At 63.3% G+C, this 55,703-nt stretch carries 54 protein-coding genes and 1 pseudogene (1 of these 55 running past the window's edge); 31 read left to right on the top strand and 24 right to left on the bottom strand.

Going from position 1 to position 55,703, the window contains the following annotated elements:
* The 4 genes from NKJ55_RS25890 to NKJ55_RS25875 form a co-directional block, all read left to right on the top strand.
* Positions 1 to 765, top strand: partial view of an ABC transporter ATP-binding protein gene (locus NKJ55_RS25890; RefSeq protein ID WP_352452361.1) — the 3' portion only. It extends 375 nt beyond the left edge of the window; the window shows 765 of its 1,140 coding nt (coding positions 376-1,140); the start codon falls outside the window, past its left edge; the stop codon is at positions 763 to 765.
* An 18-nt stretch (positions 766 to 783) separates the two neighbouring features.
* Positions 784 to 2,925, top strand: coding sequence for a beta-galactosidase (locus tag NKJ55_RS25885; protein WP_352452360.1), 2,142 nt, complete (start codon positions 784 to 786; stop codon positions 2,923 to 2,925).
* Positions 2,926 to 3,148: 223 nt separating this feature from the next.
* On the top strand, positions 3,149 to 4,390 hold the full coding sequence (locus tag NKJ55_RS25880) for an acyl-CoA dehydrogenase family protein (RefSeq protein WP_352452368.1): 1,242 nt from the start codon (positions 3,149 to 3,151) through the stop codon (positions 4,388 to 4,390).
* A 7-nt stretch (positions 4,391 to 4,397) separates the two neighbouring features.
* Positions 4,398 to 5,414 (top strand): phosphotransferase family protein, encoded by a 1,017-nt coding sequence (locus tag NKJ55_RS25875; RefSeq protein WP_352452367.1) that lies wholly within the window; start codon positions 4,398 to 4,400, stop codon positions 5,412 to 5,414.
* A 43-nt stretch (positions 5,415 to 5,457) separates the two neighbouring features.
* On the opposite strand, the gene ftsZ is transcribed toward NKJ55_RS25875, so the two are convergent.
* Both ftsZ and NKJ55_RS25865 read right to left on the bottom strand, forming a co-directional pair.
* Complete coding sequence (gene ftsZ / locus NKJ55_RS25870) at positions 5,458 to 6,465, bottom strand: cell division protein FtsZ (protein WP_023677189.1); 1,008 nt, start codon at positions 6,463 to 6,465, stop codon at positions 5,458 to 5,460.
* Between the two features lie 221 nt (positions 6,466 to 6,686).
* The gene (locus NKJ55_RS25865) at positions 6,687 to 7,805 is read right to left on the bottom strand and encodes an NAD(P)/FAD-dependent oxidoreductase (RefSeq protein ID WP_352452359.1); all 1,119 of its coding nucleotides are present in this window, start codon (positions 7,803 to 7,805) and stop codon (positions 6,687 to 6,689) included.
* Positions 7,806 to 7,972: 167 nt separating this feature from the next.
* On the opposite strand from NKJ55_RS25865, the gene NKJ55_RS25860 reads away from it, so the two are divergent.
* Positions 7,973 to 9,349, top strand: a complete 1,377-nt coding sequence (locus NKJ55_RS25860) for an aspartate aminotransferase family protein (protein WP_352452358.1) — start codon at positions 7,973 to 7,975, stop codon at positions 9,347 to 9,349.
* An 87-nt stretch (positions 9,350 to 9,436) separates the two neighbouring features.
* Here NKJ55_RS25860 and NKJ55_RS25855 read toward each other — a convergent pair whose 3' ends face one another.
* The 5 genes from NKJ55_RS25855 to NKJ55_RS25835 form a co-directional block, all read right to left on the bottom strand.
* Complete coding sequence (locus NKJ55_RS25855) at positions 9,437 to 10,549, bottom strand: nucleotidyltransferase family protein (protein WP_352452357.1); 1,113 nt, start codon at positions 10,547 to 10,549, stop codon at positions 9,437 to 9,439.
* A 220-nt stretch (positions 10,550 to 10,769) separates the two neighbouring features.
* Positions 10,770 to 11,918, bottom strand: coding sequence for an alcohol dehydrogenase family protein (locus NKJ55_RS25850; RefSeq protein WP_352452356.1), 1,149 nt, complete (start codon positions 11,916 to 11,918; stop codon positions 10,770 to 10,772).
* 9 nt (positions 11,919 to 11,927) lie between these two features.
* On the bottom strand, positions 11,928 to 13,307 hold the full coding sequence (locus NKJ55_RS25845) for an aspartate aminotransferase family protein (protein WP_352452355.1): 1,380 nt from the start codon (positions 13,305 to 13,307) through the stop codon (positions 11,928 to 11,930).
* 35 nt (positions 13,308 to 13,342) lie between these two features.
* The gene (locus tag NKJ55_RS25840) at positions 13,343 to 14,836 is read right to left on the bottom strand and encodes an NAD-dependent succinate-semialdehyde dehydrogenase (protein ID WP_352452354.1); all 1,494 of its coding nucleotides are present in this window, start codon (positions 14,834 to 14,836) and stop codon (positions 13,343 to 13,345) included.
* A gap of 127 nt (positions 14,837 to 14,963) precedes the next feature.
* Complete coding sequence (locus tag NKJ55_RS25835; protein WP_352452353.1) at positions 14,964 to 15,455, bottom strand: Lrp/AsnC family transcriptional regulator; 492 nt, start codon at positions 15,453 to 15,455, stop codon at positions 14,964 to 14,966.
* Between the two features lie 82 nt (positions 15,456 to 15,537).
* On the opposite strand from NKJ55_RS25835, the gene ehuR reads away from it, so the two are divergent.
* The 10 genes from ehuR (at position 15,538) to doeB (ending at position 25,257) form a co-directional block, all read left to right on the top strand.
* Complete coding sequence (gene ehuR / locus NKJ55_RS25830; protein WP_352452352.1) at positions 15,538 to 16,923, top strand: MocR-like ectoine utilization transcription factor EhuR; 1,386 nt, start codon at positions 15,538 to 15,540, stop codon at positions 16,921 to 16,923.
* Positions 16,924 to 17,045: 122 nt separating this feature from the next.
* Positions 17,046 to 17,831: an ectoine/hydroxyectoine ABC transporter ATP-binding protein EhuA gene (gene ehuA, locus NKJ55_RS25825; protein ID WP_352452351.1), complete on the top strand. Its 786-nt coding sequence runs from the start codon at positions 17,046 to 17,048 to the stop codon at positions 17,829 to 17,831.
* A 65-nt stretch (positions 17,832 to 17,896) separates the two neighbouring features.
* Positions 17,897 to 18,748, top strand: coding sequence for an ectoine/hydroxyectoine ABC transporter substrate-binding protein EhuB (gene ehuB / locus NKJ55_RS25820; protein WP_352452350.1), 852 nt, complete (start codon positions 17,897 to 17,899; stop codon positions 18,746 to 18,748).
* Between the two features lie 187 nt (positions 18,749 to 18,935).
* Positions 18,936 to 19,595, top strand: coding sequence for an ectoine/hydroxyectoine ABC transporter permease subunit EhuC (gene ehuC / locus NKJ55_RS25815; protein WP_352452349.1), 660 nt, complete (start codon positions 18,936 to 18,938; stop codon positions 19,593 to 19,595).
* A 16-nt stretch (positions 19,596 to 19,611) separates the two neighbouring features.
* Entirely contained in the window at positions 19,612 to 20,271 is a 660-nt protein-coding gene (gene ehuD, locus NKJ55_RS25810) for an ectoine/hydroxyectoine ABC transporter permease subunit EhuD (protein ID WP_023677202.1), read from the top strand.
* Complete coding sequence (eutA, locus tag NKJ55_RS25805) at positions 20,268 to 21,041, top strand: ectoine utilization protein EutA (protein WP_352452348.1); 774 nt, start codon at positions 20,268 to 20,270, stop codon at positions 21,039 to 21,041. The genes ehuD and eutA overlap by 4 nt, the downstream gene beginning before the upstream one ends.
* A 10-nt stretch (positions 21,042 to 21,051) precedes the next feature.
* Positions 21,052 to 22,044: a hydroxyectoine utilization dehydratase EutB gene (eutB, locus tag NKJ55_RS25800; RefSeq protein WP_023677204.1), complete on the top strand. Its 993-nt coding sequence runs from the start codon at positions 21,052 to 21,054 to the stop codon at positions 22,042 to 22,044.
* Positions 22,041 to 23,033 carry a cyclodeaminase gene (locus NKJ55_RS25795; protein WP_352452347.1) on the top strand — a complete coding sequence of 331 codons (993 nt, stop codon included), beginning with the start codon at positions 22,041 to 22,043 and terminating at the stop codon, positions 23,031 to 23,033. Before eutB ends, NKJ55_RS25795 begins: the two co-directional genes overlap by 4 nt.
* 38 nt (positions 23,034 to 23,071) lie before the next feature.
* Complete coding sequence (doeA, locus tag NKJ55_RS25790) at positions 23,072 to 24,250, top strand: ectoine hydrolase DoeA (protein ID WP_023677206.1); 1,179 nt, start codon at positions 23,072 to 23,074, stop codon at positions 24,248 to 24,250.
* A 5-nt stretch (positions 24,251 to 24,255) separates the two neighbouring features.
* Positions 24,256 to 25,257 carry a N(2)-acetyl-L-2,4-diaminobutanoate deacetylase DoeB gene (gene doeB / locus NKJ55_RS25785; RefSeq protein ID WP_023677207.1) on the top strand — a complete coding sequence of 334 codons (1,002 nt, stop codon included), beginning with the start codon at positions 24,256 to 24,258 and terminating at the stop codon, positions 25,255 to 25,257.
* 3 nt (positions 25,258 to 25,260) lie between these two features.
* Here the strand turns inward: doeB and NKJ55_RS25780 are convergent, their stop codons facing one another.
* Entirely contained in the window at positions 25,261 to 25,920 is a 660-nt protein-coding gene (locus NKJ55_RS25780; protein ID WP_023677208.1) for a GntR family transcriptional regulator, read from the bottom strand.
* A 322-nt stretch (positions 25,921 to 26,242) separates the two neighbouring features.
* Here NKJ55_RS25780 and NKJ55_RS25775 point away from each other — a divergent pair, with 322 nt between their 5' ends.
* From NKJ55_RS25775 to atzF, 8 genes are read left to right on the top strand one after another with little or no spacing between them, the layout of a single operon-like run.
* Entirely contained in the window at positions 26,243 to 27,370 is a 1,128-nt protein-coding gene (locus NKJ55_RS25775; RefSeq protein WP_352452346.1) for a BMP family ABC transporter substrate-binding protein, read from the top strand.
* Between the two features lie 20 nt (positions 27,371 to 27,390).
* Positions 27,391 to 28,515 (top strand): ABC transporter permease, encoded by a 1,125-nt coding sequence (locus NKJ55_RS25770; RefSeq protein ID WP_352452345.1) that lies wholly within the window; start codon positions 27,391 to 27,393, stop codon positions 28,513 to 28,515.
* Positions 28,515 to 29,441 carry an ABC transporter permease gene (locus NKJ55_RS25765; RefSeq protein ID WP_352452344.1) on the top strand — a complete coding sequence of 309 codons (927 nt, stop codon included), beginning with the start codon at positions 28,515 to 28,517 and terminating at the stop codon, positions 29,439 to 29,441. Before NKJ55_RS25770 ends, NKJ55_RS25765 begins: the two co-directional genes overlap by 1 nt.
* Before the next feature lie 15 nt (positions 29,442 to 29,456).
* Complete coding sequence (biuH, locus tag NKJ55_RS25760) at positions 29,457 to 30,158, top strand: biuret amidohydrolase (protein ID WP_352452343.1); 702 nt, start codon at positions 29,457 to 29,459, stop codon at positions 30,156 to 30,158.
* A 10-nt stretch (positions 30,159 to 30,168) separates the two neighbouring features.
* On the top strand, positions 30,169 to 31,701 hold the full coding sequence (locus tag NKJ55_RS25755) for an ABC transporter ATP-binding protein (RefSeq protein WP_352452342.1): 1,533 nt from the start codon (positions 30,169 to 30,171) through the stop codon (positions 31,699 to 31,701).
* The gene (locus tag NKJ55_RS25750) at positions 31,701 to 32,369 is read left to right on the top strand and encodes a cysteine hydrolase family protein (protein ID WP_352452341.1); all 669 of its coding nucleotides are present in this window, start codon (positions 31,701 to 31,703) and stop codon (positions 32,367 to 32,369) included. Before NKJ55_RS25755 ends, NKJ55_RS25750 begins: the two co-directional genes overlap by 1 nt.
* Entirely contained in the window at positions 32,362 to 32,712 is a 351-nt protein-coding gene (locus tag NKJ55_RS25745; protein ID WP_352452340.1) for a cupin domain-containing protein, read from the top strand. Before NKJ55_RS25750 ends, NKJ55_RS25745 begins: the two co-directional genes overlap by 8 nt.
* Positions 32,709 to 34,514: an allophanate hydrolase gene (atzF, locus tag NKJ55_RS25740; RefSeq protein ID WP_352452339.1), complete on the top strand. Its 1,806-nt coding sequence runs from the start codon at positions 32,709 to 32,711 to the stop codon at positions 34,512 to 34,514. Before NKJ55_RS25745 ends, atzF begins: the two co-directional genes overlap by 4 nt.
* 5 nt (positions 34,515 to 34,519) lie before the next feature.
* Here the strand turns inward: atzF and NKJ55_RS25735 are convergent, their stop codons facing one another.
* Positions 34,520 to 35,077, bottom strand: coding sequence for a cytochrome c (locus tag NKJ55_RS25735; RefSeq protein WP_352452338.1), 558 nt, complete (start codon positions 35,075 to 35,077; stop codon positions 34,520 to 34,522).
* A gap of 17 nt (positions 35,078 to 35,094) precedes the next feature.
* On the bottom strand, positions 35,095 to 35,637 hold the full coding sequence (locus NKJ55_RS25730; RefSeq protein WP_352452337.1) for a phosphatase PAP2 family protein: 543 nt from the start codon (positions 35,635 to 35,637) through the stop codon (positions 35,095 to 35,097).
* Positions 35,638 to 35,678: 41 nt separating this feature from the next.
* On the opposite strand from NKJ55_RS25730, the gene NKJ55_RS25725 reads away from it, so the two are divergent.
* Complete coding sequence (locus NKJ55_RS25725; RefSeq protein ID WP_352452336.1) at positions 35,679 to 36,161, top strand: DUF2127 domain-containing protein; 483 nt, start codon at positions 35,679 to 35,681, stop codon at positions 36,159 to 36,161.
* Positions 36,162 to 36,203: 42 nt separating this feature from the next.
* On the opposite strand, the gene cueR is transcribed toward NKJ55_RS25725, so the two are convergent.
* A complete protein-coding gene (cueR, locus tag NKJ55_RS25720; RefSeq protein ID WP_352452335.1) occupies positions 36,204 to 36,602 on the bottom strand; it encodes a Cu(I)-responsive transcriptional regulator in 399 nt (132 codons plus the stop codon).
* Positions 36,603 to 36,867: 265 nt separating this feature from the next.
* Here cueR and NKJ55_RS25715 point away from each other — a divergent pair, with 265 nt between their 5' ends.
* From NKJ55_RS25715 to NKJ55_RS25705, 3 genes are read left to right on the top strand one after another with little or no spacing between them, the layout of a single operon-like run.
* Positions 36,868 to 37,935 (top strand): type III polyketide synthase, encoded by a 1,068-nt coding sequence (locus NKJ55_RS25715; RefSeq protein WP_352452334.1) that lies wholly within the window; start codon positions 36,868 to 36,870, stop codon positions 37,933 to 37,935.
* Positions 37,932 to 38,645 carry a methyltransferase domain-containing protein gene (locus NKJ55_RS25710; RefSeq protein WP_352452333.1) on the top strand — a complete coding sequence of 238 codons (714 nt, stop codon included), beginning with the start codon at positions 37,932 to 37,934 and terminating at the stop codon, positions 38,643 to 38,645. The genes NKJ55_RS25715 and NKJ55_RS25710 overlap by 4 nt, the downstream gene beginning before the upstream one ends.
* The gene (locus tag NKJ55_RS25705) at positions 38,642 to 39,862 is read left to right on the top strand and encodes an NAD(P)/FAD-dependent oxidoreductase (protein WP_352452332.1); all 1,221 of its coding nucleotides are present in this window, start codon (positions 38,642 to 38,644) and stop codon (positions 39,860 to 39,862) included. The genes NKJ55_RS25710 and NKJ55_RS25705 overlap by 4 nt, the downstream gene beginning before the upstream one ends.
* Here the strand turns inward: NKJ55_RS25705 and NKJ55_RS25700 are convergent.
* The 12 genes and pseudogenes from NKJ55_RS25700 to NKJ55_RS25645 form a co-directional block, all read right to left on the bottom strand.
* A complete protein-coding gene (locus tag NKJ55_RS25700) occupies positions 39,859 to 40,155 on the bottom strand; it encodes an SPW repeat protein (protein WP_502904513.1) in 297 nt (98 codons plus the stop codon). The genes NKJ55_RS25705 and NKJ55_RS25700 overlap by 4 nt on opposite strands.
* A gap of 282 nt (positions 40,156 to 40,437) precedes the next feature.
* Positions 40,438 to 40,689, bottom strand: a pseudogene (locus tag NKJ55_RS25695) (vitamin K epoxide reductase family protein); the annotation flags it as partial.
* Positions 40,578 to 42,392 carry an NAD-dependent epimerase/dehydratase family protein gene (locus NKJ55_RS25690; RefSeq protein WP_352452331.1) on the bottom strand — a complete coding sequence of 605 codons (1,815 nt, stop codon included), beginning with the start codon at positions 42,390 to 42,392 and terminating at the stop codon, positions 40,578 to 40,580. The gene NKJ55_RS25690 and the pseudogene NKJ55_RS25695, both read right to left, overlap by 112 nt.
* 377 nt (positions 42,393 to 42,769) lie before the next feature.
* Positions 42,770 to 43,012, bottom strand: coding sequence for a hypothetical protein (locus NKJ55_RS25685; RefSeq protein ID WP_352452330.1), 243 nt, complete (start codon positions 43,010 to 43,012; stop codon positions 42,770 to 42,772).
* Between the two features lie 126 nt (positions 43,013 to 43,138).
* The gene (locus NKJ55_RS25680) at positions 43,139 to 43,705 is read right to left on the bottom strand and encodes a hypothetical protein (protein ID WP_352452329.1); all 567 of its coding nucleotides are present in this window, start codon (positions 43,703 to 43,705) and stop codon (positions 43,139 to 43,141) included.
* On the bottom strand, positions 43,702 to 44,481 hold the full coding sequence (locus NKJ55_RS25675; protein ID WP_352452328.1) for a DsbA family protein: 780 nt from the start codon (positions 44,479 to 44,481) through the stop codon (positions 43,702 to 43,704). The genes NKJ55_RS25680 and NKJ55_RS25675 overlap by 4 nt, the downstream gene beginning before the upstream one ends.
* A gap of 53 nt (positions 44,482 to 44,534) precedes the next feature.
* The gene (locus NKJ55_RS25670) at positions 44,535 to 45,218 is read right to left on the bottom strand and encodes an SCO family protein (protein ID WP_352452327.1); all 684 of its coding nucleotides are present in this window, start codon (positions 45,216 to 45,218) and stop codon (positions 44,535 to 44,537) included.
* Positions 45,219 to 45,285: 67 nt separating this feature from the next.
* Positions 45,286 to 45,798 carry a TlpA family protein disulfide reductase gene (locus NKJ55_RS25665; protein ID WP_352452326.1) on the bottom strand — a complete coding sequence of 171 codons (513 nt, stop codon included), beginning with the start codon at positions 45,796 to 45,798 and terminating at the stop codon, positions 45,286 to 45,288.
* Between the two features lie 22 nt (positions 45,799 to 45,820).
* Positions 45,821 to 46,261, bottom strand: coding sequence for a DUF411 domain-containing protein (locus NKJ55_RS25660; RefSeq protein WP_352452325.1), 441 nt, complete (start codon positions 46,259 to 46,261; stop codon positions 45,821 to 45,823).
* A gap of 29 nt (positions 46,262 to 46,290) precedes the next feature.
* The gene (locus NKJ55_RS25655) at positions 46,291 to 47,727 is read right to left on the bottom strand and encodes a multicopper oxidase family protein (RefSeq protein ID WP_352452324.1); all 1,437 of its coding nucleotides are present in this window, start codon (positions 47,725 to 47,727) and stop codon (positions 46,291 to 46,293) included.
* 125 nt (positions 47,728 to 47,852) lie between these two features.
* Entirely contained in the window at positions 47,853 to 48,236 is a 384-nt protein-coding gene (locus NKJ55_RS25650; protein WP_352452323.1) for a hypothetical protein, read from the bottom strand.
* A 99-nt stretch (positions 48,237 to 48,335) separates the two neighbouring features.
* Positions 48,336 to 48,761 carry a MerR family transcriptional regulator gene (locus NKJ55_RS25645; protein ID WP_352452322.1) on the bottom strand — a complete coding sequence of 142 codons (426 nt, stop codon included), beginning with the start codon at positions 48,759 to 48,761 and terminating at the stop codon, positions 48,336 to 48,338.
* A gap of 63 nt (positions 48,762 to 48,824) precedes the next feature.
* Between NKJ55_RS25645 and NKJ55_RS25640 the strand changes: the two genes are divergently transcribed.
* Complete coding sequence (locus NKJ55_RS25640) at positions 48,825 to 51,026, top strand: heavy metal translocating P-type ATPase (RefSeq protein WP_352452321.1); 2,202 nt, start codon at positions 48,825 to 48,827, stop codon at positions 51,024 to 51,026.
* A 31-nt stretch (positions 51,027 to 51,057) separates the two neighbouring features.
* Entirely contained in the window at positions 51,058 to 51,654 is a 597-nt protein-coding gene (locus NKJ55_RS25635; RefSeq protein WP_352452320.1) for a cation efflux transmembrane domain-containing protein, read from the top strand.
* Between the two features lie 231 nt (positions 51,655 to 51,885).
* Here NKJ55_RS25635 and NKJ55_RS25630 read toward each other — a convergent pair whose 3' ends face one another.
* A complete protein-coding gene (locus tag NKJ55_RS25630; protein WP_352452319.1) occupies positions 51,886 to 52,308 on the bottom strand; it encodes a hypothetical protein in 423 nt (140 codons plus the stop codon).
* Positions 52,309 to 52,500: 192 nt separating this feature from the next.
* On the opposite strand from NKJ55_RS25630, the gene NKJ55_RS25625 reads away from it, so the two are divergent.
* Complete coding sequence (locus tag NKJ55_RS25625) at positions 52,501 to 53,313, top strand: class I SAM-dependent methyltransferase (RefSeq protein ID WP_352452318.1); 813 nt, start codon at positions 52,501 to 52,503, stop codon at positions 53,311 to 53,313.
* A 570-nt stretch (positions 53,314 to 53,883) separates the two neighbouring features.
* Positions 53,884 to 55,425, top strand: a complete 1,542-nt coding sequence (locus NKJ55_RS25620; RefSeq protein ID WP_352452317.1) for a DUF2778 domain-containing protein — start codon at positions 53,884 to 53,886, stop codon at positions 55,423 to 55,425.
* Positions 55,426 to 55,703 lie beyond the last annotated feature (278 nt).

Genomic DNA, 55,703 nt, shown 5'->3' with positions numbered 1-55,703 from the left:
CAGCTCGACAAGCGGCCGAAACAGCTTTCCGGCGGCCAGCGTCAGCGTGTGGCGATCGGCCGTGCGATAACCCGCTCGCCCGACGTGTTCCTGTTCGACGAACCATTGTCCAACCTCGACGCAGCGCTGCGCACGCAGATGCGCGTCGAGCTTTCCGATCTGCACGCCAGGCTGGGCGCCACCATGGTCTATGTCACACACGACCAGACCGAGGCGATGACAATGGCGAGCCGTATCGTCGTGCTCAATCGCGGCTCGGTCGAGCAGGTGGGCGCTCCGCTCGAACTCTACCGCAATCCGGCCAATCTCTTCGTCGCGGGCTTCCTCGGCGCACCCCGAATGAATTTTTTCGAAGTGACCGTCGCCGCTGTCTCCGGCGGCGCCGCTACGCTGTCGACCGCCGGTCTTTCTCCTTTGACTGTCGAACTGACGGAAGCGGCATCCGTACAGGTCGGCGATAGGGTGACGATGGGGATTCGGCCGGAGAGCATCAGCTTGGCCGCGGAAGGGACAGCGAGTTGTGCAGGACGGGTGCGGCTGGTCGAGCATCTCGGCCGCGAAACCATCCTCTATGCCGACGCCGGCCCGCTGCAATGCGTCAGTTCTGAAAGCGGCAGCGGCAACGTCACCGTCCAGATCGGCCATGCGAGCGCTGTCTCTGCCGACGCGACCGTCGGCTTAAAGGTCGAGCCGCGTGACGTCTATCTCTTTTCCTCTGCCGATGAGCGGACCATCAGTGCCCGTAAACCCACCATCACCGACTGACCTGCAGGAGTATCCTTCGTGAACAAGACTTCAAACGGCCGCGCCCTGTCGGTCTGGCGCACGATCCAGACCGACCGCTTTCTGGTCGGTGCGCCGCATTACCCCGAGCATGTGGACGAGAGTTACTGGGACAATGACGCCAGGCGCATGGCCGAGGCCGGCTTCAACGTCGCCCGCCTCGGCGAATTCGCCTGGCACATTTTCGAACCGCGTGAAGGCATCTTCGATTTCGACCTGTTCGACCGGGCAATCGAGGGCCTCGCGCGTCACGGCGTCAACACGATCCTGTGCACGCCGACCGCCACCCCGCCGCGCTGGCTGACCGCAAAGCATCCGGAAATCCTGCGGCTTGATGGAAATGGCCGGTCGATGGGCCACGGCTCGCGCCAGTATGCCGACACCAGCAGCCCGGTGTTTCGCGACTATAGCCGCAAGATTACCAGGGCGATGGCGGACCACTACCGCGACAATGCAAATGTCATAGGCTGGCAGACCGACAACGAACTCAACACCAGCATGCCGGAATCCTATTCGCCGTCGGCATTGAAGGAATTCCAGGCTTATCTCCAGGAAACCTACCAGACGATAGACAGGCTGAACTTCGCCTGGGGTGGCGATTTCTGGGCGACGGCTTACGGCGATTTCCGCGAAATTGTCTTCCCGCTGGATTTTTCCCCGTCCTTTCCCGGTCCCGGTCACCTCCAGGACTACCACCGTTTTCTCGCCTTTTCGACAGCACGGTTCCAGCACGACCAGGTCGAGATCCTGAGAAAAGCGAATGCCAGTTGGTTCATCTTCCACAATCTCGGCGGATTGCGTGACATCGACTTTCGCGGCCAATTCTCCACCGATCTCGATTTCGTCGGCTACGACATCTATCCGTTCCTCTATGACGAGTTCTTTCGCCTCGGCAATCACGCCAAGATCCAGGCGCTGCATCTCGACATCTGCAGGGGATTTTCCGGCAACTACATAGTGCCGGAACAACAGTCGGGTTTTGGCGCCCAGCCGGGCTTCTGCACGCTGACGCCGGAGCCGGGCGAAATGCGACGCATGGCGATGTCGTCGGTTGCGCGTGGCGCCGATGGGATCATGTTCTTCCGCTGGCGTCCCGCACATTTCGGCGCCGAGATATACTGGATGGGCATCATAGACCATGATGATGTCGCTCGCCGCCGCTATGACGAAGCCAGGCAGTTCGCCACCGAGATGACGGCGCTTAAAGACAAGATCCTGGGCACCCATGTGCGGATGGATGTCGGCATCGCCGGCTCGGACTTCGACAATCAGGAAGCCCACAAGACCTTCCCCATCGGCCTGCCAAGTCCGCAGGATGATGCAACCTTGCTGCATCAGTATTGCTATGACCGCGGCATCGCCTGCGGCTTCATCCACCCGGAAGACGATCTGTCGAAGCTCAAGGTGTTCTACGTGCCGCATTGGGTGATCTGGAAGGACAGCTGGACCGAGCGGCTGCAAGTCTTTGCCGAAAATGGCGGTACCGTCATCATCGGCGCGCGCACGGGAACCCGCGACGAAAACAACCACGTCATCCGCGAGACAGCGCCGGGCCAGTCGCTGTCGAAGCTGACCGGCGTTCGCGTCGAGGATTTCGGGCGGCTGGCGGCACCTGGGGCCAATGGCCTGTTCAATACCATGTCGCGCTCCGGCGGGCTCGTCGTTCCTCCCGACAGACCGGCCGAATCCAGCCGCCGTATCCGTCGTTTCACCGTCGGAAACCACGAGTTCGATGCCGGTTATTTCTATGAGAACCTCGCAGTCGAACCGGAAGTCGAAATTGTAGGGGTTTGGTCGAACCGCTACGCGGCAGGAACGCCTGCAATTACCTCCCGCGCCGTCGGCAAGGGCCGTGTGCTCTATGTCGGCACTTATCTAACCCCGGAGCTGACAGCTCAACTGGCTGCGCGCACTTTCGTGGATGCGAATGTGGAGCCTCTGGTTCCGGATCTGCCGGACGGCGTCGAGGTCACGATGCGCGAGAATGACGAACGCCGGCTGCTGTTCGTGCAAAACATCAAAGACACGCCCGTTGCGGTAACCGGCGTTCCCTTCGGCAGCAACCTGCTCGATAGCGAAGGACCTGTCTCCGGAGTGTTGACGCTGGACGGCTATGGCTGCGCTGTCCTCGAATTGACCTGAGCATTGTCGCGGACGTTAGCCATACGAAACCTGAGTACTCTTTGATCCTGGAATTCGACCGCCATCGGCAGCACGCCGGCATCGATCCATATCGAACCGGCGCTTTGACGTGCGCAAGGAACGGCCGGCGAACTGCTGTTGCTCCCATTCAACGACGGCAGTTACACTACCGGCGCGACCATCGGAGCCGATGGCGGCATCTCGTTTCATCCTTGTGAGCGCCATGAATTTCGACATTTCCGTCCGAACCGAGGCCTTCCGCAGCCGGATCGCCGATTTCGTCGAGCGCGAAATCCTGCCGCTCGAGGCTGACAAGGCTTGCTATGACGGCCATGGCAATATTGCGCTGCCGCTGCTTGAAACGCTGCGGCGCAAGGCGAAAGCAGCCGGCCTGTGGTGCCTGCAGCTGAAACCCGAGACCGGCGGGGCCGGCCTTTCCAAGGTGGATATGGCCGTCTGCTATGAAGAGATGAACCGCTCGATCTTCGGTCCGGTCGTGTTCAATTCCGCGGCCCCCGACGATGGCAACATGATGGTGCTGGAACGGTTGGGAACGCCGGAGCAGAAGCAAAGATGGCTGAAGCCGATCGTCGAGGGCAAGGTGCGTTCGGCTTTCGCAATGACGGAACCGCATCCGGGCGGCGGCTCCGATCCGTCGATGATCATGACCAGAGCCGAACGGCGCGGCGACAGATATGTCGTCAAAGGCCGCAAATGGTTCATCACCGGCGCGCAAGAGGCGAGCCACTTCATTCTCATTGCGCGCACTTCGGACGATCCGCGTCACGGCCTTTCGGCCTTGCTGTTCCACAAGGACCAGCCGGGCTGGCGGATCGTGCGGCGCATCGAGATCATGGGACCGGAAGAACATGGCGGCCATTGCGAGCTGGAGTTCGACGGCCTGGAAGTCCCGGTCGAGGACGTGCTTGCCGGCGAAGGCAGCGGCCTCATGGTTACCCAGGTCCGGCTCGGTCCGGCGCGGCTCACCCATTGCATGCGTTGGCTCGGGCTTGCCAAGCGCTGCATCGAGATCGCGCGCGCCTATGCCGCCGAGCGTAGCGGTTTCGGGCAGCTTTTGGCCGACCATGAGAGTATCCAGCTGATGCTCGGCGACCTTGCCATGCGCATCGAGATCGGGCGGCTGCTGGTGATGAAGGCGGCCTGGGAGCTCGATCGCGGCGGCTTTGCCCGCAAGGAGGTCTCCATGGCCAAGATCCAGGTCGCCAATGTGCTGCATGAAGCCGCCGACGTGGCGATCCAGATCAACGGCGCCCGCGGCTATTCGAAAGACACTGTACTCGAATGGATCTACCGCTACGCCCGCCAGGCTCGCCTGGTCGACGGCGCCGACGAGGTCCACAAGATGGTGCTCAACCGCTTTCTCAACGAGGAAGGTGCGGGCTTCTGGCGCTGGCATGTCGAAGCCGGCAGACAAGACGAAACAGGTCGCGGCGGGAACCGCTGAGCTGGCAATGAGGATGGATTTCGATCCAGTACGCCTGGAGGATTTTCTGAGAGCGCATTTTGGCGATGGCCAAATGTCGCTTGAGCGGATCGTCGGCGGCCAATCCAACCCGACCTATTTCGTCGACTATGGCGGCCGCCGCATGGTGCTGCGCAAGAAACCTCCGGGACCGATCCTGCGCGGCGCTCATGCGGTCGATCGCGAGTACCGGGTGATCGAGGCGCTAGCGTCGACAAAGGTGCCGGTGCCGCGGCCGGTGCTCTATCACGACGGCGACGAGCCGCTCGGCACGCCGTTCTATCTGATGCAGCGGCTCGACGGCCGGGTGTTCCACGATGGCTCGTTGCCGGGACTGGCGCCGGACGAGCGGCGCGGCATCTATTTCGGCATGGCCGAGGCGCTGGCAAAGCTGCACGCAGTCCGGCCGGAAGAGGTTGGGCTCGGCGACTATGGCCGTCCCGGGAACTATTTTGAGCGACAGATCGCGCGCTGGACCAGACAGTTGCGGGAATCGCCGAGCGAGCGCATTGCCGCGCTCGAAGCCGTCGCCGAATGGCTGCCGCGACATCTTCCGCCAGATGACGGCCACGTTTCGATCGCGCATGGCGATTTCCGTCTCGGCAATCTCATCTTCCATCCCGAGCGGCCCGAGGTGATCGGCATACTCGACTGGGAGTTATCGACCCTCGGCCATCCGCTTGCTGATCTCGGCTTCTGCTCGATGCCCTGGCATTCCTCATCGGACGAATATGGCGGCATCCTCGGCCTTGATCAGGCAGCGCTCGGGATTCCGACACAGCGCGAATTCCTCGATCATTACTTCGCCCACGCCGTGCCGACGGCGCCGCTGCAGCGGTTCCATCTGGTGTTTGCCATGTTCCGCTTTGCCGTGATCTTCGTCGGCATCGCCGACCGCGTGCTGGCCGGCAGCGCGGTTGCGGCCGATGCGGCGGATGTGGCACCGCTGGCCGGCTGTTTTGCTCTACGCGCCATGGAAGTCATCGACGGCGCGCGGCCCTGGTGACGCGAGGCTGGCGGTCGGCTGAGCGAGTTGCAGCGATACGCGTTCAGTTCATGCGGACTTCCGGTTCGGCAAGCAGTGGAATCTCCAGGCCACGCCGCAAGCCGGTCGCCACGACCGACACCCTGAATTTTCCGGCGAGTGCCTTGTCGAAGATGGCGCCGACGATGATGTCGGCATCGTTGTCGACCTCCTCGCGGATGCGGGTAGCGGCTTCGTCGACCTCGAACAGCGTCATGTCCATGCCGCCCGATATCGAGACAAGGACGCCCTTGGCGCCCATCATCGAAGCTTCGTCGAGCAGCGGGTTGGCGATTGCCGCTTCCGCTGCCTTCTTGGCGCGGCCTTCTCCGGCGGCTTCGCCGGTTCCCATCATGGCGCGGCCCATGTCGCGCATCACCGACTTCACATCGGCGAAGTCGAGATTGATCAGGCCTTCCTTGACGATCAGATCGGTGATGCAGCCGACACCCGCATAGAGGACCCGGTCGGCCATGGCGAAGGCGTCGGCGAACGTGGTTCTGGCGTCGGCGATCCTGAACAGGTTCTGGTTGGGAATGACGATGACGGTATCGGCGCTTTCGCGCAGGCGCTCGATGCCCTCATCGGCAGCGTACATGCGGCGCCTGCCTTCGAAGACGAATGGCTTGGTGACGACGGCAACGGTCAGTATTCCGGCTGCCCGCGCTGCCTGCGCTATAACAGGCGCGGCACCGGTGCCGGTTCCGCCTCCCATGCCGGCGGTCACGAAGCACATGTGCGTTCCAGCAAGGTGATCCATGATCTCGTCGATGGATTCCACGGCCGCGGCACGGCCGACCTCGGGCAGGGACCCGGCGCCGAGACCTTCGGTGATATGAGCGCCCAACTGGATCAGCCTCGTTGCCTTCGACATGGCAAGGGCCTGGGCATCGGTGTTGGCGACGATGAATTCCGCGCCCTGCAGGCCTTCGGCGATCATGTTGTTGACGGCGTTGCCGCCGCCGCCGCCGACCCCGACGACGGTGATCTTGGGCCTCATCTCCGAGATTACCGGCCTCGTCGCGGTGTTCATTGCCGTTCTCCCTGGATACGCCGAGTGGTCGCTGGAAGCTTGTCCCGGGCGCACTGCGAAAACTTTGAACCGGGCAGTGCGAATCAGGACAGCCCAGCACGAAGGGAATCAGAGCGCGGAGCGGGCTGCAAGTGCGCGATGTGCCTCATAGGCGACTTGCGTCTGAAAATTCACGCAATGCGCCTTGATACAGTGCAGATCGCGGCGCGGGGCGCCGCACGCTACAACTTCGGCGCGAGGCACTGCGCGACATGGTCGGCAATTGTCAGGCAGGAGGTCAGGCCCGGGCTTTCGATGCCGAACAGGTTGACCAGGCTATCCACGCCGTGCACCGCCACGTCCTGGACGACGAAGTCGGCGTTGGCCGCACCGGGACCGGACAGTTTTGGCCGGATGCCGCTGTAAGCGGGTTGCAGGCTGCCATCGGCCAGGTCCGGCCAGTATTTGCGGATCTCGCTGTAGAAGCGCTCGCCACGAGCCGGGTCGACGCGGTAGTCGAGTTGATCGGTCCATTCGACGTCCGGCCCGAAGCGGGCGACGCCATCAAGGTCGAGTGTCAGATGAACACCGAGCCCGCCGGGTTCGGGCACCGGATAGACCAATCGCGAGAACGGCGCCCGGCCGGCCACCGAAAAATAATTGCCCTTGGCATAATGGAGCTTTGGCACGAATTGCTGATTGAGCCCTTCAAGCGAACCGGCAAGTGCTGCGGCGCCAAGCCCGGCGGCATTGACGAAACGCGGAGTGGCGATCTCGAAGCGCTCGCCGCCGGCAGCGTCCACCGTCTCGAGCACGACGCGGCCTGCTTCGATGCGGCCGGAGGCGATGCGCGTGTTGAGACTAAGTGCCGCCCCGTGCTCCTCGGCGTCGCCCAACAGGGCGAGCATCAGGGCATGGCTGTCGATGATGCCGGTGGCGGGCGACAGCAGCGCCGCCGTGCACTTAAGGCTGGGCTCCAGCGTATGCGCCTCGGCTTCGGTCAAGCGCAACAGGTCGCCGGCGCCGCAAGCGCGTGCATTGGCCCGGATTGAGGCGAGCACCGGCTCCTGTTCGGCACTTGTGGCAACGATGAGCTTGCCGCAGCGCGTGTGTGGGACCGCCCGCTCCTCGCAATAGCGATAGAGTCTTTCCCGGCCGGCCACGCAGAACCGGGCTTTCAGCGATCCAACCGGATAGTGGAGGCCGGCATGGATGACCTCGGAATTGCGCGAGCTTGTCCCGGTGCCGATAGCGTTCTCGGCTTCCAGGACCAGCGTATCGATGCCGCGCTGCGCCATCTCTCGCGCGATCGCCAGGCCAACAACGCCGGCGCCGGCGACAATGCAGTCAACATGGTCCACGGTCAGGTCAAGCCGAAGTTCTGCATGCGTCCATCCATCCGCTGGCCCTGTCGAAAGCGCTTGACACTATACCGTTCGAGAAAGATGCATCAAACGGCATAATGCACGGGGACCTGCCGAGGCGGACCGGCGGCGGGACTGTTTCCGCGTGCAGCACAGGAGCCATCATGGACGCACGACCGAATTCTCCCGAAGCCCGCGACATAAGCTTTCACATGCATGGCTATACGAATGCGCGCAAGCATCAGGAATCGGGGCCGCTCATTATCGAGAAGGGCGACGGCATCTATGTCGAGGACCTCGCCGGCAACCGTTATATCGAGGCGATGGCCGGGCTTTGGAGCGTCGCGGTCGGTTTTTCGGAAAAGCGGCTGGTCGATGCGGCAGTACGGCAAATGTCGAAGCTGCCCTACTATCATGATTTCGGCTCCAAATCGCATTCGCCGCTGATCGATCTCGCCGAGAGACTGGTGCAGATGGCGCCGGTGCCGATGAGCAAGGCGTATTTCACCAATTCCGGCTCCGAGGCCAACGATACGGCCATGAAGATGATCTGGTACCGGTCGAATGCGCTCGGCCAGCCGGCGCGCAAGAAGATCATCAGCCGCAAGAAGGGCTATCACGGCGTCACCATCGCCTCGGCGAGCCTGACCGGACTGCCCAACAACCACACTTCCTTTGACCTGCCGATCGCCAATGTGCTGCACACCTCGACGCCGCACCATTGGCGCGAGGCGCTGCCGGGTGAAAGCGAAGAGCTGTTTTCGACGCGGCTTGCCGACGAGCTGGAAAAGCTGATCCTCGCCGAAGGACCGGAAACCATCGCCGCCTTTTTCGGCGAACCGATCATGGGCGCCGGCGGCGTCATCGTTCCGCCGGCCGGCTACTGGGAGAAGATAAAGGCGGTGCTATCGAGATACGACATCCTGCTCATCGCCGACGAGGTGATCTGCGGCTTTGGCCGAACAGGTGAGATGTTCGGCTCGCAGACCTTCGGCATCAGGCCCGACATCATGGTGTTATCGAAACAGATCTCTTCGTCCTACCTGCCGATCTCGGCCCTGCTGATCAATGACAAGGTATTCGAGCCGATCGCCGACGAAAGCAACCGTATCGGCACCTTCGGCCACGGTTTCACCGGCGGCGGCCATCCCGTTGCGGCAGCGGTCGCGCTCGAGAACCTGAAGCTGATCGAGGAGCGCGACCTTGTCGGCAATGCGCGTGCGGTCGGCGCGCATATGCAGAAGCGGCTGCGCACGCTCGCTTCGCACCCGCTTGTCGGCGAGGTGCGCGGCGTCGGCCTGATCGCGGCGGTCGAGCTGGTCAGCGACAAGGCGAACAAGACGCCGTGGGAGACGGCCGGCGCGCTGGGCGGGCTCGTCAACGGTTTTATGCAGCAGAACGGCGTCATCTCGCGCAATATGGGCGACGCGCTGGCCTTCTGCCCGCCGCTGATCATCACGGAGCCGCAGGTCGACCAGGTGATCGACGCGTTTGAACGGTCGCTCGAGGCTGCCGCCAAGCAGGTCCGATCCCAGAGCTGAATAGGCAAAGTCGATTTTGAAACCTGAAAACAAAAACGCCTCGGCGACGGCTGGCAGAAGGTTACCCTCCACACCCGTTGCTGCCGTTTAGTCTCCGTGCTTTGTTTTCGCAGATGAGCCGCTGAATCCTTCCAGTTCCTCGCCGATTCCTGAAAGTGCGTTGACGATCGTCGCCTCGACGTCGCCACGCTGTTTCTGGGGAATCAAGCCAAGTCCTTTTTGTATCGCTTCACGCCAATGTTTCCCCCTGTCCCACGCTTCCGAAAACGCGATGGCGAGATCGTCCTGGCGACGGGTAGCTTCCAGTGCCTCGACCAGAAGTGCTGCCTGGTGGACATCCTTTTCCCGCTTGCCCACGCCGTTTGCGTTGTTCTGTCGGCGCGAGGCAACGATCAGCTTGTGAACCGCATATCGTCCGGGCGACGGTACCACGACAGGCACTCCCGATCGATGCAGCAGCACAGTTCTGATTGGTTCGTGGATCAGGAAATCGAGAAACCGAAGAGGCTGCGCGGATGCACCGCCCAAAGACGGCATCGAGGTTGCATGATCGGCGTAGTCATCGCTGCCCGTGTTCGGTGTAAGGAACTCGACCTTGTATCGGACTGCGTTCTCGAATTGCGTCGCGTGTTCGGGATCTGATCTGTGAGGGATTTCCCTGAAGGTTGGGTCGATCTCCCTCAAGATTTCGAGGATGGGCGGCAGGCTGTCCTCGACCGCGGCCGACACGGAATGGAATAGGGCGAAGTCTGCATCGCCCGTCTGCAACGCTGCACCGGGCAGCTTCACGCCCAGATAGCCCGCGTAGGACTGAAAGGCGACTGTGCCGACCAGGACGCCGCGCAAGCGGAAGATGCCAGCCTTCCCCAGCGCCTCGACGACATCCCCGGTGAACCTTTCGGGTTCTGTCAGCCCTGCCTCGCGCACGAGCGTGGATACCAGCTTCCTGCGGGCGCGGAGGTCGTCCTTGATCTGACGGAAGGATTCGACGCGTTTTGCAATCTCGGGATCGCTGTCAGGCCCGACATACCGTCGCGTCTTCGTCGGCTGCGTTTCCTCGAAATACCAGTATACGTTGCCCTTGACGGGCACCTTGACGAGATTGCCCGTCGTAGGGAAATCCGTTTCGAAGGCTGCGTCCAAGGATCGCTGGACGAGTTCCGCATACATCGTGCGGTAAACGAGGTCGACCGTCTTCATGTCAGGCGGCTCCGGTTATAAGAAAAATGCGGTTCTCTTATAGCGGCATGACCTCAAGGGACGCAAGCGGGGAGTTATAAGAAAATCGCGAAAACCTTATAACGTCGCAGGAGAGGGTCAGGAATCCTTGTTGCCGGCGTGCAGCCAAATCAGAATGGGTTTTGCTCATTCAGATAAACAAAGCCATCACGAAAACGCTGCTTGGATGTGGCGCTCGACCTCACCGCGTCCGCGAACGGCCCGAGCCTGTCATAGGCGTTTTTGGTCGACGCGCTATTTTGGCGACCGCATCCGGCACGACGACCAGCTTGCCAACGAAATCCTTGGCGATGAAATCGGCCTGGGCGCGATGGAAATCGGAGAGCCGGTAGACGCCGCCGACCAGCGGCCGGATTTTCTTGTCCTCGATGTAACGCACGATGCGGCGGAAATCCGCCCGCGTGCCTTGGCTCGAGCCATGCAGTTGGAGCTGTTTCAGGTACATGGTGCGCAGGTCGAGCTGGACGACCGGGCCGGCGATCGCGCCGGCCGTGGTGTAGCGGCCTTCGGGCCTCAAGATGCGCAAGAGGTCATTGAAGATGGTGCCGCCGACCAGGTCGGCGACCACATCGATTGGCCGCCCGCCGGTCGCCTCGTTCACGGCTGCCGGCAGGTCGGCCACGCCACGGGTGATCACCGCCTCGGCGCCGATGTCACGCACGGCCTGTTCCTTGCCCTTGCCGGCAACCGCATAGGGAATGGCGCCGCGTGCCCGCGCCAACTGCACGATGCCGGAGCCGACGCCGCCCGAGGCGCCGGTGACCAGCACACGCTCGCCGGCTTTCAATGCGGCGCGTTCCAGCATCTGCTCGCCGGTGAGATAGGCGCAGCAGAAAGTGGCAAGCTCGACGTCGCTCAGATCGGTGTCGACGACATGGGCGTTTTCGGACGGTACTGCCTGGTATTCGGCATAGCCGCCGTCTCGACCGTGGCCCATATAGTCGATGTCGGCGAGTGAATCGTCGTCGCGATTGTAGATGGAGAAATCGACCATCACCCGCTCGCCGATGCGGGCCGGCGACACGCCGTCGCCGACGGCAATGATGTTGCCGACCGTGTCGGTGCCCTGGATGCGCGGGAAGCTCAGCGTATTGCCCTGACGACGCCAGGTCGACACAGCGGCGGCATCCTCCTCCGTTCCATAGGCGCCCTGGCGCACCCAGACGTCGGTGTTGTTCATGCCGCAAGCGGTGACCTTGACCAGCACCTCGCCCGGGACGGGCGAGGGTACTTTGACGTCGGTGCGGTAGACGAGCTTTTCCGGTCCGCCGTGCTCGATCAGTTGCACGGCGGCCATGGTGGCGGGGAGGGTTTTGGTCATGGCATTCATGTCGACTCTTCAGATGTTTGCAAACACGCTCTTCACCGCGTCGGCCGTCTTCGACACGACGATATCGGCCTCTTGCCGCGTCAGGCAGAGCGGCGGCGCGAAACCGAGAATGTCGCCCTGCGGCATGGCCCGGCCGATGACGCCGCTTGCCGCAAGAGCGGTTGCGACCTGCGGCCCGATCTTTTGCGTGGCGTCGAAGAATACGCGATCGTTCTTGTCGGCGACGAACTCGATCGCCGCCAGCATGCCGTCGCCGCGCACCTCGCCGACGTTTTTGTGGCCGCCGACGGCTTTCGTCAGCTCGGCGCGGAGATAGGCGCCGGTCTCGCCGGCGTTCCGCACCAGGTCCATCTCGTCGATCAGTTCCAGGTTGGCGACGCCGGCGGCGACGCAGATCGGGTGCGCCGAATAGGTCCAGCCATGGCCGAGCGAGCCGAGCTTGTCGGAGCCTTGGACGAGCACCTGCCAGACCTTGTCTGAGACTATGACGCCGGAGAGCGGCGCATAGGCCGAGGTCAGGCCCTTGGCGATGGTGATCAGGTCGGGCTTGATGCCGTAGTGGTCGGAGCCGAACATGGTGCCCAGCCGGCCGAAGCCGGTGACGACCTCGTCGGCAACCAGAAGCACGTCGTACTTCTTCAGCACCGCCTGGATCTTCTCCCAGTAGCCGGCCGGCGGCGGCACGATGCCGCCGGTGCCGAGGATAGGCTCACCGATGAACGCGGCGACCGTCTCCGGCCCTTCGGCGAGAATCATCTCCTCGAGCTTGTCGGCACAGTATTGCGAAAACTGCTCCTCGCTCAGCGAGCGGTCGGCGCGGCGGAAATAGTAGGGCGCCTCGGTGTGCAGGACCGGCGCACGCGGCAGATCGAAGGCGTTGTGGAACAGGTCGAGGCCGGTCAGCGATCCGGTCATGATGCCGGAGCCGTGATAACCGCGCCAGCGCGAGATGATCTTCTTCTTCTCGGGCCGGCCGAGCACATTGTTGTAGTACCAGATCAGCTTAATGTTGGTTTCGTTGGCATCGGAACCGGAGAGGCCGAAATAGACCCTCGACATGCCTTGCGGCGCGCGGTCGATGATCATCTTGGAAAGCGTGATCGATGCCTCGGTGCCGTGCCCGACATAGGCGTGGTAATAGGCGAGGTTCTTGGCCTGCGCGGCGATGGCGTCGGCTATCTTCTGGCGGCCATAGCCGACATTGACGCAGTAGAGCCCGGCGAAGGCATCGATGCTCTTGCGACCGTTATTGTCCCAGATGGTGACGCCTTCGCCACCGGCGATCACCCGCGTCGGGCTCTCGCCACGCGCGTGCGTTCCCATATGGGTCGAGGGATGGAAGAAGTGATCGCGATCCCAGGCGGCGAGTTCGTTTGACTGGTCGAGCATCTTTTTACTCCTAAGGAAAAGTGTCGGGCGCGGTTCTAGGCCACGTCCAGGCAGAGATATTTGAGATCGGTAAAGGCTTCGAGCCCGTGACGCGAGCCCTCGCGACCGATGCCGGACTGCTTGACGCCGCCGAACGGGACCGGCGCGCCGGTGATCTTGACGCGGTTGATGGCGACCATGCCATAGTCGAGCGCGCGGCCGATGCGCAATTGCCTACCGCCATTCTCAGTCACGACATAGGCCACCAGGCCGTACTCGGTCGCATTGGCGCGGGCGACGACTTCCTCTTCGCTGTCGAAAGGCGTCACTGCCGCAACCGGACCGAAGGTCTCCTCGCGCATGATCAAAGCGTCGTCTCCAACGTCGGCGAGCAGGGTCGGCTGGTAGAACAGCGGCCCGGCAGGATGGCGCTTGCCGCCGGTCAGGCAACGCGCGCCTTTGGCGAGCGCATCGGCCACCTGCTCCTCGACCTTTTTGACGGCGCGTTCGTGCATCAAGGGTCCGATTTCGGTGTCGTCAGCGAGGCCATTGCCGGCCCGCAATGCCTCGACGCGTTTAGCGAAAGCAGCGCAGAACCGATCGTATATCGGACGCTGGACATAGATGCGGTTGGCGGCGAGGCAGTCCTGGCCGGAGGTCGCGAATTTAGCGTCGACGGCGATGGTCACAGCCTTGTCGAGATCGGCGTCGGCGAAGACGATCAGAGGCGCATGACCGCCAAGCTCCATCGCAAGACGCTTCATCGTCGGCGCACTTTGCGCGGCGATCAACCTGCCGATCTCGGTCGAGCCGGTGAAGCTCATGGCGCGAACGCGCGGGTCTTCGCACATCCGCCCGACGATGATCGAAGCCCTGCCGGTGAGGACGTTGAACACGCCAGCCGGCAGGCCGGCACGTTCGCCAAGCTCGGCCAACGCCAGTGCAGACAGCGGCGTTTCCGAGGAAGGATGCGCGACGATGGTGCAGCCGGCGGCAAGGGCGGCGGCCGCCTTGCGGGTCAGCATGGCCGCGGGAAAATTCCACGGCGTGACGACGCCGACGACACCAAGCGGCTCGCGCCGCACCATCATCTCGGTATCAGGCAGATGGCTGGTGACGCTTTCGGCGTTGAGACGTTTGGCCTCCTCGGCATACCATTCGACAAAAGAGGCGGCATAGTCGATCTCGCCGCGCGATTCCTTCAGCGGCTTGCCTTGTTCTAGCGTCATCAGCAGGGCCAGGTCATTTTTGGCGGCGACGATCAGATCGAACCATTTTCGCAAGATTTTCGACCGTTCCTGCGGCAGCAATGCGCGCCAGGCAGGAAAGGCGCGCGATGCCGCATCGATCGCCAATGTGGTCTGCCGGGCATCGAGCGCGGCAACGAAAGCAACGGTGGATTCGGTGGCCGGATCGGTCACCTCGAAACTCTCCGCGGTCTCGCTCGCCGTCCAGTGGCCAGCGACATAGGCGAGTTCGCGCAGCAGCCGCCGGTCGGCGAGGCGATCAAGTGCTTCATGGCGGTGCGAGCGGGCAAAATGTGCGGACATCATCGGGCTCCCGGTTCGGGTGATGCCGCAAGACTATCTCTGCCGCGCAAACAGAGAGGCTGTTTGCGTGCCTGCACGTAGAGAGATTGTCTCTATTGCCCTGCCCAGCCAGACGATCTCTCCGGTATCAGGAAGATGCCGGCAACAGGTCCGCCACCGGCAGCACACTCTCCTCCTTCACCGTCTTGGTGACGATATAGGTGAAATAGCGGTCGATGCCGATCTCGCGTTCGAGCAGAGTGTCGACCAGCCGCTGATAGGCGTCGATGTCGCGCGCCATGACTTTCAGCAGGTAATCGACGCCGCCGCCGACAGACCAGCACGCGACGATCTCGGGAATGTTGCGGATGACACGCTCGAAACGGTCGAAATCGGCCTGGCGGTGGTTGGCAAGCGTCACCTCCATCAGCACGGTGGCGACCGGCGCGATGGCGCGCATGGCGATCCTGGCATGATAGCCGCAGACGATGCCGGCCTTTTCCAGCTTGCGCAGCCGCATCCAGCACGGCGTCGGCGACAGGCCGACTTTCTCGGCCAGCGCCAGCTTGGTGATGCGCCCGTCGCGCTGGATGGCGTCGAGGATTTTCAGATCGATCGGATCGAGTTTCGCTGCAGCCATGATCGCCCACTTCCAGTGCCGGACACCATGACGGCGCATTATTTCGATTGTCAATTGCACTGATTTCGATCTCTAATAAGTCATGACATTTTGGCGACCAGATCCCGCTCTTATCCGGCGGCCGGCCTATCAATCGCTCGCCGACCAGTTCGCGCGCGCCATCCATGACGGGCGCCTGGCCAATGGCGCTCGGTTGCCTACGCACCGGCAGTTGGCTGACGATCTGCAACTTTCCGTGCAGACGGTCAGCCGCGCCTATGAGGAGCTGATCCGCCGCGGGCTGGTGTCCGGCGAGGTCGGCCGCGGCAGCTTCGTGCAGACACAGCGCCGCGAGCCGGAGCCCCCCTATCTGCCGGAGCGGCTGGGCGAGGTCATCGATCTCTCCATCCTGAAGCCGGTCTGCGAACCGATGCATCTGGAGCGGCTGAGGCAGGCGCTGGGCTGGCTCGCCGAAAACCTGCCGTCGAGCTCGGCACTGTCGTTCAGGCCGAACATGGTGTTCCCGCGCCACCGCGCGGTGGGTGTCGAGTGGCTACGCCTCTGTGGCCTCGACGCGTCGCCGCAGAACATCAGCCTGACCAACGGTGCCACCGCAGGGATGACAGTGGCGCTGATGAGCGTGGCGCCGCCCGGCTCGACCGTCGCTACCGAGGCGATCGGTCACCACACGCTGATCCCGCTGGCGCGTTATCTCGGCTTCAACCTTGAGGGTTTGCCGATCGACGACAATGGGCTGATCCCGGAAGCGCTGGACGAGGCCTGCCGGCTGTCGGACATCCGCGCCGTGTTCGTGCAGCCGTCGGTGATCAACCCTACGGCCACCCTGATGGATGCCGGCCGGCGCGAACAGATTGCCGCCGTTGCGCGCAGGCATGACATCGCCATTATCGAAAACGACGTCCTCGGCCCGTTGGTCGAGGACCGGCCGCCGCCGGTAGCCGCCTTCGCGCCCGAGCGCACGCTCTACGTCACCTCCTTCACCAAGATCGTGGTGCCGGGCCTGCGCATCGGCTATCTCGCGGCGCCCGATCGTTATGTCGCCGCGGTCGCCAACCGCCATCTCGTCTCGAACTGGATGGCGACGCCGTTGGTGGCCGAGATCGCCACCAAATGGGTGACCGACGGCACCGCGATGGAACTCGTGCGATGGCAGCGCCTGGCTTTGCGGCGGCGTCTGGACATAGCCGCCGAGGTGCTTGCCGGAGTGGACTATCGCGCTCATCGCGACGGGCTGCATGTCTGGCTGCAACTGCCCGATGACCGCGGTGAGGAAAGCTTTGTTTCCCAGGCCCGCCTGCAGGGCGTGGCGATCGCGCCCGGCACGTCGTTTCGCATTTCGCAGATGCCTTGGCATCCAGCCGTACGGATTTCGCTGGGCTCGACCACGGAGGGGGAACTGCGTGCCGGTCTCGGCGTTGTCACCAAGCTTCTGCTCGGCGATCCCGAGCATCTCCTGCTTGCGATCTAGGCGACAAATGGCGGGAAATTGTGCGGAATCCGAAATATTGTCATGATATTATTTTCTTGATTGACATGATTTGCCGCGATCCGCATCGTTAAAGGCATAGCTTCTCCAGCACGGGAAATTCATTGTCGGCGCCCATCATCAAGATCGACGGTATTTCGAAAAGCTTCGGCACCTTCAAGGTGCTGGACGGCCTCTCGATGCAAGTCATGCCCGGCGAGAAGCTGGCACTAATCGGCCCGTCTGGTTCGGGCAAGACGACGATCCTGCGTATCCTGATGACGCTAGAGCGTATCGACAGCGGCCACATCCAAGTCGACGGCGAACAGTTGTACCACATGGAGCGTAACGGCCGGCTGCTGACGGCCGATGAACGACATTTGGCAAAGATGCGCCAGAAGATCGGCATGGTCTTCCAACTGTTCAATCTGTTTCCGCACAAATGCGCCATCGACAATGTGACGCTGGCACCGATGCTGACCAAAGGCGTGCCGCGGGCCGCCGCCGAAAAGCGGGCGATGGAACTGCTCGACATGGTCGGCATGGTCGACAAGGCCAAGGCGATGCCGGCGCAGCTTTCAGGCGGCCAGAAGCAGCGCGTCGCGATTGCGCGGGCGCTGGCGCTGTCGCCGAAGATCATGCTGTTCGACGAGGTCACCTCGGCGCTCGACCCGGAACTCGTCGACGAGGTGCTCAACGTCATGCGCAAGCTCGCCGCCGAGACCGACATGACCATGCTGCTGGTCACCCACGAGATGGGTTTCGCCCATGACTTCGCCGACCGGGTGCTGTTTTTCGATCGCGGCAGAATAGTCGAGGAGGGCAAGCCCGACGAGATTTTCCGCCATCCCAAACAGGAGCGCACGCAAGGTTTCCTGAAGAAGATCATTGCGGCCGGACATCGGGTCTGACTGCCATGCGAGGCGGCGACGCCTCAAACAAGCCAAGAAGACAGACAAACAAGGAGTTGGGAACAATGAAGAAATTTGCCATTTTGGCCGGCGTCGCCGGTATTACGCTGACGGCGGTGCTGGCCGCCTCGACGGCCGGCTCGGCCGACGACAGCAAGCTCGAAGAGCTCAAGGCGCAAGGCTTTGCCCGCGTCGCCATCGCCAACGAGCCGCCCTATACGGCGGTCGCTGCCGACGGCAAGGTTTCGGGTGCGGCGCCTGACGTTGCCCGTGAAATCTTCAAGCGCCTTGGCGTCAACGATATCGTCGCCTCGATCTCGGAATATGGCGCGATGATTCCCGGCCTGCAGGCCGGCCGTTTCGACGTCGTCACCGCCGGATTGTTCATGAAGCCGGAACGTTGTGCTGCGGTCGCCTATTCGGAACCGGTGCTGTGCGACGCCGAGGCGATGCTGGTGAAGAAGGGCAACCCGAAGGGTTTCAAGAGCTACGAGGACGTCGCGAAGGACGCGAGCGCCACGATCGGCGCACCGGGTGGCGGCACCGAAGAGAAGCTTGCGCTCACCGCAGGTGTGCCGCGCGAGCGCGTCATCGTCGTGCCGGACGGCCAGAGCGGCCTGAAGATGCTGCAGGACGGCCGCATCGATGCTTATTCGCTGCCCGTGCTGTCGATCAACGACCTGGTCAAGAAAGCCAATGATCCGAACCTCGAAGTCATCGCGCCGGTGGTCGGTGCGCCGGTCTATTGCGACGGCGCGGCCTTCAAGAAGGGCGACGAAGCGCTGCGCGACGCCTATGATGTCGAGCTGGCGAAACTGAAGAAGTCCGGCGAGTTCGCCAAGATCATCGAGCCTTACGGCTTCTCGGCGGCGGCGGCAATGTCGACGAGCCGCGACAAGCTCTGCTCGGCGAAGTAGGTGCGTTCTTCCTTCTCCCCGTTCACGGGGAGAAGGTGGCCCGAAGGGCCGGATGAGGGGCGGCGCCATACTCCGGTTGGTTCGCGCTGCCCCTCATCTGCCTGCCGGCATCTTCTCCCCGTGAACGGGGAGAAGGACGCTGGAACCAACGTGTCGCTAGACATTCAACGCGGAAACTTTCGACCCAATGACCCAATGGTCCGGCTATTTCGGCCTGATATTGCAAGGAGCGCTTGTCACCATCGAGCTGACGCTGATGGGGTCGGTGCTGGCCTTGGTCATGGCCTTTCTTGCCGGACTGGGGCGGCTGTCGCGGTTTTTCGTGCTACGCGCGCTGGCCACCGCGTATATCGAGTTCTTCCGCGGCACCTCGATTTTCGTGCAGCTGTTCTGGGCTTATTTCGTGCTGCCTTTTGCCGGCATTTCGCTGACGCCGCTGCAGGCCGGCGTGCTGGCGCTGGGCCTCAATGTCGGCGCCTATGCGGCGGAAGTGGTGCGTGGCGCCGTCAAGTCTATCGGCCGCGAACAATATGAGGCCTGCACCGCCCTCAATCTCGGCCGCTGGCAAGCCATGCGCCATATCATACTGCCGCAGGCGCTTCTGGTGATGCTGCCAACCTTTGGCAACAACGCCATTGAATTGCTCAAGGCCACCGCCGTCGTTTCGCTAATCTCGCTCGCCGACCTGACCTTCCAGGCGCAGGTGGTACGCTCGCAGACCGGCAATACTCTGGTGCCGTTCAGCACCATCCTCGTCATCTATTTCGTCCTGGCGCTGCTCATCTCCTGGGGCGTGCGGTCGCTGGAACGCCGCATGGCGCGTGGCCTCGACGGGGTGCGCGTATGATGGATCGTCCCTGCTAATGGAATGGGATTGGGATTTTGTCCGGCAGATCCTGCCGACGCTGATCGAGGGGGTGAAGATCACCATCCTGGCGACGCTGCTCGGCTCGGTGCTGGCGGCCATCGTTGGGCTGGGCATCGCGTTGGCGCGCCGGTCGCCGAACAGGGCTCTGTCGCGCACCGTCGGTTTCCTTGCCGAGTTCATCCGTGGCACGCCGCTGTTGGTGCAGCTCTATTTCATCTTCTACGTGCTGCCGGATTTTGGCATCCTGTTGCCGCCGCTTGTCGCGGGCGTCATCGGTCTCGGGCTGCATTACGGCACTTACACGGCCGAGGTCTACCGCGCCGGCATCGATAATGTTCCGCGCGGCCAGTGGGAAGCGGCCAAGGCCTGCAATCTGAACGCCACCCAGACCTGGACGCACATCATCATTCCGCAGGCGATCCCGCCGATGATCCCGGCGCTTGCCAATTATTTCATCGCCATGTTCAAAGAGACGCCGCTGCTGTCGGCGATCACCGTGCTCGAACTGATGAACCAGGCCAAGAGCGTCGCCAATACCTATTATCGGTATATCGAACCGATCACCTTGGTCGGCGCCTTCTTCCTCGCCATCAGCCTGTTCTCGGTGGTGCTGCTGCGCTGGCTGGAACACCGTTATGGGCGGATCGAACGATGAGCGCTGCACCCGAAATCCGCCTGCGCCCGGCCCGGCCGGCGCTCGATGCGCGTCCGCTGGAAAAGCGGGTCGGCCTGATCATCCTTGCCACCGACCATACGAGCGAACCGGATTTTCACCGCATGGTGGCAAGCGACCGCATCGGGGTCTATGTCGCGCGCATCCCCTACGCCAACCCGACGACGCCGGACAATTTGCGCAAGATGCAGCAGTCACTGACGGCGGCCGCGGCCCTGATCCTGCCCGACGAGCCGCTCGATGCGATCTGCTATTCCTGCACCTCAGCTTCCGTCGTGATCGGCGATGCCGAAATCGAGGCGGCGGTGCAGGCCGCCAAGCCCGGCGTGCCGGTGGTCACGCCGCCGATGGCCGGGGTGCGCGGCCTGAAGGCGCTGGGCGCCAGGACGATCAGCATCCTCACTCCCTATACGGTCGAGACCAGCCGGCCGATGGCGGCCTATTTCACCGAGCATGGTTTCGAGATCGCTAGCTTCACTTGCCTCGGCTTCGAGGATGATCGCGAGATGGCGCGGATTGCGCCGAAATCCTTGGTCGATCTGGCTCGCGAGGCGATGGCCGAACACTCGGACGCGCTGTTTGTCTCCTGCACGGCACTGCGGTCCGCGGCGGCAGTTGTCGGCATGGAAGAAGCCATCGGCCGTCCTGTCGTCACCAGCAACCAGGCGACAGCCTGGAATTGCCTGCGGCTTTGCGACGACGACGAGCCGCGCCCTGAATTCGGCCGTCTGATGACGCTGCCGCTGAACTGATTGATAAGCCATGACCACGTCCAGGATAAGCCTCTCCGATATCCACGCCGCGCGCGAGCGCATCGCAGACAAGGTCGAGCGTACGCCGACCGTCACTTCCCGGAGTCTTTCCCAGCACTTGGACGCTCCTGTTTATCTCAAGCTCGAACACCGGCAGACCACCGGCGCCTTCAAGCTGCGCGGTGCCTCGAACGCTATCGCTTCGCTGACAGAAGAGGAGAAGGCGCGCGGCGTCGTCGCTGCCTCGACCGGCAACCACGGCCGGGCGCTGGCTTATGCCGCTCGACTGCAAGGTATCGACGCGACGATCTGCATGTCGCGGCTGGTGCCGCAGAACAAGCTGGACGAGATCCGTCGGCTCGGCGCCGAGATCCGCATCGTCGGCAACAGCCAGGACGATGCGCAGCGGGAGGTCGAACGGCTGGTCGCGGAAGAGGGGCTGATCATGCTGCCGCCCTTCGACCATCCTGCCATTGTCGCCGGGCAAGGCACGCTCGGGCTGGAGATCATCGAACAGGTTCCGGACGCCGCCTTGGTGCTGGTGCCGCTTTCCGGCGGTGGGCTGGCGGCTGGCGTAGCTGCTGCCGTGAAGGGCGTCAGCCCGGCGACGAAGGTGATGGGCGTTTCAATGGCGCGCGGTGCGGCGATGAAGGCGAGCCTCGACGCCGGACATCCGGTTTTGGTCGAGGAACTGCCGACACTGGCCGATTCCCTCGGCGGCGGCATAGGCCTCGACAACCGGCTGACCTTTTCCATGTGCCGCGACCTGCTCGACGATGTGATCCTGCTCAGCGAGGGCGAGATCGCCACCGGCATCCGCCATGCCTATGAACAGGAGCGCGAGATCGTCGAAGGCGCCGGCGCGGTCGGCATCGCAGCCGTGCTTGCCGGCAAGGTCAGGGCGAGCGGCCCGACGGTGCTCGTGCTGTCCGGCCGCAACATCGATATGACACTGCACCGCAAGATCATCTGCGGCGAAGCAATTGCGGAGAGCGCAGCATGAGCCGGATGACGATCCTCACCGAAGCTGAATTGCGCAAGATCGTGAAGCTCGATCTTGATGCCATCGCCTGCGTCGAGAACGCGTTTCGGGCGCTCGCTACCTTGCCGGTGGCGATGCCGCCGATCCTGCGGCTGGACATTCCAGAGCATCGCGGCGAGGTCGACGTCAAGACCGCCTATGTACCGGGTATCGACGGTTTTGCTATCAAGATCAGCCCTGGCTTTTTCGATAATCCCAAGCTCGGCCTGCCCAGCGTCAACGGCATGATGGTGCTGCTGTCGGCGAAAACCGGATTGGTCGAGGCGCTGCTGCTCGACAATGGCTATCTCACCGACATCCGCACGGCCGCCGCCGGTGCGGTCGCCGCCAAACATCTGTCGCGGCCGGGTTCCTCCGTTGCCGCGATCTTCGGCGCCGGTGTTCAGGCCGGACTGCAGCTCGAAGCGCTGATGCTGGTGCGGCCGATCACCGAGGCTCGCGTCTGGGCAAGGGATGCCGCCAAGGCCGAGGCCGCGGCCGACGCATTGTCCGAAAGACTGGGCATCGCCGTTCACGCCGAGCCCGACGCGGCAAAGGCTGCGGCCGATGCCGACATCATCGTCACCACGACGCCGTCGACCGAGCCGCTGATCAAGGCCGGCTTCGTTTCCGCCGGCCAGCATATCACTGCCATGGGCTCGGATGCCGAGCACAAGAACGAGATCGCGCCGGCGATCCTGCGCATGGCCGATCTCTACGTCGCCGATAGCGCCAAACAGACGCGCCGGCTGGGCGAACTGCACCATGCTATCGCGGCGGGCGTGATGGCGTCCGATGCCGAAATCACCGAGCTTGGCCACATCATCGCCGGCGAAAGGCATGGCCGGCGCTCGGACAGCGACATCACCATTGCCGACCTGACCGGCACCGGCGTGCAGGACACGGCGATCGCCACGCTCGCCCGCGACCGTGCGCGTGCAGCCAAGACCGGTACGATTTTCGAAAGCTGATGCTGGCCGCAAGGCCCAACAAACGAGGACCAAGAACAATGCAGCCCAATTTGAAATTCTCGCGCGGCGAATATGCGGAGCGCCTCGCCAAAACGCGGAAGGTCATGGAGGCCAAGGGCGTCGATCTATTGATCGTCAGCGATCCGTCCAACATGGCCTGGCTGACCGGCTACGACGGCTGGTCGTTCTACGTGCACCAGGCTGTCATCGTGCCGCCGTCGGGCGAGCCGGTGTGGTACGGGCGCGGCCAGGACGCCAACGGCGCCAAGCGCACCGCCTATCTCGCGCACGACAACATCATCGGCTATGCCGACCACTATGTGCAGTCGACCGAGCGCCATCCGATGGATTTTCTGTCCAGCGTGCTCTCCGATCGCGGCTGGGGCAAGCTCAGCATCGGCGTCGAGATGGACAATTACTGGTTCTCGGCCGCTGCCTTCGCAGCGCTGCAGAAGCACTTACCCAATGCCCGCTTCGTCGACGCCACGGCACTCGTCAACTGGCAGCGCGCGGTGAAGAGCCCGACCGAAATCGACTACATGCGCAAGGCCGCCCGCATCGTCGAAGCGATGCACCAGCGCATCGTCGATAAGATCGAGGTCGGCATGCGCAAATGCGACCTGGTCGCCGAGATCTACGATGCCGGCACGCGCGGCGTCGACGGCATCGGCGGCGACTATCCGGCGATCGTGCCGCTGCTGCCGTCAGGCGCCGACGCATCGGCGCCGCATCTGACCTGGGACGACCGGCCGATGAAATCGGGCGAGGGCACCTTCTTCGAGATCGCCGGCTGCTACAACCGCTATCACTGCCCGCTGTCGCGGACCGTGTTCCTTGGTAAACCGACGCCGGAATTCCTCGATGCAGAAAAGGCGACGCTGGAAGGCATGGAGGCGGGACTTGCCGCCGCCAAGCCCGGCAACACATGCGAGGACATCGCCAACGCCTTCTTCGCGGTGTTGAAGCGGTACGGCATCGTCAAGGACAACCGCACCGGGTACCCGATCGGGCTTTCCTATCCGCCTGACTGGGGCGAGCGCACGATGAGCCTGCGTCCAGGCGACCGCACCGAGTTGAAGCCCGGTATGACCTTCCATTTCATGACCGGCTTGTGGCTTGAGACGATGGGGCTGGAAATCACCGAATCCATCCTGATCACCGAGACGGGCGTCGAGTGCCTGGCGAATGTGCCGCGCAAACTGGTGGTGAAGAATTGAGTCCGATGTCCAGCCTTCGCCCGTCACCGATCACGCCGACCGTCGATTTCGAGCGCGACGGCGTGCAGCACGGTTTCCTGCGCCTGCCTTACAGCCGCGACGATTCCGCCTGGGGGTCGGTGATGATCCCGATCTGCGTCATCCGCAACGGCAAGGGGCCGAGCGCATTGCTCACCGGCGGCAATCATGGCGACGAGTACGAGGGGCCGCTGGCGCTCTATGACCTCGCCCGTACGCTCGACCCGAAGCAAGTCAGCGGCACGATCATCATCGTGCCGGCGATGAACTATCCGGCGTTCCGCGCCGGCACGCGCACCTCGCCGATCGACAAGGGCAATCTCAACCGCAGCTTTCCCGGCCGGCCCGACGGCACGGTGACCGAGAAGATCGCTGATTATTTCCAGCGCGAGCTTCTGCCCCGTACAGACATCGCGCTCGACTTCCACTCCGGCGGCAAGACGCTCGACTTCGTGCCGTTCTGCGCCGCCCACATCCGGCCCGACAAGGTGCTGGAAGCGAAGGGTTTCGCTGCGGTTGAAGCCTTCTCCGCACCATGGTCGATGAAAATGCTGGAGATCGACGCGGTCGGCATGTTCGACACTGCCGCCGAAGAGATGGGCAAGCTGTTCATCACCACAGAGCTTGGCGGCGGCGGGACTTCGCGCGCGGAAACGGTGCGGATCGCACGTCGCGGCGTGCTCAATGTGCTGCGCCATGCCGGCATCGTCGCCGGCGCGGTCGAGATGCAGCCAACCCGCTGGCTCGACATGCCGTCCGGCGATTGCTTCTCGTTCGCCGAGGACGACGGGATGATCGAAACCATGATCGATCTCGGCGAGCCGGTGGCAGAGAACCAGGTGCTGGCACGTATCCATTCCATAGGCCGCACCGGCGGCGCTCCGCAGGAGATCCGGGCCAAAATGTCCGGTCTGTTGGCGGCGCGGCATTTTCCGGGGCTGGTCAAGGCCGGCGACTGCGCTGCCGTGGTCGCCGTGCTGGTCGATTGACGGTTAGGAAGCCGATGTCGGGAACGGCTCGGTCCTGCCTTTGGGGCGATCGCCGATCGCAAAGACGGCGCTCGCCTCGCTGACGATCGAGACATGATCCTTGGCGGCTGTTCCGGCCGCCGCACTGTCGCCGCGCATGATTGCGGTGACGATGGCGTCATGTTCTTGCCAGGACTGGGCCAGCCGCCCGGGCAGCATGAATTGCGCGCGCCGGAACGGCGCCAGGCGGCCGCGGGTCATGACGGTCAGTTCATAAATGTGCTTGCTGTGGGCGCCGCGATAGAGCCGGGTGTGGAATTCGGTGTTGAAAAGCTCATACTCTTCTTCGGCACCGAGCTGCACGAAGCGCGCCGAGGCCTGGTGCTCGGCCTCCAGCGTGCGGCGCTCGCCAGCGGTCATGCGCTCGGCCGAGAACCGCGCGCAGATCGCTTCAAGCTCGGCCATGCTTTCGAACATCGAGGCGAGGTGCTCCTGCGTCACCACGGCGACGGTGGCGCCGCGGTTCGGCCGCCTTTCGACCAGCCCCATGGCGCTGAGCCGGCTGAGCGCTTCCCTGATCGGCGTGCGTGAGACGTCGAAGCGGGCGGCGAGCGAGGCCTCGTCGAGCTTTTCGCCCGGGCGCAGGAAACCGGTGACGATCCGGTCGCTGATCGCCCTCACCATCTGATCGACGGTCGTGCCCGACCTGATCAAATTGCGCTTTCCCGACACGTCTCCTCCGTCCAGTCTTTTTGCTAGAGCCGTAAGCCACTCACCGGCTTCGATTCCTCCGCATCTCTGTATGCCTATGTTTTAGCCTTCATGTCAAATTGGCGATTTTGGAGGCAAAAAGTGTATGCAATTGCTCCGGCTTTGTGCAGTCCACATCGGAACACTCATTGATATTACTGAATAAATCTCATTTCTGAAACTGGCATGCTGATTGCATACACTTCTTTCATTGAGGTGTTAACCGGCCCCAAAGGCCCCACAGAGGGAGCATTCAATGTCCAAGAGATTCATGCTTAGCCGCCGCGACCTGCTCAAAACCTCCGCCGCCGGAGCGGCGCTCGGCCTTGCGTCCGCATCGTTTCCGATCAGCAGGGCCTTCGCCGCGACGGCCACCGTCGGCTTCATCTATGTCGGGCCAAAGGACGACTACGGCTACAACCAGGCGCATGCCGAAGGGGCCGCCACGCTGAAGGGGATCGAAGGAATTTCCGTCGTCGAGGAGGAGAACGTGCCGGAGACGGTCGACGTTCAGAAGACGATGGAATCGATGATCAATCTCGACGGTGCGTCGCTGATCTTCCCGACCTCGTTCGGCTATTTCGATCCGCACATGCTCGCCATGTGCGCGAAATTCCCCGACGTGCAGTTCCGCCATTGTGGTGGCATGTGGAACAAGGACAAGCATCCGATGAATGCCGGTTCCTATTTCGGCTATATCGGCATGGGCCAGTATCTGAACGGCGTCGTCGCCGGTCACACCAGCAAAACCAAGAAGCTCGGCTTCGTCGCGGCAAAGCCGATCCCGCAGGTGCTGCTCAACATCAATTCCTTCCTGCTCGGCGCGCGCTCGGTCGACCCGACCATCACCTGCCAGGTGATCTTCACCGGCGAGTGGTCGCTAGCGGTCAAGGAGGCCGAGGCCACCAATGCGCTGGTCGACCAGGGTGCCGACGTCATCACCTGCCATGTCGATAGCCCCAAGGTGGTGGTCGAGACGGCGGCCGGGCGTGGCGCCTTCGTCTGCGGCTATCATGCCAACCAGAGCCCGCTGGCGCCGGAAAAATACCTGACCGGCGCGGAATGGAACTGGGCCAAGGTCTACAAGATGTTCGTCGACGATCTGGTGGCCGGCACGCCGCTGCCCAATTTCACGCGCGGTGGCCTGGCCGACGGCTTCGTCAAGATGAGCCCGCTCGGCCCCGCTGTCGGCGAGGCCGCCCGCAAGCAGTTCGACGGCACGCTGGCCGAAATGATGAAAGGCGGCTTTTCCGTCATCAAGGGTCCGCTGAAGAGCAACAAGGGCGTCGTCGTCGTGACCGAAGGCCAGGCCTTCGCCGAGACCGCGCTCGAACTCGAAAGCATGGACTACCTGGTCGAGGGCGTCGTCGGTTCGACCGCCTGAACCGGATCGGAGACGGGGCCATGGCAGACACTGTCAGCACTGCGGGCGCACCGGCGCTGTTTGGCGCCAGGAATTATCCGGCGGCGCTCGAATGGGCGGCGCGGCGGGCGGAAGCCTTCGTCATACCGCTCGCGGCGCTGATCGTCGGCATGGCGCTGTTCAGCGTGTTCATCGCGCTGGTCGGCAAATCGCCGGTGCAACTCTACGAGACGATGTGGCGCGGCGGCTTCGGCTCGTGGTTCTCGATCCAGAACTCGCTGTCGCGGGCAGCACCGCTTTTATTGGCAGCGCTCTGCGTGGCGCTGCCGGCCCGGCTCGGCCTCGTCGTCATCGGCGGCGAAGGCGCGATCGTGCTGGGCGGCGTTGCCGCCGCCGCCATCGGCGTCGCGGCGAATGGCGCGCCGGCTTTTCTGGTCATCCTGCTGATGGGCGTGGCGGGCGCGGTCGCCGGCGGCATCTGGATCGGTGCCGTCGGCGCACTCCGCCACTACCGCGCCGTCAACGAAACCATCTCCAGCCTGCTGATGGCCTATATCGCCATCGCGCTGATGAACCATCTGGTCGAAGGGCCGCTGCGCGATCCGGCTTCGCTCAACAAACCCTCGACCGAGCCGCTGGCGGATGCCTACCGCATCGGCAACATTCCAGGCATGGACGTGCACTGGGGCCTGGTCGTCGGCATTCTCGCCTGCGTCCTGTCCTGGCTGTTGATCGAAAAGACGCGCTGGGGGTTTGCCGCCCGCATCGCCGGCGGCAATGTCAGGGCAGCTCAGGTGCAAGGGCTTGCCGTCGGGCCGCTGATCGTCGGCTTCACCGGGCTCGCCGGCGGCTTTGCCGGGCTGGCCGGCATGCTGGAGGTCGGCGCCGTGCAAGGCAGCGCCAACGCCTCGCTCGCCGCCGGCTATGGCTATACCGGCATCCTCGTCGCCTTCCTCGCCCGCCACAATCCGCTCGCCATCATCCCGGTCGCTTTCCTGCTCGGCGGTATCGGCGCTTCCGGCGGGCTGATCCAGCGCCGCATGGACCTTCCCGACGCCACCGTGCTGGTGCTGCAAGGCATGCTCTTCGTCGTCATCCTGTTCAGCGAAACCTTTTACGGCCGCTTCAAGGTCTTCAATCCCGATCTGTGGAAGAGGGGCTCCTGATGGACGCGACCGAGATCGGCCTGTGGGGCGTGCCGCTCGCCATTCTCGGCGGCGCCATCCGCGTTTCGACGCCCTTCATCTTCGTCTCGCTCGGCGAAGCCATCACCGAGCGCTCCGGCCGCATCAATCTTGGCCTCGAAGGCACGCTGGTCTTCGGTGCGATGACTGCCTACGCCGTCGCGGTGATGACCGGCTCGCCATGGCTCGGCCTGCTGGCTGCCGCAGGTGCCGGTCTTTGCTTCGGGCTGTTCCACGGCTGGATCTGCAAATTCCGCGGGGTGAACGACATCGCCATCGGCATCGCGCTTATGCTGTTCGGCTCCGGTCTCGCCTTCTTCTTCGGCAAGCCATTCATCCAGCCCTCGGCACCAGACCTGCCGGCCCTCGCCTTCGGTGGCTGGTCGGATATCCCGCAGGTGCAGGCGGCGCTCAACGTCAACGTGCTGTTCCTGATCGGGGCCGCACTTGCGCTGTTCCTGTGGTGGGCCTTCCGCAACACCCGCGCCGGCCTGGTCGTGCGCGTCGTCGGCGACAGCTCCGATGCGGCGCGCGCCATGGGCCTCAATCCGAACACCGTGCGCCTGCTTGCGACAGGCGTCGGCGGTGCGCTCGCCGGCATCGGCGGCGCCTATCTGTCGCTTTATTACCCCGGCAGCTGGACCGAACGCATCTCGTCGGGGCAGGGGCTGATGGCGGTGGCGCTGGTCATCTTCGCGCGCTGGAACCCGCTTGGCTGCTTTGCCGCGGCACTGTTGTTCGGCGGCGCCGGCGCGCTGGGCCCGGCGTTGCAATCGGTCGGGGTGACGCAGGGCTACTATCTCTTCTACGCCGCGCCTTACATCCTCACGCTCATTATCATGATCGCCACGTCGTCGCCGAACCGCTCGCTTGCCGGCGCGCCGGGCGAGTTGTCGATCACCAAATGACTGGAGTTTTTTCCGATGAACGCCAGAGCCGAGATCACCCAGCGCTACATCGATGCCGACCCCTATCCATGGCCCTATAATGGCGAGCTGCGGCCGGACAATACGGCATTGATCATCATCGACATGCAGACCGATTTCTGCGGGCCGGGCGGCTATGTCGATCATATGGGCTACGATCTTTCGCTAGTGCGGGCGCCGATCGAGCCGATCAAGTCGGTGCTCGCAGCCATGCGGGCCAAGGGCTACACCATCATCCACACGCGCGAGGGCCATCGGCCCGATCTCGCCGACCTGCCGGCCAACAAGCGCTGGCGCTCGCGCCGCATCAATGCCGGCATCGGCGACCCCGGGCCTTGCGGGCGCATCCTGGTGCGCGGCGAACCCGGCTGGGACATCATCCCCGACCTCTATCCGGCGGCTGGCGAGCCGATCATCGACAAGCCGGGCAAGGGCTCGTTCTGCGCCACCGACCTGGAGCTGATCCTGCACCAGCGCGGCATCGAAAACATCGTGCTGACCGGCATCACCACCGATGTCTGCGTCCACACGACGATGCGCGAGGCCAATGATCGCGGCTTTGAATGCGTCATGCTGGAGGATTGCTGCGGCGCGACCGATTACGGCAACCATCTCGCCGCGATCAAGATGATCAAGATGCAGGGCGGCGTGTTCGGCGCGGTGTCGAATTCGGTATCCTTCGTCGCGCAGCTGCCGTGAGGACACGATCTTGAGCGGAAGCATCGGCAAGAAAGCCGTCGGCGTCGAGACCATCGGCATGACCATGCGCTTCGGCGCCTTCACCGCGCTGGACGATGTCTCGATCAAGGTGCCGGCGGGATCGTTCCATGCGCTGCTCGGCGAAAACGGCGCCGGCAAGTCGACGCTGGTCAAATGCATGATGGGTTTTTACCATCCGACCGCCGGCGACATGCTGGTCGATGGCCGCGAGGTCGCGATCGCCAGTCCGAAGGATGCCTCGGCATTGGGGCTCGGCATGGTCTACCAGCATTTCACGCTCGTCCCGTCGCTGACCGGCGCGGAGAACCTGGTCATTTCGCGCGAGAAGGTGCCCGGCGTCATCGACTGGCGCAAGGAGCGCGCCGCACTTGCGCAATTCATGCAGCGGATGCCGTTCAAGCTGCCGCTCGACGTCAAGGTGGCGGAACTTGCGGCCGGCGAGAAGCAGAAGCTCGAAATCATCAAGCAGCTCTATCTCGGCCGCAGTTTCCTGGTGCTCGACGAGCCGACTTCGGTGCTCACTCCCGGCGAGGCACACGAAGTGCTTGGCCTGGTGCGCGACATGACCAGGACCGGCGACCTCACCGTGCTGATGATCTCGCATAAATTCCACGAGGTGACGGCCTTTGCCGACGATATCACCGTGCTGCGCAAGGGCAGGCTGACCGGAACCGGAAAGGTCTCCGAACTTTCCCACAAGCAGATGGCGGCGATGATGATCGGCGACCAACCGATCGCCGCACTCGACAGCCGCGCCCCGGTGCCGGCCGGCGCCAGACAGGTGCTGACGGTAAAGTCGCTGAAGGCGCCCGACCGCACCGGTTTGAAAACCATCGACATCGGCGAACTCGATGTGAAGTCGGGTGAGATCGTCGGCATTGCCGGCATCTCCGGCAACGGCCAGAAGGAGTTTCTCGAAGTCCTTGCCGGACAACGGGCGCGCAATGGCGGCGACGTTCTGGTGAAAGGCTCGCCCTATGGCGCCAGCCGCAGCGAGGCGCGCACGCTCAATGTCCGCTTCATTCCGGAGGAGCCCTTGCGCAATGCCTGCGCACCGAAGATGACGGTGGCGGAAAACATGGCCTTCCGGACCTTCGACCTCAACGAGGCCGGCAAGCCGGTCAACTGGATCAGGATGAGTGCGATCAGGGACTACGCGGCCCGTCTGGTCCAACAGTTCAAGGTCAAGACGGCATCCCTCGCTTCGCCGATTTCGTCGCTCTCGGGCGGCAATGTGCAGCGCGCCGTGCTGGCGCGGGAACTGACCGGCGAGGTCGATTTGCTCATCGTGTCGAACCCCTGCTTCGGCCTCGACTTCTCTGCCGTCGCCGAAATCCGCGCCCGCATCATGAAGGCGCGCAACGCCGGTGCCGCCGTGCTCCTTATGTCGGAGGACCTTGATGAGCTGCTCGAGCTCTCGGACCGCATCTTCGTCATGTCGGACGGCGCGCTGGTCTACGAGACGCCGATCGCGCAGGCGAGCGTGCAGACGATCGGCGAGCACATGGCGGGACATCACTGATGGCTGGGATCGAGGCGCTGCCGTTTCCGTTTGTGTTCAAGCCTGAGGCGATGGCGCTGGTCGTCATCGACATGCAGCGCGACTTTGCCGAACCCGGCGGCTTCGGCGCCAGCCTCGGCAATGACGTCAGCCGGGTCACGGCCATCGTGCCGACGGTGAAGAGGCTGATCGAGGGGTTTCGCGCCGCTGGCCTGCCGGTGATCCACACGATGGAGTGCCACAAGGCAGACCTTTCGGATCTGCCACCGGCCAAGCGCAATCGCGGCAATCCGTCGATCAGGATCGGCGATGTCGGGCCAATGGGTCGTGTGCTGATCGTCGGGGAGCCGGGAACGGCGATCCTCGATGAACTTGCCCCACTGCCTGGCGAGATCGTCATCGAAAAACCCGGCAAGGGCGCGTTCTATGCCACCAGCTTCGGCGACGACCTCAAGCGGCTTGGCGCACAGCAACTGGTCTTTGCCGGGGTGACGACGGAGGTCTGCGTGCAGACGACGATGCGCGAGGCCAACGACCGCGGCTATGAATGCCTTCTGGCGGAGGATGCCACTGAGAGCTATTTTCCGGAGTTCAAGGCGGCAGCCCTTGCCATGATCAGGGCGCAGGGCGCCATCGTCGGCTGGACGGCAACGACGGACCAGGTGCTCGAGGGGATTGCCAATGCCTAACCTTGCCTTTGCCGGCCTCCTCAATGGTGGCTGGCGCGGTCTGCCGTTCGAGCCTTTCCGCGATGGCATTACGGCGCATTGGCTGCTCAAGGGCGGACCGACGGAACCGTCGGTCGCCATCCTGAACTACCGGCCCGGCGCCGGCGTGCCGCGCCATCGCCATGCCGGGCTGGAAACGATCCTTGTGCTGGAAGGCACACAGAGCGACGAGAACGGCGATCATGCCGCGGGCAGCGTGATCCTGAACCCGGTCGGAACCGAGCATTCGGTGTGGACGAAGGATGGCTGCGTGGTGCTCATCCAGTGGAACCTGCCGGTAGTCATTCTGGGCGAGGCCAAATGAGCGACATCCGCTTCGACATAGCGAGCCTGCACGCTGCCTATCAGGCCGGCGTCAGCATCGGCGAGATGATCGATGCGGTCGATGCGCGGCTCGCGGCGGCCGATGACCCCGGCATCTTCATCCATCTGGCGAGCAGGGCGGAGTTGCTTGCCGAGGCGGAAAAGCTCGGCCCGTTCGATCCCGTGGCAAAGCCGCTGTGGGGCGTACCGTTCGCGGTCAAGGACAACATCGATGTTGCCGGCATGCCGACCACGGCGGCTTGTGCGGAATATGCCTACTTGCCGGCGAAAGACGCCACCGTCGTCGCGCGGCTCAAGGCCGCCGGCGCACTGGTCGTCGGCAAGACCAACCTCGACCAGTTCGCCACCGGCCTGGTCGGTGTGCGCACGCCCTATCCGATCCCGAGGAATGCGATCGACCCGAAACTGGTGCCGGGCGGCTCCTCATGCGGCTCGGCCGTCGCAACCGCGCGCGGCATCGTCTCGTTCGCGCTCGGCACCGACACCGCCGGTTCTGGGCGCATACCCGCCGGCCTCAACAACATCGTCGGGCTGAAGCCGGGCGTCGGCGCGCTATCAGCCGCCGGCGTCGTGCCGGCCTGCCGGACGCTTGACTGCGTCTCGGTCTTCGCGCTCACCGTCGATGACGCCTACAGCGTGTTCGAGGTCGCGGCGGCAAAGGACGACGCGGATCCCTATTCGCGCGACCTCTGCATTCAGGCTCTTGCCGCGCGCCCGCCGGTGCTGACGGTTGGCGTGCCGGCCAGGGCCGACTGGACCTTTTTCGGAGACCAGGCGATGCAGGCGGGTTTCGAGGCCGCCCTTGCCTCGCTGGAGACGCTGGGCTGCCAGCTGGTGGAAATCCCGTTCGCCGATTTCTACGCCACCGCCAACCTGCTTTACGAAGGCGCCTGGGTAGCCGAGCGTTACGCCGCGATCAGGGACTTCATGGATGCCAACGAGGCCGCCATGCATCCGGTGACGCGGCAGATCATCGGCGGTGCGCGAAAACTTTCCGCCGCGGACGCTTTCAACGGGCTCTATGCCCTGCAAGGCTATAAGGCCAGGCTTGCGCCGGTCATCGCCTCGGTCGACGTTTTCTGCGTGCCGACCGCGCCGACGCACTACACAGTCGAAGCGGTGCTGGCCGATCCGATCGTCACCAACAGCCGGCTCGGCACCTACACCAATTTCGTCAATCTGCTCGACATGTGCGGCATTGCCGTGCCGAGCGGAACCCGCAGCGACGGTCTGCCGATGAGCGTCACCTTGCTTGCCGCGGCGGGCAAGGACCATCTGCCGGCGTCGCTTGCGCGCGATGTCCATGCGGCAAGCGGCCTTGCGCTGGGCGCTACAGGCTGGCCGCTGCCGCGTGGCGACGTTCGCGTCGACGTGGACGAGGGCACGATCGAGCTGGCCGTGGTCGGCGCGCATCTGTCGGGGATGGCGCTGAACGGCCAGTTGCAGCAGCTCGGCGCGATTTTCGCCCGGGCGGCAAGAACGGCGCCGCTGTACCGGCTTTATGCACTCGCCGGCCAGTCGGTGTCGCGACCGGGGCTCGAGCGCAGCTGCAATGGCAAGGGGGCAGCGATCGAGGTCGAAGTCTGGCGGCTCTCGCCACAAGCCTTCGGCCGCTTCGTTGCCGCGATCCCGCCGCCGCTCGGCATCGGGACGCTTCTACTCGATGACGGAACTTCGCCGAAAGGCTTCCTCGTCGAAAGTGCCGGCCTTGCCGATGCAAAGGAAATTTCGCATTTCGGCGGCTGGCGCAATTTCATGGCGGGTCAGCTGCAGCGGAGCTGACGCTATCACTCTACCTTTTGCCTGAACTTCGAATGGCAGCTCGAGCAATCCTGCAAGATGAGATGCAGGAGGTGCTCCGCCGGCAATTTAGTGGGATCGGCTTCCGCGAGTGATGGTCGCTTGCCAAGCAGGCTGCCACCGCCCATTGCCAGGCCGGAACCCATTCTCATGTCGTCGGTGATATGCGGTGGTGCCCGCTCGGCGTCGGAGGCCAGGGCGCTGGCCAGCGTTCCGATGTGGCGTGCCAGCCCTTCGAACTCCGCGCGGGCGGGGTCGATATCCGGCTTGGCGCCTGAAGGCGCTCCCAATGTCGCGCTGGGGAATTCGGCAATCAAGGCAGGGCCGGTGCGGGCGCGGATGGTCTCGGCCGCCGCCTTGAAGGCTGCGGCGTCGTACGCCTGCTTGCCGTCGAACATCCCGGCGATCGCCTTTGCCGCCGCGGCCATTTCCTTCATCGAGGCCTGGCGAGCCTGGATGACCGCATCACGACCCGAATGGGCGGCGGCGAGCACGACAGAGACGCAGGCAAGCGACAGGACCGCTATGATAGCTGCTCGTCTCATCGTTTGCACATAAGGAGCTAGAGAATTCTTGTGACCAGACTGTCCAATCGGGAGTTCTCGCGATAGGCCAATCGGACCACAACGGCACCTAAGACGCCAGTGATGGCACCGCCTATCACGTCGGTGAGATAGTGGGTGCCGATGTAAATTCTCGACCAGCAGATCAGCAATGCCATGATGGAGAGGGCCAGCGTCCGGCGCGGCAGACCTTGCATTGCAAGAGCCGCAACAACCGCAAAGCTGGCTGTCGCGTGGTCGGAGGGAAACGACCAGTCGGCGCTGGGCGCAATCAGCAGATGCGTCAGGCCGGCATCGTAGGGCCGCAGCCGGTGGACGAATAGCAAAATGAACTGATTGATCGCCAGACCGAGCAGGAACGCCAAGCCGGCGGACAAGGCAGCATGGCGCACATGGTAGCGGTCGGCCTTTGCCCACCATTGCAGGGCAACAGCCAGCACCATCAGCGGAACGCCGATTTGTGAGACGGCGATCATTGCCTTATCAAGAAAAGGGCTGATCCCGGCTGCCGCGTTGATCCAGTGGGTTAGGGCTGCATCCATCGTTTCTCGTTTCCGCTGTTGTCGATCGCAAGGTGAATTTTGTGAAAGCAGTAGACGAACGCCGCATCCATCAGATTTTCGAGCTCAGCATCTGGCTTAAAGGGGCGCATGCCCTGATCGAATGCGTGGGCGGGATCCTGCTTTATGTCGTCACCACCGACGCCATTGCCTCCTGGGTCAATACATTCACTCAAGAGGAATTGATCGAAGATCCGAACGATTTCATAGCTGGCTATCTGTCGCAGATGGCAAGCCACTTTTCCGTCGCCAGCAAGGAGTTTTATGCCTTCTACCTGCTTAGCCACGGCTTGATAAAACTGCTGCTCGTTGTCGGGCTTTTGAGAGGCAAGCTGTGGTCGTATCCGGCATCGCTTGCGGCGCTGGGCGCATTTATGTTCTATCAAGTCTACCGCTACTCCTACACCCATTCGTTCGGCCTGCTTGTCCTGACCGTATTCGATGCTGTCGTCATGGTGCTGATCTGGCATGAATGGAAGGTCGTGCGGCAGCACAAGCCGGCATGACAGCGAAGTTTGCTTGTCAGCCGCTCCGATTTTCAATCCACCTCACTGGGCGACGCCTTGTCCTGCCAGCTCGTCGATGATCGGGCAATCCGGCCGCTCGTCGCCGTGGCAGTGACTGACCAGATGGTGGAGCAAGCCGCGCAATCCGACCAGTTCGGCGATCTTCCTGTCGATCTCCACCAGCTTGGCTTTCGCGATCGCCTTCACGTCGGCGCTGTCACGTTCCCTGTCTTGATACAGCGAGAGCAACTGGCGGCATTCGTCGACCGAAAATCCCAGGCTTCGCGAGCGCTGCAGGAAGCGCAGCCGGTGAATATCGGCCGTCGAGTAATCGCGATAGCCATTGTCTGTCCGAGCCGGATGCAAGAGCCCGATGTCCTCGTAATAACGGATCGTCTTGGACGGCAGGCCGGATTTTTCGGATGCGATACCGATGTTCATGGTGGAAAATCTCCTTTGTCGGAGGAAATAGACCTTCCAGTAGATGGAAGGTCAACATGATGTGGCGATTTTGGATGCCCGACGCAACCGCCCGCCCGCTCCAACCGTTTCCCTGCCAACAGCGCACACTGAACCTTCGGGAAGAAATCAGTTTTCGGAAACGTTTATCGAACAGCGCTCAAAACCCGGTGTTCGACACCGGGTAACGATGAGCAAGGACCCTCCGGCGGCACGTTATACCGTGCGCCCGCCGAGGAGACAGAATATGCCCGTCAACGCCTATATCAACCGGATCGCGACGGCGGTGCCGGAGCACGAGGTTCATCAATTCTACCTGCGTTTCGCGGCCTCCATGCTCGCGGCCGATCGCCGGAGGATCTTCGAACGCATGGCCGATCTTGCCGGCATCGAGCACCGCTATTCCTGCTTTGCGCCGGCGTCCGACCCCGAAGGACCAACTGCCGACCTGGCCGGGACCTTCATCCGGGGCGCGTTTCCCGGAACAGCGGCGAGAATGGCGATGTTCGACGATGCCGCACCTGTTCTGGCGCAAAAGGGCATCGACGGATTGCAGCTTGGCGACGACGCTTCCCGCATCACCCATCTTATCGTCACCACCTGCACTGGCTTTTCGGCGCCGGGCATCGATCTGGAGCTGATCGCGCGTTGCGGGCTTCCCGATAGTGTCGAACGCACGATGATCGGTTTCATGGGTTGCTACGCGGCGATCAACGGGCTCAAGCTGGCCCGCCACATCGTCCGCTCCGACCAGCAGGCCAAGGTCCTGCTGGTCAATATCGAGCTCTGCACGATGCATCTGCGCGAAACCACCGAGCTGGAAAAACTGCTGTCGTTCTGCCTCTGGGGCGACGGCTGCGCGGCCACGCTCATTACCGCCGAGCCGGCCGGCATCGAGCTCGATAGCTTTCACTGTCTGGTGGCGAGGGAGCGGCGGGATCTGATGCGCTGGAATATTCGCGACCACGGCTTCGAAATGGTTCTTTCCGGCCAGGTGCCGGCAGCGATTCATGAGGCGTTGCGGAACAGCCAGGCCGCCATGCTCGGCGGCCGGCCGACCGAGGCAATCGACCTTTGGGCCGTGCATCCGGGTGGACGTTCGGTGCTCGACGCCGTCGAAAGGGCTCTGGAACTGGAGCCCACCGCGCTGGAACCATCGCGCGAGGTGTTGTGCCAGTATGGGAACATGTCGTCGGCGACCGTCATGTTCGTGATGAAGGAGATGTTGAAGGCGCCACCCGGCCTGCTCGGTTGCGGCATGTCGTTCGGACCCGGGCTGACGGCCGAAACCATGCTCTTTCGAACGGTGTCATGAGCCGCCTGGAGCACCGGCAGCTTGCGCCGGAAATCCTCGACGGACTTGCGGCCGAAGATCCGCGAGCGCTGGCCGCGCGCCGCGACCTTCGGCGCATCAATATGCTGATGTTTCAGGTGCCGATCATGACGTCGTTGCTCAGGAGGTTCGTGCCAACGCCGCCACGCCGCATCCTGGAGATCGGCGCCGGCGATGGCTCCTTCATGCTGGCGGTGGCGCGGCGCATGGCCAGGCATTGGCCTGGGGTCGAACTGGTAATGCTCGACCGCGTCGGCCTCGTCACCGCGCAATTGCGCGGTGATTTTGACAGGCTGGGATGGAAGGCCGAAGGCGTCACCGCCGATGTCTTCGACTGGGCAGGAAAGATCGAGGGTGCGCCGTTCGACGCCGTCACCGTCAATCTGTTCCTGCATCACCTCGACGATGCGCAGCTCGTGCGTCTGTTTTCGCTGATCAGGCCGAAAGCCCCGTTGCTCATCGCGACAGAGCCGCTGCGGGCGAAACTGCCGCTGGCCGCGACCCGTCTTCTGCCGGCAATCGGCGCCAACGACGTCACACGAAACGACGCGGCGCAAAGCGTGCGTGCCGGCTTTCGCGGCAGCGAGCTTACCGGTCTCTGGCTTGCGGCCAACGGCAAACCGGTCGAGGAGCGGCGCGCCGGCCTGTTTTCCCACATCTTCGTCGGCGCCAGTGCCAGTGTCGAGCCATGACGGGATTGTCGACTCATGACGCGATCGTCATTGGTGCCGGCCCGGCGGGCACCTCCGTCGCGCTCACGCTGGCCCGGCGCGGATGGACCGTGGCAATTGTGGAAAAAAGCGCGTTCCCGCGCCGCAAGGTCTGCGGCGAATACATCTCGGCAAGCAATCTTGCGCTTCTCGACCGGCTCGAGATCGGCGATGCCTGGCGTACCAATGCCGGCCCCGAAATCCCCCGCGTCGGCTTGTTTTCCGGCGAGACCTGCGTCGAGGCGGCAATGCCACGTGCAGGAGCTGGGCCTCGTGCGAAAGACAGCTTCGGCCGGGCGCTCGGCCGGGACATTCTCGACTCTCTGCTTTTGCAAGCGGCGCGATCGGCGGGTGTCGAAATCTTTCAACCCTGCCGCGCCGTCGCCATCGAGCCGGACGGTGAGATGCAAAGGGTGCGAATTCAGGCCGGGGATGAAGCGGCGATGTTGCGTGCGCCGGTGATTGTCGCCGCTCACGGCTCGTGGGAACCGGGACCATTGCGCAGCCAACTCGCAAAGGCCAATCGGCCGTCGGACCTGCTCGGCTTCAAGGCGCATTTCACCGGGTCGTCGCTGGCGCCGGATTTGATGCCTCTGCTGGCCTTCCCTGGCGGCTACGGCGGCATGGTTTCGGCGGATCATGGCCGGTTGTCGATCTCGTGCTGCATCCGGCGCGATATGCTCGCGCGGCTGCGTAAACAATATGGCCCCAAACAACGGAGCCATGTGTCGGCCGCCGATGCGGTCTCCCGGCATCTCCTGAATTCATGCCGGGGCGTGCGGGACGCCCTGGAACCGGCTCTCCTCGACGGTCCGTGGCTTGCCGCAGGTCCGATCCGGCCGGGAATTCGCTCGTGCTACGAAGGGGACATCTTCCGCGTCGGCAATGCAGCCGGAGAGTCTCATCCTGTCATCGCCGAGGGCATCTCGATGGCGCTTCAGTCCGGCTGGCTGCTGGCTTGCGAACTCGCATGCGCGCCAAGTGGCCGAGCAGGGCGCGAGGCTGCCGCCAGACGCTACGAGGCGGCCTGGAAAAGACTGTTTTCGACACGGGTATACGCCGCCGCGGCCGTTGCCGGAATTGCCCTTCGCCCCGGCAGCGCCACCTTGATGGCGGCGATCGTCCAGAATTTCCCGCAGGCACTGACGCTGGGCGCGCAACTGAGCGGCAAGACCAAGCCGGTTCCAGGCTTCGTCTAGGCGACATAGCGGTCCCATGAGCCGTAGTGCTCCTTGCTTCGGCGCCCCCGAGGCAGGCTGAGGCCGATCACAACTAGCCCTGCAACGGCATTGTTCAATGTCGAACCTCTGGTCGCGCCGTCGAGCAGCCAGGGCGCTGCGATCAGCCATAACCCGAACGGCAGGTTGAGGAAACGCAACGGCCGTGCCACCTCGGCCATGGCGCAGACCGCGATCGTGATGATCATGGCGCCCGAGAGGTGATCGCTGTTTGCAATGGCGCCGGCTGTGCCGAAGACCAGCCGCGAGACCATCAGCCAACCGCCGACGATACAGCATGCGACCAGCGTCCATGGAAACGTGACACCGCGAATGGCTGCGGCGGACTGTGCGGCAAGCGCGGCGGAAAAGCCGGGATCGTTCTTGTCCGCCTCGCCGTTCGGCTCCGGCCCGCCTTGGAAAAAGGTGCGCCAGAACGGACGGTCTGCCCGCACGCTGCGCAGCATGTACTGGCCCATGGCGACCACCTCGTCCAGCGTCAGCGGGATCATGACCAGCATGGCCGCCGCCGCGATGAGGCACAGTGTGCAATAGGTGCCGATCATGATCGGCTGGATGATGATGAAGAAGATCGAGACGCCGCCGAGCGGCACCACCAGGATGAAGAAGAAGGTCACCATCCAGGGCATGGTGCGCCAGCGGGTCGCCGTGCCCATCGCGCCCATCAGGGTTTCGATCATATAGGCCACGGCGCCAAGCCCGGCATCAGCGACTGGCCAGGCTCGAGAAACGTCGGATGTGATGATGAATTCCGTGCCGTTCCTGCCGTCTCCGCCGGGGAAGAACGGCTCCCAGACAGCACCCACATGGCCGAGCTGGTAGGCAGTGAGATAGCGGGCGATGAGAAACCGAAGAAACCGAGCGCGATGATCGGCAGGCGCTGCAGCCAGGATGACGGCGAGTAGGTCCAGCCAGGCGGAACGGTGCTCTCGTCCATCATCCCTTCGTGGCTCATGCCCGGCATCATCGGGACGAGCACCGAGAAAGCGATGGCCAGCGCGCCGACGATCGTGTCGTTCATGGTGGCGGCGGCGCTCGGCGTCCAGAAGAACAGCGGCGCGAACAGCAGCCACAGGCCGGCGATCGTCGTGCCCCATTGCGCCCAGGAAAAACGCGGCGACAGTGCGAGCCCGCCAAACAGCATCAGCAGCAAGCCCGAGACAATGTCGCTCCAGCCGGTGAGCGCGTTGCGCAGCACCGGTTCCCACAGTCCACGCTCTTGCGTGACGTCACGCACAGTGCCGGCCGCCGCCGGATCGAACAGCGCGAACTGAAGCGGGCTGGTGAGGAGCCACACGCCAAGCGTGATGACCAGGAAATGAGCCCAGAGCATCTGCTTGCCCATCCCCGCCATCTCGGCCATGTGTCCGGGTTTCATCTTGTCGTGTTTGGCCTCGAACGCCTTGTCTTTCTCTCGCGCTTTTGTTCCGCTGCCGGCCACCTTGGCGGCGTCGAGCTTGTTGGCCCGATACCAGCCGGCGGGATCTGCCTTGAGCGCGTCGACGATCCGCGGCAACGTCTCGCGCAGGGAATGCCGGGGCTGCCAGCCGAGGACATTGCGGGCACGGCTGATATCGATCGCGTAGTGGTCGTCGGCGATATCGACCATCCAGGGACGAACGAATGATTCTTCGCCCAGCACGTCCTGTTGGACCCAGGCACCCGCCTTGGCGAGCGCCTTCGGCACCTCCCGTGTCTCCCAGTTCTCGCCACGGATCAACCGACCAATCTCGGCTTGAAGTTCGCCGTAGCCCATGACCTCAGGCTCGCCGAGAAGCAGCGCCAGCTCCGTGGGAAGTTTCTTCCGCCGATCTATAAGGCGCGCCACCGCATCGGTGAGGTCTTCCAGATGCAGGAACGACTGCCCGGTGCGCAGGTCACCCGGATATACATGCCCGGTCGGATCCTCTTCGTAGATACGCGCAATCTGATTGGCGAGGAATGCGTTACGGCCGAGATCATCATAGACGCCGGCCGGCCTGGCATAGACGACAGGGATCGCCCCGTGCTGCTCATGGATCAGGCGCTCGGTCTCGATCTTCGAGGTGCGGTAGGGCAGGTTCGATTCGAGCGGCCAATCCTCATCGATGATGTCGCCCGGTCGGCCACCCTTGTGCGCCAGCATCGAACTCATGAAGACAAACTGCTCGACCTCAAATTGTTTCAGGGCGCGCAGGAGCTTCTCGGTGCCGCCAACCGTAATCTCTTCGTAGAGCGGGTTCCGTTCGCCTGTGAGATCGAAATAGGCCGCAAGATGGATCACCGAGGCGAGGCGGGCGCCATAGGCCGTCCGCACGCGCGCCAAGCCGGCTGCCACGACGTCCTCCGATGTCAGGTCGATGCAGACGCACTCCGCGGCCGGCGGCGGCTGACGCGTCGCCGCCCGGTCGAGGCCGACGAGAGCAAACCGGTCGGCGAAGCTGTTGACCAGAGCCGAGCCGATGAAGCCGGTGCTGCCGGTAACAATAACCGTGTCTTTGCGCTTCGCCATCCAGACCTCATAGCCGGCGATTTGCCACTCCTGAGAGGGCCGAAGGCGACAGACGTTAAGAGCCGAGGGGGCCGGACCAGTTCCGACGCCGACCCGATGACGCTGCTGCTTCCGATGACGACTACAACTTTCCGCCCTTTTTGCTCTTTTGACCCCGACTGCCTATGCTGTCAGGTTCGCAAATATTTGACCAGCGCCGCGATCGCGAGCACGAGGGTGACAAGCACCAGGACCCAAATGAGCGCCATGCCGCCCATCATCCACATTGAACCGTCCATCATCATTACAATCATCCCTCCCGCCGCCGCTGCCACCGGCGATTGCGAGGGGAACTAGTTCGCCATGTATGCCCGTCAAGGCGAACTCGATCAACTCGATCAGCCCACGAAGGCGGTGGCTTGCCGGTCAATCAGGGCATGTTCAATGCTATCGACGAACGAGTTCATAGTAGGCTTCGGCCAAAACATGCTGGCCGTGCGGTAACTCGGGAACGGCAGGGCTGTGATCAGTGCCTCCAGCGCTCGCAGCAAATGCTCCGCGACATCTGATCTGCCTTGCCGATATGCCTCTCTGAACGGGGCCAATAGCTGCCTTTCGAAATTCATGGTTCGGTCCGCCATTGGACGATCTCCGGAAGTTGGCAATGAGCCTAACCGTTCCAGCCACCGGAAGGTCAAGCGCACCTTTCAAGAAGCTAGAACAGGTTGAGAGCGCTTGTTGAACCGCATCCGAGGCGTCGCCCGGCTCTACTCTCCACCGCCGCAGCCGTCGGAGAGATCCCAGACGTCGACGACCTGCTTGCCGGTGAAACCGTGCTCGCGGATCAGGAACTTCGCCAGCCCGCCATACACTTTCCAGCGCCAGCATTGACAGCAGCATGGGCCTTTCTCGTTGGAATTGGCCATCGCGTAGTCGTAGGCCTGCTGCTCATCGCCGGAGAGTTTCACATCGTAATAGGGCATCATCTTCTGTGCGATGCCGGCCGGAATATCGTACGGATCGCTTGGGATCATCGCAATCTCGCGGTACCTGGCCAGGCCGCTCACCTGCTCGGCATAGCGCTTCGTCTCCATCGGGCTGCAGCACGAGCCCGTGATCCGCGACATTGCCGGCATGGTCGCGATCGATTCCGTGAACTTGGTCGAACACGTGCTGTTGCCGTTCTGGCTGAGATATCTGAAACGGCGTGCCAGATCGGGATCCTCAGCGGCGATCGCCAAATCCGGCCCCTTGAGCAGGCTCACGACCGCAGCGGCGCCAAAGGCGCTCCCCAGAACAACCGTCCGTCGGTTTGGGCAAAATATTCGGCTCATTTGCTGGTCCTCGCCTGCTCGATCAGTTTCTTCATCGTTGCGAGGTCGGTCGCGCCGGGGAAAATCTGCTCGCCAACGACGAAGCTTGGCGTTCCGCTGATCTTCAGCGCCTGGGCCAGTTGCGTATTCCGGTCGATCGACGCCTGGATATCGGGCTGCTGCATGTCGGTCTTCAGTTTAGCCACATCGAGACCGACGTCGGCAGCCACCTTCAGCACGACCGCTTCGGTCACCCGCGTCTTCACCGCATACAAGGCCTTGTGGAATGCCATGTATTTGCCCTGGCGCACTGCGGCGAGAGCCGCCTTGGAAGCAAATACGGAATCCGTGCTGAGGATCGGGAATTCCTTGTAGACGATCTTGAGCTGCGGATCGTCGGCCATTGCTTGCGCCATGATCGGCGCAACCTGCCGGCAATAGGGGCAGTTGTAGTCGAAGAACTCGACCATGGTGACGTCGCCTTCGGCGTTGCCGCCGATCGGGCTCGCCGGGTCCCGGAAAATCTCGTCCGCCTTGTCCTTCAAAGCGGCTTTCGCCTCTTTTGTGGCAGCCTCGCGCTGGCGGGCGTCGAGGCTCTGCAGCGACTGCACGAGCACCTCGGGATGCGCAAGAATGTAGTCGTGAATGCGCTGGTCGAACTGGTCCTGGGACATCTCGCCCGCGGCGATCGCCTGATTGTGGAGACCGAGCGCGAGCCAGATCGTCGCGCCGGCCAGCATGACGGCACGGGCCATTTTGCCGACGGCTCCGCTCAATGGATTGGACTTGTGGGTCACAGGGTTCTCCTTCCCTCTGTTTCGCCGGACCGCCGGCACGTGCAAATGATGCCTCAGAACATGCCCTTGATTTTCGCCCACCATCCCGTTTCCTGCTCATGGTGCGGGCGCTCGACATTGTTGGTAAGCGCATTGACGAATGTGACGAGATTGACCGACGCGAAATCCAGGCCATGGAAATTCGCCCGCCAGCGGCCCTCCTTGTCGATCACATGGGTGATGGTGCCGTGCATCTGATAACCATCATCCGTCAGCTTGAACTTGTGGCCGAAGGCCTCCGCCAGTCTGCGGGTCGCATCCTCCGGCTGATCCTCCGTCGTGGTCAGGAACAGCCAATTGACGGGATCGAGCCCGTGCGCCGGCCCGTATTTGCTGAGCACGTCCGGCGTGTCCCTGGTTGGGTCGGTGGTGATGGTCACAAAGCTGACCCGGTCCTTCATCGGCGTGCCGTTCACCATTTTCTGGATCTCGGCGACCTTCTCGGCATGAAGGGGGCACACATCCGGGCACGACGTGTAGATGAAGTGGAGGACGACCACCTTGCCACGCAGATCGGCCGTTCGCACGACACGCCCCTCGGCGGTGCGCAGCGTGAAATCAGGCGCGGGTTTGTCGATCGGCTGGAAATATTTCTCGTCGGCCTCAAGCGTGGCGTCGATTTCGTCGAGCGAGTGGGCTTGCGCCTGATACGAAAAGCCCGCGGTCAGCGCCGCAATGGCAATTACGCTTAGCAGCAAGCACCTCCATTCGTTCAAAGCCGATGCAACGCAGCGAGCCTTTAGCCCGAACATATCTGTCCCTTTCTCACTTGGCGGCGATGCGGCTGCGGATGAGGTCGACCATGTCGGGGGCGTCCCATTCGGCCGGCCCAATCAGCCGGCCGATCTCCTTGCCGTCGCGGTCGACCAGCAGGGTTGCCGGAAGGCCGACGGTTCCGATGGCGAACATGGCCCTGCCCGAGACGTCGATGTTGAGGGCGAGGTGCTTGATGCCGATGTCGGCGAAGAACTTCTTCACAATCTCAGGACCGGCGCGGTCCATGGACAGCGCGACGACCTCGAAATCCGGACCGCCGAGTTTGGCCTGTAGGCGATCGAGCGTCGGCATCTCCTTGCGGCAGGGCGCACACCATGTCGCCCAGACGTTGAGCAGCACGACCTTGCCGTGGAAATCCGCAAGCATTTTCGGCTTGCCATTGCCATCCTCGAAGCTGATTTCCGGCACGGGGACGGGCGCCTCGTGAACGGCAAAGTTCTGCGGCGGCTCAGCGGCTGATACCGGCCACGAAAACGCCAGCAGCATGCCAACCAGGACCATGGCTAGTTTGCTCACAATGTCCTCACTCGGTCGCGTAGACGGTGGGCGCCTTGCCGTCCTTGGTGAAGGCGTAGACGACGAAGGGGCCTTGCTTCTCGCCACCCATGCCTGGGGCGCCAGCCGGCATGCCGGCGAGCGTTATGCCGGTGATGGCAGGGCGCTCGGTCAAAAGCTTCTTGACGATCTCGACCGGCACCAGGCCATCGACGATATAGCCGTCGACCATCAGCGTGTGGCAGCCTTCGAGGTCGGCCGGCACGCCGGCATCGCTGCTGATCTGGGAGAGATTGTTGACCGGCTTGATGTCGACCTTGAAGCCGTTGTGCTCGAGATAGTTGGCGTAGGACTCGCAGCAGCTGCATTGCGGGTTCTTGTACATGACGGCGTTGATCGTTGCGGCGAAGGCGGGCAGCGGCGTTGCGATCAGCAGGGACAGTGCGGCAAGGCGGTAGGTCAGTTTCATTGCAGTTCTCCTTGGTTGGATAAAAAGTTTCAGGTCACGCGGAACGCCGTCATCAGGCCGGCCATCTGGTGATCGGCGACATGGCAGTGCAGCATCCAGTCGCCGGGATTGTCGGCGACGAAGGCGCATTCGATCACATCCTTGGGGGCGAGCAGCACCGTGTCCTGCCATTGGCGGTGCGGCACCGGCGAACCGTTGCGCGAGATGACCGACAGGCTGAAGCCGTGGACATGCATCGGGTGCCACCAGGCGGTTTCGTTGCGCATGGTGAGATGGCAGGTCACACCGCGTTTCAGCGTGAACTGCGGCGCCATGCCGGCATGGCCGTCGCCGGTCATCGACATGCCGTTGATCGCCCAGGCCGCATCGCCGTTCATGCCCATCATCCCCATGCCCATCATGCCGCCGACGCCCTTGAGCTTGCCGCCGCCCATCATGCCGCCCTGCAGCACGATTTCCTGGCGCTCGGCGCCAGCGAGGTCGGGCTGGGGCAGAGGGTTGCGCGGCAGGCCGGCTGGCGCGTCGAGCGGATGCGCCCTGATCGGCGGCGCTGCGTCATAGGCCAGCGTGGTCAGCGTATAGGCGAGGCCGTCGTAGAAATCGTCGATCACCGCGTGGCGGCTGCCGGGGTGGCCCTGCATGTCGAGCACGATGTCGATGCGCATGGCGGGCGCCAGCACCAGGCGACCGCCCTCCGGTTCATGCGGATCGCAGGGCTGGCCGTCGATGGCGACGACGACCGGACGGTGGCCTTCGAAGCGCAGCGCCATCATGCGGGCAAGCGAGGCATTGGCGAGCCGCAGCCTGACGCGCTCGCCGGCCTTCACGCTCCGATCGCCTGGCCCCGTGCCGTTGACGGTGACGACATTGCCGACGCGGCCCGACATCGAGGCATCCATGGCACTGCCGAAGCCGCCGGCGATCTGCCCGTCGGCAAGAAGCCGCCAGTCCTGCAGCAGCCAGACAAAGTCGCGGTCGACGGCGACCGGCTCGGCCTCCTCGACGATGAGGGGGCCGGCAAGGCCGCGGCCGATCTGCACCAGGCTGTCGGCATGCGGATGGTACCAGAAGGTGCCGGCGTCCGGCGGTGTGAACTCATAGACGAAACTTTGCCCCGGCCCGATCGGCTTTTGGGTCAGGCCCGGCACGCCGTCCATTGCGTTTGCTAAGCGAATGCCGTGCCAGTGGACGGTCGTATCCTCGTCGAGACCGTTCTCGACAGTGATGCGGACCGGCTGGCCTTGCCGCAGGCGCAGCGTCGGGCCGGGAATTGTGCCGTCATAGGCCCATACCGTGGTTTGCGGGCCACCTGCGTCGATTAACCGGGCATGGGCCGGCGTGACCTTGATACGGCGCTCATCAACTGCGGCTGCCCGCGCCGGGCGCATCGACGTCGAGACGGCGACGCCCGCCGCCGCAAGCAGGAACCCGCGGCGCGACAGGAAAAGACTGGAATTGCTATTCACCCTTACGTTCCTTGCGATCTCGATCGACGGCGAGCGTCGACTGATTGCTTGTCCGCGCCCGTCGCGCATTAACGCGAGCGGGCGACCGGACGCCGGACATCAGCCGTGGGACGGCTGAAACGGCGTCAGACGAGAGCGCTGGCTCTGGGAGGGTATGGGTCGGGCAGGGAACTTCGCCCGTGCAGGAGCGGCGCCGGCAGCGGCGATATTTGCGACGGCAGCGGGATTGCCACCATGTCGAGCTTCTGCGGCAGCAACGCAAGCGCCGGGGCAATGCAGGTCGGCGGGCAGTATATCCCCTTGCCGTCACCGCCGGCACCCTTGAGGCACCCCTTGCAGTCACCCTTCATGGCGGCATCGGCCATCTTGTCCATGCCGGGCCCCGCAGGCATGGTCATGCCATCGCCGGCAGCCATGCCGGCCGTCATCGTTGCCGACATGATGCTGGCCTGTGCACCGGACAGGCTGAGCCCCACGGTCAGGAAGACCGCGAGCAGCGTGACAAGCATGTGTTTTGGCGACAGCCGAGCCAACATCTGCTCAGGCTGACCGCAAAGTACGGTTTTTGCAAGTGCCAATGCTGTGACATAGCGACCAAGGGGAGCCAATCAGTGCCGGGCATGCTCGCATTTATCGTGATCCGCCAGCACCTCGATGACACGGCATTCGCAGACTTTTCCGTGCCGGCAGCCTTCGACCATATGCTCCAGCTCGGCTTTCAATGCTGTAAGGCTGCGTATCCGCTGAACCACGTCGGCCAGACGCGCCTGGGCAATGGCGTCGGCGGTCGCACAAGGCTGGCTGGGATTATCCTGCAGCGTCAGCAGCGCCCTGATGGCTTCGATCCCGAACCCCAACTCGCGCGCGTGCCTGATGAAGGCGAGCCGGCGCAAGTCTGCCGCTTCATACTGCCGGCGATTGGCTTCGCTGCGGGCAGCGGCAGGAAGCAACTCTATCTGCTCATAGTAGCGGATGGTTGGAACCTTCACGCCGCTGTGTCGGGCCGCTTCACCGATGGTCACACCTGTTGACATTTCGCTTGCTCCTCTAGTCGCTAGAGGATGTAGCGTCGCGGTCGAAGATACAAGAGGTTCATCATGGCTGCGACCAAACAACAGACCCGCTACCGCGTGGAAGGCATGGATTGCGCCGGTTGCGCCAGCAAAATCGATACGGCCGTGCGGCGGATGCCTGGTGTTCAGGACATCAACGTATCCGTTTCGGCGGGCACTCTGACGGTCACTCATACTCCCGAAAGCAATCTCGGCGCGATCGAGAGGAAGGTCACCGGCCTCGGCTACGCCGTCGCTCCGCTGACCTCCAAGTCTGGGACGCCGGCGTCCGATCAATCCGCCGACAACCATGCCGACGGAAGGCGCAATCACGACGAGAACGTGGCGCGGTTACATGATAACGATGATGCGCCGGCGTCGGAGCTATGGTGGGACAGCGCCAAGGGTCGCCTGGCCATCGCCAGCGGGGTCGCCTTGGCCGTGGCTTTCGCGATTGATTACGCCTGGCCCGCGACCGGCCCGTGGGCCTTCATCGCCGCAATGCTGCTCGGCCTGGCTCCGATCGCGCGCCGAGCGGCCATGGCCGCAGCGGCAGGCATTCCGTTCACAATCGAAATGCTGATGACTGTGGCGGCGGCCGGGGCCGTCATCATCGGTGCCGGCGAGGAAGCGGCAACGGTGGTCTTCTTGTTCCTGATCGGCGAGTTGCTCGAAGGGGTTGCGGCCGGCAAGGCACGGTCCAGTATTCAAGCGCTCACGGCCCTCGTTCCCAAAACCGCGTTCGTCGAGAAAGACGGCCAGACCCGCGAGGTGCCGGCAGAAAGTCTGGCTGTGGGCGCCATCATCCTCGTGCGGCCGGGCGACCGGATTCCGGCTGACGGCGAGATCACCGAAGGCGGGAGCGCCATCGATGAATCACCCGTCTCCGGTGAAAGCGTGCCGGTGCGCAAGGACGTCGGCGACACGGTCTTTGCCGGCACTATCAACGGCGACGGCGTGCTGCGCGTCAAGGTGACGGCGACCGCCGCAGACAACACGATTGCACGCGTGATCAAGCTGGTCGAGGAGGCGCAGGAAAACAAGGCGCCGACCGAGCGCTTCATCGATCGCTTTTCGCGCTGGTACATGCCCGGCGTTGTCGCCATCGCGGCGCTCGTGGCCACCACACCGCCGCTGCTCTTGGGCGGCGATTGGAACGAATGGATATACAAGGGGCTGGCGCTGCTGCTCATCGGCTGCCCGTGCGCGCTGGTCATTTCAGTTCCGGCGGCGATCGCGGCGTCGCTTTCGGCCGGAGCCCGGCGCGGCCTGCTGATGAAAGGTGGGGCGGTGCTGGAAGGGCTCGCGACCATCAACGCCGTGGCGCTCGACAAGACCGGCACGCTGACGCTCGGCAAGCCACAGGTCACCGATGTCGTTGCGGTGGGTGCCAGTGAACGCGACATCCTTTCGCTGGCGGCAGCGCTTGAGATCGGCTCGAGCCATCCCCTCGCTTTGGCCATCCTCCAAAGGGCCAAAGCCGGCAACATTCCCGTGCCGCCTGCCGCCGAAGCCAAAGCGATCGGCGGTAAAGGGGTTATCGGTCGTGTCGGCGGCAAGAACCTGTTTCTGGGATCGCCAGTCGCGGCGGGCGAGATAAACCTGCTGCCAGCAGACCAGGCGGCACGCATCGTGGCATTGAACGATGAAGACAAGTCAGTGGCGGTGCTGCTTATAGACAACGCGCTGGCCGGCTTCATTGCCATGCGCGACGAACCCCGGCCGGATGCTTTCGCCGGGCTAAAGGCGCTGACCAATGCAGGCATCAGGACAGTCATGCTAACCGGCGACAATAAGCGCACGGCGGCTGCCATCGGCAAACAGCTCGGCATCGAGGTGCGCGCCGAACTGCTCCCGGAGGACAAGCAGCGCATCCTCAGCGAGTTGAAGGGGCAGGGGCTTAGAGTAGCCAAGGTCGGCGACGGCATCAACGATGCGCCCGCACTTGCCGCCGCCGATGTCGGCATTGCCATGGGCGGCGGCACCGATGTGGCTCTTGAAACGGCTGACGCAGCGGTGCTGCATGGACGCGTCGGCGACGTTGCAGCCATGATCAGGCTGTCCCAAGCAACCATGGCCACCATCAAGCAGAACGTCACCATTGCGTTGGCCCTGAAGGCAGTGTTCCTGGTGACGACGATCGCCGGCATCACCGGCCTCTGGCCCGCCATTCTCGCGGACACCGGGGCGACGGTGCTGGTGACGGCCAATGCCATGCGGCTGTTGCGTTGGAAGAGCAACTGGTAAGAGCGACAACGGCATCGTGTTAGGGCAGACCATGCAGCAAGCCATTGCGTCGGACGGCCTTCGCCGGGTGGTGCTTGTCGTCGCACTGCTGAACCTGGGTTATTTCGGCATTGAATTCGCCGTCGCGCTGGCGATCGGCTCGGTGTCGCTGTTCGCCGACAGCGTCGATTTTCTGGAAGATGCCTCGGTCAATCTCCTCATACTGCTCGCCATGGGATGGTCGCTGCGTGCCCGCTCGCGGGTCGGCATGGCGCTGGCGCTTATCCTGCTGGTGCCGGGCCTGGCGACTCTGTGGACCGCGTGGGAAAAGTTCAACATGCCGGTGCCGCCGCAGCCAACGGCGCTGACGCTGGCGGGATTGGGCGCTCTGGCGGTCAATCTGTCATGCGCCTACATGCTGGCGCGCTACCGCCATCACAGCGGCAGTCTTACCAGGGCGGCATTCCTCTCGGCCCGCAACGATGCGGTCGCCAATATTGCGATCATACTGGCCGGATTGGTGACGGCCTTCCTGTGGCGCTCGGCGTGGCCGGATCTGATCGTCGGCCTGGGAATCGCGGCACTGAATGCAGATGCGGCGCGCGAGGTCTGGGAGGCAGCTCGGGAAGAGCACCGGGCCGTTTCGTGAACTCCAAAACGCTCAGCGCGCTGCCGGATTCGCACCCTTTCAAAGCGGTCGGAGGGAGAACCGCTCATAAGTAAAAATCGGGAGGAAAAACCATGAACAGTATGAGCCTCACCACACTTGGACGAAGTCGACCGGGTCGAAGCGGTGAAACGATGAACCGCTCAAGGCCACGCACGTCATCAAAAGGCCCGCGTCTCCGAAGAGGACGCGGGCCGATTTCGTCGGTATACGCTAGGCAGGTATCAGGACAGCGATGCGGTGGATGCCGACCACCTTGCTGGTGTTGGCTGCCTCGTCGGTCTTGCCCTTGGAGCAGGTGTACACGTCACCTTCCTTGAGCTTGAATTCCTTGCCGGCTTTCTTGATCGTGAATTCACCGGCAGCAATGGTGCAGACCATGTCGTTGTCCATCACCATTTGAGGGGCGGCTGCTCCGGGCTGAAAGACTATATCGACAATTGAGATGCTCTTGTAGGCGGGGATATCGGAATTGCCGGTGCCGACCTCGACCAATCTGACGCCGGGTGCAATCTCCTTGCCTTCCTTCGGGCCGTATTTCTTCACCTTTGCCGCCGCCGCCAGCGTGAACAAAGGCGTTACCGCTGCCGCCGTCACGCCGAGAGCAATCGCGGACCTGCGATTCATGGTTTTCATCGCGTCCTCCCATTTAATGTTTGGCCACGCACCAATGCGCATGACCACAATACATTAGCACACATGCAGATAATTGCAGCACGGCGTTTCGGAGCTTACGGAAGCGAAACCGCCTCCTGGTCGAATGCGACCGAACAGCAAACAATTCCATGCTATGCTGGCGAGCCATCAAACGGGCGACGGGGGATAGCAATGTTGGAAACGGACAAGGTATTCGCTGGCTCAATTCCGGAAAACTACGACCGCTATATGGTGCCGTTGATTTTCGAGCCGTTCGCCGCAGATCTTGCACGACGAGCAGCGTCCTTGTCGCCAAGCGCCGTTCTGGAAACCGCCGCGGGCACCGGGGTTGTCACCCGCGCATTGGCGCCAAAACTGTCCGCCGATGCAAGCTATGTCGTAACCGACCTCAACCAGCCGATGCTCGACTACGCCGCTTCGCGGCAAGCTCCCGACGATCGCATCAAATGGCGTCAGGCGGATGCTCTGGCGCTACCGTTTGAAAATGCGGCATTCGATCTCGTTTGTTGTCAGTTCGGTGCGATGTTCTTTCCCAACCGCTCATCCGCCTATCGCGAAGCCCGGCGAGTCCTGAAGCCCGGAGGACATTTTCTATTCAGCGTATGGGATCGTATCGAAGAGAATGTATTTGCGGACGATGTGACGAATGCCCTGGCGAGGATTTTTCCGAACGATCCGCCGCGCTTTCTGGCACGCACGCCGCATGGCTACCACGATACGGCACTGATCCGTAGCGAGCTGGAGGACGCAGGTGTTTCCGGTGTGGTGATCGAGACGAGGGCCGAACAAAGCCGTGCCTCCTCGCCGCGCCTTCCGGCCGTTGCTTATTGCCAGGGCACTCTCCTTCGCAATGAAATCGAGGCCAGAGAGGCGGGAAAACTGGACGCTGCAACCGACTACGCCGCAGCCGCGATTGCAGACAGGCATGGCAGCGGCGAGGTTGCTGCCAAAATCCAGGCTCACATAGTGGTGGCTGTGGCCTAGGTGTTGGATATCCCGCTCCGGCACTTGGCGACATTCAGCTGCTGCGCGGCAAACATCTTGCCGCTGTCCCGAATTCTCAGACGTTAATCGTTCATTCGCCCGAGTGGCAGGTCGACAAGTGCCCGCTCGATAATCGCCGGTCTGATCGATCGCCGGGGCTTGATGGCGGCGGCTGCCGGCCGCAAGATTCTGGTCGGCCCGGCTTCACTTTCGCAGCCATGGCCGACTCCGCCCAGCAAGGTCTAGTCATTTCGCTTTCTTGACTCGGCCGACAAAAACGGGCAGCAAAGTCATCATTGGAGGGCAGTTTTGCCAACTATGCAGGTTTTGGAGGGCGTTTTTCGGTGTGACCGTCGCCCAATCGGCGGTCGGTAGAGGGATTGGTTAACCAACTTTGTCCATCTTTTGATTCAATCGGCAACAGACGCGAAGCGTGCTGGGGGCACCAGGCGAACTGTGAATGTCACGGCTGCGAAATCCGCTAGCCGGCATCGGCCGATTGAGAGTGGTTGAATGGCGTTTGTAAGTGCGAAAACCCGGGGTGACAGTCCTGCAACTGGATTGACTTCGATGAGGCCCGGCCTGCGCTGGGTCGCGGTTCCGGCCGTCGGCGCAGCCATTGCTTTATGGTCGGTGGCGACTTTGGCCGGCCTTTATTCAGTGGGAACCTCGCTCAGCGCCGCTTCCAACGGTCTCCCGCAAAGCCTGCTCGCGCCGCGCACCATCGCGCTTGCCGATCCTCGCCGCAGCCTTGCAAAGGCGCGGGCCCCGACGTGGGCCGCAGCAAACGCGGCGCTGTCGGCCAAGCTGCTGCAGCACGGGTGCGATGCCAACTGCCTGCGGTCGGCGTCGAACTTCGTCCACCAGGGAAAATCGGCGCGTCTCAAGCGCAATACCGTGCCGATTGTCGCTGATGCGTCGCGGCAATCGAGCTTCGACGACGTGGTCGCCAAGGCCGCGCTGTCGCCGCAAAAGCTTGCCGCCGCCTTTGCCCGTGCCGGCTCACCCGTCATGCTCGCAAGCCTGCCGGCCGACGCCCGGTTCGCCGAGCCGGTACGCATACCCGACCCGAACGGCCCGGCGTCGGTGCGCTTCGGGCCCGCGGTGGCGGAGATCGAACGCTCGTCGCGCCTTGCGCTGGCGCTGGCGAATACATTACCGGAGCAGATGATCGACGTGCTCCCGGCAGCCGTCGCGGCAAGCGAGCCCGCGGCTTCGCAAGAGCCGCAAGAACCTGAGGTCCAACTGGCCTCGCTGCCGCCGCAAGACGACATGCCCGACAGCGTTCCGCTGCCGACGCTGCGTCCGCGGGCGGACATCGATAAGCCGGCCGAGGCGCCGCGGGCTCAAGCGTCAAGAGATCAGGCGCCAAAAGACCAGGCGCCAAAGGCCCAGGCGCAAAAGGCCCAGGCGCAAAAGGATCAGCCATCGAAAACGGAGCCGCCCAAGGCGCAGGCCTCCAGGACCGCCAAGGCGAGCAAGGTGCAGACGGCCGACGCCCCGCCGGTCGAGACGCCCGGCAGCCTGTCGCCTCGCAATTCGTCACAAGCGGCAGTGCCGGCCGTGTCGGGCAAGCCGGGCAAACGGTCGAAGACGCAGGGCGGCGATATGCTGGCCTATGCCAAGCCCGACATGTCTTCCGGCGGTCTCGGCGGAGCCTTCAGGAACCTGTTCACCACGCCTAACCTGGGCAGCGGCGTCGCCGTCTACGACATCTCGGCCAAGACCGTCTATATGCCCGACGGCTCGCGGCTGGAGGCACATTCGGGATACGGTTCGATGGTCGACCAGCCGCGCTACGTCAACCGCAAGAATGTAGGCCCGACGCCGCCAAACACTTACGATCTGAGGCTGCGCGAATCGCGTTTTCACGGCGTCGAGGCGATTCGGCTCACCCCTGTCGACGGCAAGAACAAGTTTGGCCGCGACGGCCTGCTTGCGCACACCTACATGCTGCGCGGCGGGCGTGCCGAGTCCAATGGTTGCCTCGTTTTCAAGGACTATGCCCGCTTCCTCGCCGCCTACAAGAAAGGCAAGATCAAGCGCCTCGTGGTGGTGCCGCGCCTGTCGAAGCCGCTGACACGCGTCGCCCAAGAGGGGCGAGGGGCTTAGGTCGTTCGCGGCAGTCCTTCATGGCTTCGTCATCCCAGGGCGGAGCGAACGCGAAGCGGAGCGCAGACCCTGGGATCCATGCCGTTACGTCAGCCGAAGAATGCAACGACGCAGATTGAAAGCCGTTCTGTAGCGATCCCTTTCACCTCCTGTCCTTCCCGCATCAAAAAGTCCCGGCCGTTGCAGCGCGGAGAGGTCACGGCATGATGGGGTGGACGGCGCCCGACGGCATCGGATGTGCCAGAATGAGTTCGTTGAGATCTCAAACAAGGGAGCCG

The organism is Mesorhizobium sp. M0106, assembly GCF_040322715.1.
GTDB lineage: Bacteria > Pseudomonadota > Alphaproteobacteria > Rhizobiales > Rhizobiaceae > Mesorhizobium.
The sequence above is the reverse complement of the archived record's forward strand: the minus strand, read 5'-3'. Positions and strand labels throughout refer to the sequence as shown.

What these genes read in the sequence shown, in the direction of transcription:
- eutA (WP_352452348.1), top strand. Translation starts at nt 20,268, where the DNA reads ATGAGCGCTGCACCCGAAATCCGCCTGCGCCCGGCCCGGCCGGCGCTC.
- NKJ55_RS25875 (WP_352452367.1), top strand. Translation starts at nt 4,398, where the DNA reads ATGAGGATGGATTTCGATCCAGTACGCCTGGAGGATTTTCTGAGAGCG.
- NKJ55_RS25680 (WP_352452329.1), bottom strand. Translation starts at nt 43,705, where the DNA reads ATGAGCCGAATATTTTGCCCAAACCGACGGACGGTTGTTCTGGGGAGC.
- biuH (WP_352452343.1), top strand. Translation starts at nt 29,457, where the DNA reads ATGAACGCCAGAGCCGAGATCACCCAGCGCTACATCGATGCCGACCCC.
- NKJ55_RS25625 (WP_352452318.1), top strand. Translation starts at nt 52,501, where the DNA reads ATGTTGGAAACGGACAAGGTATTCGCTGGCTCAATTCCGGAAAACTAC.
- NKJ55_RS25775 (WP_352452346.1), top strand. Translation starts at nt 26,243, where the DNA reads ATGTCCAAGAGATTCATGCTTAGCCGCCGCGACCTGCTCAAAACCTCC.
- NKJ55_RS25660 (WP_352452325.1), bottom strand. Translation starts at nt 46,261, where the DNA reads ATGAAACTGACCTACCGCCTTGCCGCACTGTCCCTGCTGATCGCAACG.
- NKJ55_RS25860 (WP_352452358.1), top strand. Translation starts at nt 7,973, where the DNA reads ATGGACGCACGACCGAATTCTCCCGAAGCCCGCGACATAAGCTTTCAC.
- NKJ55_RS25710 (WP_352452333.1), top strand. Translation starts at nt 37,932, where the DNA reads ATGAGCCGCCTGGAGCACCGGCAGCTTGCGCCGGAAATCCTCGACGGA.
- NKJ55_RS25845 (WP_352452355.1), bottom strand. Translation starts at nt 13,307, where the DNA reads ATGCTCGACCAGTCAAACGAACTCGCCGCCTGGGATCGCGATCACTTC.
- ehuR (WP_352452352.1), top strand. Translation starts at nt 15,538, where the DNA reads ATGACATTTTGGCGACCAGATCCCGCTCTTATCCGGCGGCCGGCCTAT.
- ehuB (WP_352452350.1), top strand. Translation starts at nt 17,897, where the DNA reads ATGAAGAAATTTGCCATTTTGGCCGGCGTCGCCGGTATTACGCTGACG.
- ftsZ (WP_023677189.1), bottom strand. Translation starts at nt 6,465, where the DNA reads ATGAACACCGCGACGAGGCCGGTAATCTCGGAGATGAGGCCCAAGATC.
- NKJ55_RS25780 (WP_023677208.1), bottom strand. Translation starts at nt 25,920, where the DNA reads ATGGTGAGGGCGATCAGCGACCGGATCGTCACCGGTTTCCTGCGCCCG.
- NKJ55_RS25635 (WP_352452320.1), top strand. Translation starts at nt 51,058, where the DNA reads ATGCAGCAAGCCATTGCGTCGGACGGCCTTCGCCGGGTGGTGCTTGTC.
- ehuD (WP_023677202.1), top strand. Translation starts at nt 19,612, where the DNA reads ATGGAATGGGATTGGGATTTTGTCCGGCAGATCCTGCCGACGCTGATC.
- NKJ55_RS25690 (WP_352452331.1), bottom strand. Translation starts at nt 42,392, where the DNA reads ATGGCGAAGCGCAAAGACACGGTTATTGTTACCGGCAGCACCGGCTTC.
- NKJ55_RS25850 (WP_352452356.1), bottom strand. Translation starts at nt 11,918, where the DNA reads ATGAATGCCATGACCAAAACCCTCCCCGCCACCATGGCCGCCGTGCAA.
- NKJ55_RS25630 (WP_352452319.1), bottom strand. Translation starts at nt 52,308, where the DNA reads ATGAAAACCATGAATCGCAGGTCCGCGATTGCTCTCGGCGTGACGGCG.
- NKJ55_RS25765 (WP_352452344.1), top strand. Translation starts at nt 28,515, where the DNA reads ATGGACGCGACCGAGATCGGCCTGTGGGGCGTGCCGCTCGCCATTCTC.
- NKJ55_RS25795 (WP_352452347.1), top strand. Translation starts at nt 22,041, where the DNA reads ATGAGCCGGATGACGATCCTCACCGAAGCTGAATTGCGCAAGATCGTG.
- ehuC (WP_352452349.1), top strand. Translation starts at nt 18,936, where the DNA reads ATGACCCAATGGTCCGGCTATTTCGGCCTGATATTGCAAGGAGCGCTT.
- NKJ55_RS25640 (WP_352452321.1), top strand. Translation starts at nt 48,825, where the DNA reads ATGGCTGCGACCAAACAACAGACCCGCTACCGCGTGGAAGGCATGGAT.
- NKJ55_RS25840 (WP_352452354.1), bottom strand. Translation starts at nt 14,836, where the DNA reads ATGTCCGCACATTTTGCCCGCTCGCACCGCCATGAAGCACTTGATCGC.
- NKJ55_RS25750 (WP_352452341.1), top strand. Translation starts at nt 31,701, where the DNA reads ATGGCTGGGATCGAGGCGCTGCCGTTTCCGTTTGTGTTCAAGCCTGAG.
- NKJ55_RS25835 (WP_352452353.1), bottom strand. Translation starts at nt 15,455, where the DNA reads ATGGCTGCAGCGAAACTCGATCCGATCGATCTGAAAATCCTCGACGCC.
- cueR (WP_352452335.1), bottom strand. Translation starts at nt 36,602, where the DNA reads ATGAACATCGGTATCGCATCCGAAAAATCCGGCCTGCCGTCCAAGACG.
- NKJ55_RS25645 (WP_352452322.1), bottom strand. Translation starts at nt 48,761, where the DNA reads ATGTCAACAGGTGTGACCATCGGTGAAGCGGCCCGACACAGCGGCGTG.
- NKJ55_RS25730 (WP_352452337.1), bottom strand. Translation starts at nt 35,637, where the DNA reads ATGGATGCAGCCCTAACCCACTGGATCAACGCGGCAGCCGGGATCAGC.
- NKJ55_RS25705 (WP_352452332.1), top strand. Translation starts at nt 38,642, where the DNA reads ATGACGGGATTGTCGACTCATGACGCGATCGTCATTGGTGCCGGCCCG.
- atzF (WP_352452339.1), top strand. Translation starts at nt 32,709, where the DNA reads ATGAGCGACATCCGCTTCGACATAGCGAGCCTGCACGCTGCCTATCAG.
- NKJ55_RS25770 (WP_352452345.1), top strand. Translation starts at nt 27,391, where the DNA reads ATGGCAGACACTGTCAGCACTGCGGGCGCACCGGCGCTGTTTGGCGCC.
- NKJ55_RS25880 (WP_352452368.1), top strand. Translation starts at nt 3,149, where the DNA reads ATGAATTTCGACATTTCCGTCCGAACCGAGGCCTTCCGCAGCCGGATC.
- NKJ55_RS25685 (WP_352452330.1), bottom strand. Translation starts at nt 43,012, where the DNA reads ATGGCGGACCGAACCATGAATTTCGAAAGGCAGCTATTGGCCCCGTTC.
- NKJ55_RS25650 (WP_352452323.1), bottom strand. Translation starts at nt 48,236, where the DNA reads ATGCTTGTCACGCTGCTCGCGGTCTTCCTGACCGTGGGGCTCAGCCTG.
- doeB (WP_023677207.1), top strand. Translation starts at nt 24,256, where the DNA reads ATGTCCAGCCTTCGCCCGTCACCGATCACGCCGACCGTCGATTTCGAG.
- eutB (WP_023677204.1), top strand. Translation starts at nt 21,052, where the DNA reads ATGACCACGTCCAGGATAAGCCTCTCCGATATCCACGCCGCGCGCGAG.
- NKJ55_RS25745 (WP_352452340.1), top strand. Translation starts at nt 32,362, where the DNA reads ATGCCTAACCTTGCCTTTGCCGGCCTCCTCAATGGTGGCTGGCGCGGT.
- NKJ55_RS25735 (WP_352452338.1), bottom strand. Translation starts at nt 35,077, where the DNA reads ATGAGACGAGCAGCTATCATAGCGGTCCTGTCGCTTGCCTGCGTCTCT.
- doeA (WP_023677206.1), top strand. Translation starts at nt 23,072, where the DNA reads ATGCAGCCCAATTTGAAATTCTCGCGCGGCGAATATGCGGAGCGCCTC.
- NKJ55_RS25665 (WP_352452326.1), bottom strand. Translation starts at nt 45,798, where the DNA reads ATGGTCCTGGTTGGCATGCTGCTGGCGTTTTCGTGGCCGGTATCAGCC.
- NKJ55_RS25700 (WP_502904513.1), bottom strand. Translation starts at nt 40,155, where the DNA reads ATGGTCTCGCGGCTGGTCTTCGGCACAGCCGGCGCCATTGCAAACAGC.
- NKJ55_RS25715 (WP_352452334.1), top strand. Translation starts at nt 36,868, where the DNA reads ATGCCCGTCAACGCCTATATCAACCGGATCGCGACGGCGGTGCCGGAG.
- NKJ55_RS25620 (WP_352452317.1), top strand. Translation starts at nt 53,884, where the DNA reads ATGAGGCCCGGCCTGCGCTGGGTCGCGGTTCCGGCCGTCGGCGCAGCC.
- NKJ55_RS25855 (WP_352452357.1), bottom strand. Translation starts at nt 10,549, where the DNA reads ATGAAGACGGTCGACCTCGTTTACCGCACGATGTATGCGGAACTCGTC.